Genomic DNA, 53,917 nt, shown 5'->3' on the forward strand with positions numbered 1-53,917 from the left:
GCAGTTGAGGCAGTTGAGGCAGTTGAGGCAGTTGAGGCAGTTGAGGCAGTTGAGGCAGTTGAGGCAGTTGAGGCAGTTGAGGCAGTATCAGAATGGATTAAAAGAAAAGCCGGGACAAGCCCGGCTTTTTCTTTATCACTCAGCAGCTGCTTCAGCAGCGGCCGGGCGGTCTACCAGCTCAATATAAGCCATAGGGGCGTTGTCGCCAGCACGGAAACCGCATTTCAGAATGCGAGTATAACCGCCGGCGCGCTCCAGGTAGCGCGGGCCCAGTTCATTGAACAGCTTAGCCACGATCGCGTTGTCGCGAGTGCGGGCAAATGCCAGACGACGATTAGCAACGCTATCAGTCTTGGCAAGGGTGATCAGCGGTTCAACTACACGACGCAGCTCTTTTGCCTTAGGCAGAGTCGTCTTGATGATCTCATGACGAACCAGGGAGCTGGCCATGTTGCGGAACATAGCCTGACGATGGCTGCTGTTCCGGTTCAGTTGACGACCACTCAAACGATGGCGCATGACCTTATCCTTCTAACTAAATCTGTGAAACCCGTAATCTGGATTACTCGTCAGCGATGCTGGCGGGCGGCCAGTTCTCAAGGCGCATGCCAAGAGACAGACCACGGGAGGCCAACACGTCCTTGATCTCAGTCAGGGACTTCTTACCGAGGTTAGGAGTCTTAAGCAACTCAACTTCGGTACGCTGTACCAGATCACCAATATAGTGGATAGCTTCTGCCTTCAGACAGTTCGCAGAACGAACTGTCAGCTCCAAATCATCGACAGGACGCAGCAGAATCGGATCAAACTCGGGTTTCTCTTCTTTCTTCTCGGGCACGCTGACATCGCGCAGATCCACGAAGGCTTCCAGTTGCTCAGCCAGAATAGTGGCAGAACGACGGATAGCTTCCTCAGGATCCAGGGTACCATTGGTCTCCATGTCGATGACCAGCTTGTCCAAGTCGGTACGCTGTTCCACACGTGCTGCCTCAACATTGTAGGCAATACGAACGATGGGGCTGAACGCGGAGTCCAGCAGCAGGCGACCGATAGGACGCTCTTCGTCATCGTTGTGAACACGAGCAGAAGCAGGCACATAACCACGACCGCGCTGAACTTTCAAGCGCATGCTGATTTCAGCATTGGCACCAGTCAGGTGGCAGATTACGTGCTCCGGGTTTACGATCTCGACTTCATCACCGTGAGTGATATCACCTGCGGTAACGGGGCCTGTTCCAGACTTGGTCAGGGACAGAGTTACCTCGTCCTTGCCTTCCAGCTTCACAGCGATACCTTTCAGGTTGAGCAGGATTTCAAGAATGTCTTCCTGTACACCTTCTTTGCTGCTGTACTCATGCAGTACCCCGTCAATTTCGACTTCAGTAACTGCACAACCGGGCATAGAAGACAGCAAAATACGACGCAGGGCGTTGCCCAGCGTGTGACCAAAGCCACGCTCGAGTGGCTCAAGAGTCACTTTCGCATGAGTCGGGCTAACTTGCTCGATGTCAACTAGCCGCGGTTTAAGAAAATCTGTTACAGAACCCAGCATTGTGTCCTCTCTTTAGAAGCTAGCTTTACTTGGAGTAAAGCTCGACGATCAGCTGTTCGTTAATGTCGGCAGACAGGTCGGAACGCTCTGGCAGGCGCTTGAAGGCACCTTCCATTTTAGCGGCATCAACCTCTACCCAAGTCGGCTTCTCGCGCTGACCAGCAACCTCAAGGGCAGCTTTGATACGCGCTTGCTTCTTAGCCTTCTCACGAACGCAGATCACGTCCTCAGGGGAAACCTGGAAAGAAGGAATGTTCACAACGCGGCCGTTTACCATGATGGCCTTGTGGCTCACCAGCTGACGAGATTCAGCGCGGGTAGCACCGAAGCCCATGCGGTATACGACGTTGTCCAGACGACCTTCCAGCAGCTGCAACAGGTTTTCACCGGTGTTACCCTTTTGACGGGCAGCGTCGCGGTAGTAGTTGCGGAACTGTTTTTCCAATACGCCGTAGATACGACGAACTTTTTGTTTCTCGCGCAGTTGCACACCGTAATCGGACAGACGGGGCTTGCGAGCGCCGTGCTGACCAGGAGCGGTGTCAATCTTGCACTTAGAATCAATCGCACGAACACCAGACTTCAGGAAGAGGTCTGTGCCCTCACGACGGCTAAGCTTAAGCTTAGGACCGATATATCTTGCCATCTTCTTTCTCCAACAATCCTAGACCAAGTAGCTACAGCGTTACACGCGGCGCTTCTTGGGAGGACGACAACCGTTGTGCGGGATCGGAGTCACATCAGTAATGTTAGTGATGCGGAAACCAGCCGCGTTCAGGGCGCGGATGGAAGACTCACGACCGGGACCCGGACCTTTGACCATGACTTCCAGGTTCTTGACGCCATATTCTTTGGCCATCTCACCAGCGCGCTCGGCAGCTACCTGAGCAGCGAACGGGGTGGACTTACGAGAACCACGGAAACCGGAACCACCAGAAGTAGCCCAAGACAGAGCATTGCCCTGACGGTCAGTAATGGTCACGATTGTGTTGTTGAAAGATGCATGAACGTGCGCAATACCGTCGCTCACTTGCTTTTTAACGCGCTTGCGAGCACGAGTCGGAGTTTTAGCCATTTTCTACCTTCCCGTTACTTCTTGATAGCCTTGCGCGGACCCTTACGGGTACGAGCGTTGGTCTTGGTACGTTGACCACGAACAGGCAGGCTACGACGGTGACGCAAACCACGGTAGCAACCCAGATCCATCAATCGCTTGATGTTCATGGAAATCTGACGACGCAGGTCACCTTCAACGGTGAATTTACCTACTTGTTCACGCAGACTCTCGATCTGAGCTTCGTCCAGGTCTTTAATTTTCACATTCTCAGCGATACCGGCTGCGGCACAAATGGCCTTGGAGCGGGTACGACCGACGCCATAAATCGCAGTCAAAGCAATGACTGCATGCTTATGGTCAGGAATGTTAATGCCAGCGATACGGGCCACTATTCACTCCTACATATAGTAGATTACGACCACCACAAAGCCCGTGAGCGGATACGTGGCGGTCAACCAATACACAACAAAAGTTGGCTGGCTATATTAGCCAGCACAACTATTTGTTGCAAGTACTAACCGTAAAAAATTAGCCTTGGCGCTGTTTATGCTTTGGCTCGCTGCAAATCACACGCACCACACCGTGACGCTTGATGATTTTGCAGTTACGGCAGATTGCCTTAACGGAAGCACGAACTTTCATTGCTTAACTCCGTAACTACGCCGACCTTTAGCGGCCGTAGCCCTTCAGGTTGGCCTTCCTCAGGACGTCACCATATTGATGAGACATCATATGGGTTTGTACCTGAGCCATGAAGTCCATGATAACCACCACAATAATCAGCAGCGAAGTGCCACCGAAGTAGAACTGTACGTTCCAGGCAGTCATCAGGAACTGGGGTACCAGACAGATAAAGGTTATATAGAGCGCACCTGCCAATGTCAGGCGAGTCATAACCTTATCGATATAACGTGCTGTCTGCTCGCCCGGGCGGATCCCCGGGATAAAGGCTCCACTCTTCTTCAGGTTATCTGCTGTCTCGCGGGGGTTGAACACCAGCGCGGTATAGAAGAAACAGAAAAAGATAATGGCTGCTGCATACAGCATCTCGTAAAGCGGCTGACCCGGCTGCAGGACCATAGAGACCTGTTGCAGGATATCAGCGACTTTACCCTCACCCTGACCAAACCAGGAGGTAATGGTACCCGGGAAGAGGATGATACTGGATGCGAAAATCGCAGGAATCACACCAGCCATATTCACTTTCAACGGCAGGTGCGTGCTTTGCGCGGCAAATACCTGGCGGCCTTGTTGACGCTTGGCATAGTTAACGACGATACGACGCTGACCACGCTCCACGAACACCACAAAGTAAGTCACTGCGAAAACAATCAAGCCCAGCAACAACAACAGCAGGATGTGCAATTCCCCTTGACGTGCCTGTTCGGCCGTAGCGCCAATGGCATGCGGCAGACCAGCAACGATACCTGTGAAAATAATCAACGAGATACCATTACCAATCCCACGCTCGGTAATCTGCTCACCCAACCACATCAAGAACATGGTACCGGTGACCAGACTCACAACCGCTGTGAAATAGAAGCCCAAACCCGGATGAGTCACGAGTCCTTGCATCATATTCGGCAGACCGGTTGCAATACCAATGGCCTGGAAAGTTCCCAAAACCAGCGTGCCCCAACGGGTATATTGGCTAATCTTGCGACGGCCGGATTCACCCTCTTTCTTGAGTTCAGCAAGAGCAGGATGAACCACTGTCAGCAGCTGGATAATGATCGACGCCGAAATGTACGGCATGATCCCCAACGCAAGAATAGAAGCACGCGATAGTGCACCACCACTGAACATGTTGAACATCTCAATGATGGTGCCCTTCTGTTGCTGGAACAACTCGGCCAGTACGGCGGCGTCAATACCAGGAATCGGCACATAAGAGCCTGCACGGAAAACGATAATCGCCCCGAGAACGAAGAGCAGACGGCTCTTCAGTTCACTCAGACCACCCTGTGCTTTAACATCCAATCCTGGTTTCTTAGCCATTGTACTGATTATTCCTCGATTTTACCGCCAGCGGCCTCGATGGCTGCACGTGCACCTTTGGTGACGGACAGACCACGAACGGTCACAGCACGGTCAATGTTGCCAGACAGAACAACTTTAGCGAACACGATGTTCTTGGTCAGAACGCCGGCTTGCTTCAGAGTGCTCACGTCGACTACATCACCTTCTACCAGGGCGATTTCGTTCAGGCGCACTTCGGCAGATACCAAAGATTTGCGAGAGAAGAAACCGAACTTCGGCAGACGGATTTTCAAAGGCATCTGGCCGCCTTCGAAACCGTTGCGGACTTTACCGCCACCGGAACGAGAGGTTTGACCTTTAACACCACGACCACCGGTCTTGCCCAGACCAGAACCGATACCACGGCCCGGACGGTGCTTAACGCGCTTGGAACCAGCGGCCGGAGACAGAGTATTCAGACGCATGCTTAGCCCTCCACCTTAACCATGTAATAAACCTGGTTGATCATACCGCGTACGCAAGGAGTATCTTCCAGCTCAACGGTGTGACCAATGCGACGCAGACCCAGACCACGCAGAGTCGCCTTGTGCTTTGGCAGACGGCCGATAGAGCTGCGAGTTTGAGTTACTTTTACAGTGTTAGCCATGTCGCATTACCCCAGAATTTCTTCAACGCGCAGACCACGCTTGGCAGCGATCTGTTCCGGTGACTGACCGTGAACCAGAGCGTCTACAGTTGCGCGAACAACGTTGATTGGGTTGGTGGAACCGTAGGTCTTAGCCAGCACGTTGTGGATACCAGCAACTTCCAGAACGGCACGCATGGCGCCGCCTGCGATGATACCAGTACCTTGAGAGGCCGGCTTCATGAACACGGTGGAACCGGAGTGAACACCTTTCACCGGGTGGTGCAGGGTGCCGTTGTTCAGTTCAACCTTGTTCAGGTTACGCTTGGCCTGTTCCATTGCTTTTTGAATAGCAGCCGGAACTTCACGGGCTTTACCGTAACCGTAACCTACACGGCCGTTACCATCACCCACCACGGTCAACGCGGTGAAGGACATGATACGACCACCTTTAACAGTTTTCGAAACACGGTTTACTGCAATGAGCTTTTCTTGCAGTTCGCCGGCTTGAGATTCGACTTTAGCCATCTTCGACTCCTAGCTTAGAACTGAAGACCAGCGTCACGTGCGGCAGCTGCCAGGGCAGCGATGCGACCGTGATACTTGAAACCGGAACGATCGAAAGATACGTTCTGAACGCCTTTGGCAATAGCACGCTCAGCGATAGCTTTACCTACAGCGGTAGCAGCATCTGCGTTACCGGTGTATTTCAGAGCTTCACTGATGGCTTTCTCTACTGTGGAAGCAGAGGCCAGAACTTCGGAACCGTTGGCTGCAATAACCTGCGCATAGATATGACGCGGGGTACGGTGAACAACCAGACGGGTAGCTCCCAGTTCCTGCATCTTTTTCCGAGCACGAGTAGCACGACGGAGACGAGCTGCTTTCTTGTCCATAGTGTTACCTTACTTCTTCTTAGCTTCTTTAGTACGCACTTGCTCGTTGGCATAGCGTACACCCTTGCCCTTGTAGGGCTCCGGAGCGCGGTAAGCACGGATATCGGCGGCGACTTGGCCAACCAGCTGCTTGTCGACGCCACGCAGAACGATTTCTGTAGCAGTCGGGCACTCAGCGGTCACACCAGCCGGCAGCGCATGTTCTACCGGGTGAGAGAAGCCCAGAGCCAGCGCAACAGCATTGCCCTTGATGGAGGCTTTATAACCTACACCAACCAGCTGCAGCTTGCGCTCGAAGCCTTGGGTAACACCGATTACCATGTTGTTGACCAATGCACGGGCAGTACCGGCCTGAGCGTCAGCACCAGCGATGCTGCTGCGCGGGGCGAACTTCAGTACATTGTCTTCTTTGGTCACTTCTACACCGGCGTGAATAGAGCGAACCAGAGAACCTTTACCACCTTTGATGGTCAGTTCCTGGCCGTTCAGAGTCACCTCTACGCCAGCAGGAATAGTGACGGGTGCCTTAGCAACACGAGACATTTCCTACCTCCTATTAAGCGACGTAGCAGATGATCTCACCGCCCATGCTTGCTTTGCGAGCAGCACGGTCAGTCATCACACCTTTAGACGTGGACACGATAGCAACACCGAGACCGCCCATAACTTTCGGCAGATCAGTAGTGCGCTTGTAAATACGCAGGCCTGGACGGCTTACGCGTTGGATCAGTTCTACAACTGGCTTGCCCTGGAAATATTTCAGTTCAATTTCCAGTTCCGGCTTCACGTCACCAGCTACGGAGTAGCCAGCGATGTAACCTTCTTCTTTCAGCACTTTGGCGATAGCCACTTTCAGCTTGGAAGAAGGCATGGAAACCGCAACTTTGCTCGCCGCCTGACCGTTACGGATGCGGGTCAGCATATCCGCGATCGGATCTTGCATGCTCATAAGTCTAACTCCCGAGATTCGTTACCAAGAAGCCTTCTTCAGGCCCGGAATTTCGCCCTTCATGGCATGCTCACGCACCTTGATGCGAGACAGGCCAAACTTGCGCAGGAAACCGTGCGGACGACCAGTAATATTGCAACGGTTACGCTGGCGGGACGGACTGGAATCACGGGGCAGCTGTTGCAGTTGCAGTACAGCATCCCAACGCGCTTCTTCAGAAGCGTTCATGTCAACGATGATAGCTTTCAGCTCGGCACGCTTGGTCGCGTACTTGGCTACCAGCTTGGCACGCTTTGCTTCGCGCGCTTTCATGGATGTTTTAGCCATAACCCTAACCTTACTTGCGGAATGGGAAGTTAAAGGCAGCCAGCAGAGCACGGCCTTCTTCATCGGTATTCGCGGAAGTGGTGATGGTGATATCCAGACCACGGACGCGATCGACTTTGTCATAGTCGATTTCCGGGAAGATGATCTGCTCACGCACGCCCATGGAGTAGTTACCACGACCGTCGAACGCTTTAGCGTTCAGGCCACGGAAGTCACGGATACGCGGTACGGAGATGCAGATCAGCCGTTCCAGGAACTCCCACATACGCTCGCCACGCAGGGTTACTTTACAACCTATCGGGTAGCCTTCACGAATCTTGAAGCCCGCAACAGATTTGCGAGCTTTGGTGATCAGCGGCTTCTGACCGGAAATGGCAGCCATATCGGCAGCAGCATTTTCCAGCAATTTCTTGTCAGAGATCGCTTCACCAACACCCATGTTCAGGGTGATTTTCTCGATCCGAGGGACTTGCATGATAGTCTTGTAACCGAACTGCTTGGACAGTTCATTTACTACATCGGATTTGTAGTAATCATGCAGTTTCGCCATCGTTAAACTCCAATTACTTCACAAGTTCGCCGGTGGATTTGAAGAAACGGACTTTTTTGCCGTCTTCAATCCGGAAACCAACGCGGTCAGCTTTGCCAGTGGCAGAGTTGAACAGCGCTACGTTTGATACATCGATGGGGGCTTCTTTGGTGACGATACCGCCAGCCTGACCCAGTGCGGGTACCGGCTTCTGGTGTTTCTTCACCTGGTTGATGCCTTCCACGATTACCTTACCTTTTGCAATCAGGACTTGAGTGACTTTGCCACGCTTGCCCTTGTCTTTGCCGGTAAGAACAATCACTTCGTCTTCGCGACGGATTTTAGCTGCCATCGTTCGACTCCTTACAGTACTTCGGGTGCCAGGGACACAATCTTCATGAACTTCTCATTACGCAGTTCACGGGTCACCGGGCCAAAAATACGAGTACCGATTGGCTGTTGGTTGTTGTTAAGCAACACAGCCGCATTGTTGTCGAAACGGATGACAGAGCCGTCCGGACGACGAACGCCTTTACGGGTGCGTACGACCACCGCGTTATACACATCACCTTTCTTCACTTTACCGCGAGGAATGGCTTCCTTGATGGAAACCTTGATGATGTCGCCGATGCCGGCGTAACGGCGGTGCGAGCCACCCAGAACCTTAATACACATTACACTGCGAGCGCCGGAGTTGTCGGCAACACCCAGCATACTTTGCATCTGGATCATCTTAGTGCTCCGCTTTGTTTACTTCTTATCCCTAATGGGATCTGGCTGCCTTCAAAAGGCGCGAAACTATAACACAGGATTTTCAGAAAAGGTAGCCTAAAAAACAAACGGCCCCTGAAAGGGGCCGCTTGGACTACAAAGTACCGATTAGGCCTTTTCTACAACGGCAACCAGGGTCCAGGACTTGGTCTTGGACAGCGGGCGGCATTCGCGGATTTCCACGAGGTCGCCAGCTTTGCACTCGTTGTTTTCGTCATGTACGTGCAGCTTGGTAGTGCGCTTGATGATCTTACCGTAGATCGGGTGCTTTACCTTGCGCTCGATAGCAACAGTGATGGACTTGTCCATCTTGTCGCTGATTACACGACCTTGCAGAGTACGGATCTTGTCAGTCATTACGCACCTGCCTTCTCAGTCAGTACAGTCTTGATACGTGCGACGTCACGACGCACTTGTTTCAGAGTGTGAGTCTGAGCCAGCTGGCCGGTGGACGCTTGCATGCGCATGTTGAATTGCTCACGCAGCAGGCCCAGCAGCTCCTGGTTCAGTTCTTCGACGCTCTTTTGACGCAGATCTTGGGCTTTCATCACATCACCGTCTTAATTACGAAAGTGGTCTGAACAGACAGCTTAGCTGCGGCCAGGGCAAACGCTTCACGCGCCAGAGCCTCAGGTACACCGTCCATCTCGTACAGAACCTTGCCAGGCTGGATCGGGCAAACCCAGTATTCCACGTTACCCTTACCTTTACCCATACGAACTTCAAGGGGCTTTTCGGTGATGGGCTTGTCCGGGAACACACGGATCCAGATCTTACCTTGACGCTTAACGTGACGGGTCATGGCACGACGGGCTGCTTCGATTTGACGAGCAGTCAGTTGACCACGGGATGTCGCCTTCAGGCCAAAGGTACCGAAGGATACTTCGTTACCAGAGGTGGCCAGACCGCGGTTACGACCCTTGTGGGTCTTGCGGAATTTAGTACGCTTAGGTTGCAACATTTACCGAATCTCCTTACTTAGCAGCGCGGCGCTTGTTGTCACGCTTGGGCTTTGCAGGAGCTTGCTCTTGAGCAGCGGCAGCGTTAACAGCAGCCAGACCGCCCAGAACTTCGCCCTTGAAGATCCAAACTTTAACGCCGATCACACCGTAAGTGGTGTGGGCTTCAGAAGTTGCGTAGTCGATGTCGGCACGCAGGGTGTGCAACGGCACACGACCTTCACGGTACCATTCGGTACGCGCGATTTCAGCGCCGCCCAGACGACCGGAAACTTCCACTTTGATGCCCTTGGCACCCAGGCGCATTGCGTTCTGTACGGCGCGCTTCATAGCACGACGGAACATTACACGACGCTCCAGCTGGGAAGTGATGCTGTCGGCAACGAGTTTGCCATCCAGCTCCGGCTTGCGGACTTCGGAAATGTTGATCTGAGCAGGCACGCCAGCAATAGTGGCTACAGCTTTGCGCAGCTTCTCAACGTCTTCGCCTTTCTTACCGATGACAACACCCGGACGAGCGGTGTGAATGGTCACACGGATGCTCTTGGCCGGACGCTCAATGGTGATCTTGGACAAGGACGCGTTTTTCAGTTCCTTGGTCAGGAACTGGCGTACTTGAAAATCGCTGTACAGGTTGTCAGCGAAGTCTTTGGTGTTCGCGAACCAGGTAGAATTCCAAGGCTTGGTAATACCCAGGCGAATGCCATTAGGATGTACTTTCTGACCCATTGCTTATCTCCCAGCCTTAGCGTCGGATACCACTACAGTGATGTGAGCGGTACGCTTGAGGATACGATCCGCACGACCTTTGGCACGCGGACGGATGCGCTTCATGGAGGGACCTTCGTCGACCATGATAGTAGCAACACGCAGCGCGTCGATATCGGCGCCTTCGTTGTGCTCAGCGTTTGCAATGGCAGATTCCAGCACTTTCTTAACCAGCACTGCAGCCTTTTTCGGGCTGAAGGTCAGGATATTCAGAGCCTTGTCTACGGACAGACCACGTACTTGATCGGCTACCAGACGAGCTTTCTGGGCAGAAGTACGGGCATAACGGTGTTTAGCGATAGCTTCCATCATTTATCCCTTAGCGCTTCTTAGCCTTCTTATCAGCAGCATGGCCGCGATAAGTACGAGTCGGTGCGAATTCACCCAGTTTGTGACCGATCATTTCTTCGGTAACGAAAACCGGAACGTGCTGACGACCATTATGGACAGCGATGGTCAAACCGATCATGTTCGGGATGATCATTGAACGACGGGACCAGGTTTTAACCGGCTTTTTATCCCCGCTTTCCACCGCTTTCTCTACCTTCTTCAGCAAGTGCAGGTCAATAAATGGACCCTTCTTGAGAGAACGTGGCATGGTGATTCCTCTATGTTAACAATTACTTGTTACGACGACGTACGATGTACTTGTCGGTACGCTTGTTCTTACGGGTCTTGAAGCCTTTAGCCTTCTGGCCCCATGGGGACACAGGCTGCATGCCCTTGTTACGACCCTCACCACCACCGTGCGGGTGGTCAACAGGGTTCATCGCCATACCGCGAACGGTCGGACGAATACCACGCCAGCGGTTTGCACCGGCTTTACCCAGTTGACGCAACATGTGCTCGGAGTTACCGACTTCACCGATGGTAGCGCGGCACTCGGCCAGAACTTTACGTACTTCGCCGGAACGCAGACGCAGAGTTACATAGTTACCTTCACGAGCCAGGATCTGGATGAAAGTACCAGCGGAACGAGCCAGCTGGGCACCTTTACCAGGCTTCATCTCTACAGCGTGAACGGTAGAACCAACCGGGATGTTGCGCATCGGCAGGGCGTTACCTACCTTGATGGCTGCATCAGCACCAGAAGCGATCGCGTCACCAGCTTTCAGGCCTTTCGGAGCCAGGATGTAACGACGCTCACCGTCTGCATACAACACCAGAGCGATGTTAGCGGTACGGTTCGGATCGTATTCCAGGCGCTCTACTTTAGCCGGGATACCGTCTTTGTCGCGCTTGAAGTCGACGATACGGTAGTGCTGCTTGTGACCACCACCGATATGACGGGTAGTGATACGGCCGTTGTTGTTACGACCACCGGACTTGCTTTTGCTGTCCAGCAGAGCGGCGAAGGGCTTGCCCTTGTACAGCTCTTGATTGACGATCTTGACGACGTGGCGGCGGCCCGGAGAAGTAGGCTTGCACTTAACGATTGCCATTTTTGAGAACTCCTCTTACTCGGCTGCGCCCATGAAGTCGATGTCCTGACCAGCTTTCAGGGTCACATAAGCCTTTTTCCAATCGGAACGACGGCCTACGCGTGCACCTGCGCGCTTGGTCTTACCCTTCATGTTCAGGGTACGGACGGTCTCAACTTCGACCTCGAACAGTTTCGCAACTGCAGCTTTGACTTCCGCCTTGGTAGCATCAACAGCAACTTTGAACACGATAGTGTTCTGCTTTTCTGCAACCATGGTGCTCTTTTCAGAGATGTGCGGAGCCTTCAGAACTTTCAGCAGACGCTCTTCACGGATCATGCCAGCATCTCCTCGATTTGCTTAACTGCGTCAGCAGTCATCAGAACCTTGTCGAAAGCGATCAGGCTGACCGGGTCGATACCGGCAACGTCACGCACGTCAACTTTGTACAGGTTGCGAGCAGCCAGGAACAGGTTCTCATCGACTTCAGCAGTCACGATCAGAACGTCAGTCAGTTCCATTTCTTTCAGCTTGGCGATCAGTTCTTTGGTCTTCGGAGCTTCGATGCCGAACTTCTCAACAACGATCAGGCGCTCTTGACGTACCAGCTCGGACAGAATGCTACGGATAGCGCCGCGGTACATCTTCTTGTTTACTTTCTGGCTGTGATCTTGCGGCTTAGCAGCAAAAGTCACACCACCGGAACGCCAGATGGGCGAACGGATGGAGCCAGCACGGGCACGACCAGTACCCTTCTGACGCCACGGCTTTTTGCCGCCACCAGACACTTCAGAGCGAGTCAGCTGCGCACGAGTACCCTGACGGGCACCAGCGGCATATGCAACGACGACCTGGTGAACCAGAGCTTCGTTGAATTCGCGCCCGAAGGTAGTCTCGGAAACTTCAAGAGCGCTCTTGGCGTCTTTCATTACCAATTCCATTACTATCTCCTCAGACGTTACGCTTTGACGGCAGGTTTGACGATCACGTTGCCGTTGGTTGCACCCGGTACTGCACCTTTGATGAGCAGCAGGTTGCGTTCAGCGTCAACACGAACCAGTTCCAGGTTCTGAGTCGTTACACGCTCAGCACCCATGTGACCAGCCATCTTTTTGCCCTTGAATACACGACCCGGAGTCTGGTTCTGACCGATAGAACCCGGAACGCGGTGAGACAAGGAGTTACCGTGGGTCATATCCTGGGTGCGGAAGTTGTGGCGCTTAACAGTACCAGCAAAGCCCTTACCTTTGGATGTGCCGGTAACGTCTACCAGCTTAACGTCAGCGAGAAGATCTACTTTCAGCTCGCTACCAACAGTGAAAGTTTCACCGTTGTTCAGGCGGAATTCCCACAGACCGCGACCGGCTTCTACACCAGCTTTGGCGAAGTGGCCAGCTTCCGGCTTGGTCACACGGCTGGCTTTTTTGGCGCCAGTGGTAACCTGAATAGCGTTGTAGCCGTCGGTTTCTACAGATTTGACCTGAGTTACACGGTTAGCTTCAACTTCGATAACAGTCACCGGGATAGAAACGCCATCTTCAGTGAAGATGCGAGTCATACCCACTTTGCGACCTACAAGACCGATTGTCATTGTTATCAACCTCTTTCCGTAATTAACCCAGGCTGATCTGGACGTCTACACCAGCTGCCAGATCCAGACGCATCAGGGCGTCTACGGTCTTGTCAGTCGGCTCAACGATGTCTACCAGACGCTTGTGAGTGCGGATCTCGTACTGATCACGCGCATCTTTGTTGACGTGCGGGGAGATCAGGACGGTGAAGCGCTCTTTGCGAGTCGGCAGCGGAATAGGACCGCGAACCTGCGCGCCAGTGCGCTTAGCAGTTTCAACGATTTCCGCAGTGGATTGATCAATCAGGCGATGATCAAAAGCCTTCAGGCGGATACGGATTCTTTGGTTCTGCATTGACAGAGCTCCAATAGATAAAAGAACATAAATCAACACCGCCCGACCGAGATTTCTCCCGCCAGAGGTGTGATTTTTCACGTTTCCCCCCATATCGGGAGGACTGTATGGCTGGCTCCTGTAAACAGGAAACTCAGCAACAGACATATCGTCTGGCTTACCTCATGGGTAAGCGGAGGGGATTATACGGATTTTTCAAATTTGCGCAAGGGAAAGCGAACAGATTATGCGCAGTTTTATGTAACAGATGGATCTCGCCTGCGGCAACGCACTCTGCTACCAACACCCAGGTAACGACAATGTTACAAGCAGACTGGTAGACTGTGCGCTTGCCTCCGTCAGTGGAACGACATCCCATGCTCAAAGATCAAAAGAAAGCCTATCAGTATGGCCTTTGCGCCGTTGCCCTCTGGTCGACGGTCGCCACAGCCTTCAAGATCTCCCTCGCCTATTTCGAACCCGTGCAACTGTTGCTTGTGGCCGCCTTCACCTCAACTCTCACGCTGACAGCCGTCGTCGCCAAACAGGGCAAACTGCCGCTGCTGGGGAGCTACATCAAGGCCCGCCCTTTCTACTACTTGACTCTGGGTGTGCTGAACCCCTTTCTCTATTACTTGTTGCTGTTCAAGGCGTATGACCTGCTGCCTGCCCAGCAGGCACAGACCCTCAACTACACTTGGGCTATCACTCTCAGTCTGCTTGCCGTCCCCTTTCTCGGCCAGAAGCTGCGTCGGCGCGATGGCGTCGCCATCGTGTTGGGATATTTTGGCGCACTGGTGATCGCTACCAGAGGGGATGTATTCGGCCTGCAGTTCGACAACCCCCTCGGCGTGACGCTGGCACTGGTCTCGACCCTCATCTGGGCCAGCTACTGGATCCTCAACACCCGCAATCAGGGGGATCCCATCGTCAGCCTGTTGCTCGGCTTTATGATCAGCCTGCCCTTTATCGTCGTTGCGACCTGGTTGCTCTCCGATTTTGCCATGACCGCCTGGCAGGGATGGGCTGGTGCCATCTATGTGGGACTGTTCGAAATGGGCTTCGGTTTCGTGCTCTGGCTGATGGCGCTGCGCCATGCCACCAACACGGCCCCCATCAGCAACCTCATCTTTATCTCGCCGTTTGCCTCACTGGTGCTGCTCAACCTGTTGATCGGCGAAACCATCCATCCGGCCACCCCCATCGGGTTGGCGCTCATCGTTGCCGCCCTGCTGATCCAGCAGCTCAAGTACGGTAAACGCTATCGTGCATCAGTCGAAACCAAGAGCTGACCATGCAGAAGGGCGTATCCACGGATACGCCCTTCTCTCAATCCATCCACTCCTGTGGCTGATGTTTCGGCAGCCGTATCTCGACCAGCAGGCCGCCGAGATCCGAGCTTCCCAGCCGGATAGTGCCGTGGTGCTGGGCGACTATCTTGGCCACGATGGCCAACCCCAAGCCACTGCCGCCAACAGTTCGCGCCACATTCCCCTGAGTAAACGGCTTGAGCACCCGGGAGTAGTCCTGCTCCGGAATACCGGGGCCATCATCGGATAGGCGCAGGCGCACCCAGTGCCCGTCGTCCTTCAACTCGGCATACAAGCGGCTCGCCCCATAACGCTGCGAGTTGCTTGATAGGTTGTTCAACACCCGCCGGATACTAACCGGATTGCAGGCCACCCGCACTGCCTCTTGTGGCAGCGCCAGATCGACGTCCAGCCCCTGCTCCGAATAGATCAACAGGGTATCGTGCACCAGCTGGGTCAGATCGACAGGTACCGGAGCCTGCCCCTCATCCGGGCGGATGTAATCGATGAACTGATCGATGATGGCATTGGACTCATCAATATCTGAGTTGATGCTCTCCTTGAGATATTCGTCACCGGAGGACATCATCTCGGTAGCCAGCCGGATACGGGTCAGCGGGGTTCGCAGGTCATGGGAAACCCCCGCCATCATCAGGTTACGCTCTTCGATCAGGCTCTTGATGGAGTGGGACATATGGTTGAAGGTGCGGGTCAGACGGCGTACCTCCCGTGACCCCAGCTCCCCCAGCGCCTCGGGGAAATGTCCTCTGGCCACGGCAACCGCGCCAGCCTCGAGATCCTCGAGCGGACGAACCAACTGGCGTGCAAAGCGCCAGGCAGCAAACAGGGTGATCACCAGCAGCACGCTCAGATAGATGATGAGGGGTTCGATATCGTCATCTTCAATCTCGGTCAGCGGGATCCGCACCCAGATTTTGCTGGCCTGTGGCGGCTGGATCCAGATGATGTAGTGATCCTGGATCTCGACCCGCACCTTGGCCGGGCCACCCAGTTCGCGGCTTATGTTCTCCTCCAGATAGGGGTACGGCTTGGCATCGTTGAAGCCATGCTGCACCGCCTCGCTCTGGGTATAGATGTCGGTACCGGTCGTCACATAGACCAGCGCCTCGGCATCTTCACTCAACGCCAGCTGCTCGGTATTGACCGGAAAGATCAGCTTGACCTGATTGGCCAGCAGGTGACTGATCTGTTTGACGGTGGGTGCCAGCAGATAGTTGTAGAAGGTGACATAGGAGACCGCTTGATAGACCACCAGAACGGCGGCCAGGAACCAGAGCATGCGCGAGAACATGCTGCCGACCTTTTTCATGCACCGTCACCATCTGGTACAAACACATACCCCAGACCCCAGACGGTCTGTAGATAGCGGGGCTGGGCCGGGTCCTGCTCCAGCAGGCGGCGCAGGCGAGAGACCTGTACGTCGATACTGCGCTCGGTGGCGGTATATTCGCGGCCACGTGCCAGATTCATCAACTTGTCGCGGGAAAGCGGCTCGCGCGGATGGCTGACCAGTACCTTGAGCACCGCAAATTCACCGCTGGTGAGCGCCATCGGCTCGCCATCCCGGCTAAGCTCACGGGTAGCCAGATTGAGTTGGAAGGCTCCGAAGTTGACCACCTTCTCTGCAGCAGAGGGAGCCCCTGGCAACTCGACAGTATGGCGGCGCAGCACAGCTCGGATCCGCGCCAGCAGTTCACGGGGATTAAATGGCTTGGGCAGATAGTCATCGGCACCCATTTCGAGTCCGACGATGCGATCCACTTCATCCCCCTTGGCGGTGAGCATCAGCACCGGGATCTGGTTGCCCGCTTCCCGCAGACGACGGCAGATGGAGAGCCCATCCTCCCCCGGCAACATCAGATCGAGCACCATCAGGCTGAAGTTTTCACGAGTCAGCAGGCGATCGGCCTGTTCGCCATTAGCCACGCCGCGCACCACGAATCCCTGCTCGGTGAGATAGCGTTCCAACAGGGAACGTAATTTCAGGTCATCGTCCACGACCAGGACCTTGTATTGCTGCTGACTCATTGCTTTGCCTCTTCATTCTTTCGCTGCCCACCATACTAGGGGGGGATATCGCGGGAGAAAAGCATAAATATGTTACCGGTTATTACCCATGATCAGAGCGTGACGGCCGTCAAGCCCTCCTCCAGACCAGTACCGCTGAATGGCTCCCGCCAAGCTGGCGCAATTTCTCTCGACAGAAGGAGGACAAAAGCTAATATTCCCGAGCAGTTAGCGATGATTACCCCTCTTTGACCAGGTCCGCATCACCATGAAGACAAAGCTGATCACCCGCGAAGGCTACAACAAGCTGAAAGAAGAGCTCGATTTCCTCTGGCGTCAGGAGCGCCCCGAGGTCACCAGAAAGGTGGCATGGGCCGCCAGCCTGGGGGATCGCAGCGAAAATGCCGACTACCAGTACAACAAGAAGCGACTGCGGGAGATCGATCGGCGGGTGCGTTACCTGCGCAAATGTCTCGAAGAGCTGGGGATCGTCGACTATGCCCCCGCGCAGGAGGGCAAAGTCTTCTTCGGTGCCTGGGTCGAGGTGGAAAACGAAGAGGGCGAGACCAAGCGCTTTCGCATCGTCGGCTATGACGAGATCTTCGAGCGCAAGGATTACATCTCCATCGACTCCCCCATGGCCCGCGCCCTGCTCAAGAAAGAGGTCGGTGATGAAGCCATCGTCCGTACGCCAGTTGGTGACGTCTGCTGGTATATCAACGAGATCAGCTACCCCAAATAGCCGGACTACTGGTGAGCTGCTTGCCACAGGCACATCCTGAGTCACAGGTGCAATGGCAAGATATGCGCTCTCCCCTGCGACTTATCAGTCTGACGGGTGCAGACCCCGGCGCAGGGTGGCATCCCGCAACACGACCCCATATAGTGCTCACACTTGGCGCCTGATGGCGCGGACTCGACCACAGAGGCCCTCAACAACATCATGATGCAAACCATAGAGAGACAGATTGCCGGTGAGCTCAATGCTCGCCCGGAGCAGGTGCAGGCCGCAGTGCGCCTGCTGGATGAAGGCTCGACCGTGCCCTTTATCGCCCGTTACCGTAAAGAGGTGACCGGCGGTCTGGACGATAGCCAGTTGCGCACCCTAGAGAGCCGCCTCGGCTATCTGCGTGAACTGGAAGATCGCCGTCAGGTGATCATTCGCTCCATCGAAGAGCAGGGCAAGCTGACCCCCGAGCTGATGCGCGAATTGAATGGTGCCGACAGCAAGACCCGGCTGGAAGATCTCTACCTCCCCTACAAGCCCAAACGCCGCACCAAGGGGCAGATGGCGATCGAAGCCGGGTTGGAGCCGCTGGCCAACCTGCTGCTCAGCGACCCGATGCAGGATCCCGAGCAAGCTGCAGCCACCTTCCTCAATCCCGAACAGGGCATTGCCGACAGCAAGGCTGCCCTCGACGGCGCCCGCTATATTCTGATGGAGCGCTTCGCCGAGCAGGCCGACCTGCTGGAGAAGCTGCGCGACTACCTGTGGCAAAATGCCACCCTGCGCGCCCGCGTGGTGGCAGGCAAGGAGCAGGAAGGGGCCAAGTTCAAGGACTATTTCGAACACGACGAACCCCTGCACAAGGCCCCCTCCCACCGGGTGCTGGCCATGCTGCGCGGCCGCAATGAGGGGATCCTCAATCTGGCGCTGGTCACCGGTGACGACGAGAGTGCCAGCCCCTGCGAAGGGATCATTGCCCACCACCTCAAGCTCAATCTGCAGAACCGCCCGGCCGACAAATGGCTGCAGGGGGTAGTGAGCTGGACCTGGAAGATCAAGTTGTCGCTTCAAATGGAGACCGAGCTGATCGGTCGCATCCGCGAGTCGGCAGAGGAGGAGGCGATCAAGGTGTTCGCCATGAACCTCAAGGATCTGCTGATGGCGGCCCCAGCGGGCATGCGCTGCACCATGGGGCTGGATCCGGGCATCCGCACCGGGGTCAAGGTTGCCGTGGTGGATGCCACCGGCAAACTGGTCGATCACGCCACCATCTATCCGTTCGAACCAAAACGCCAGATTGATCAGAGCCTCAAGACCCTGAGCGAGCTGTGCCAGAAACACAAGGTCGAGCTCATCAGCATCGGCAACGGTACCGCTTCGCGGGAGACCGACCGGCTGGTCAGCGACCTGTTCGAGCGCTACCCCGCCGCCAAGGCGCAGAAGATAGTGGTGAGCGAAGCGGGGGCCTCTGTCTACTCCGCCTCCGAGCTTGCCTCTCAGGAGTTCCCGGATCTCGACGTCTCGATCCGTGGCGCCGTCTCCATCGCCCGCCGCCTGCAAGACCCGCTGGCCGAGCTGGTCAAGATCGATCCCAAGAGTATCGGGGTGGGCCAGTATCAGCACGACGTCGGCCAGAGCCAGCTGGCCCGCCGGCTGGATGCCGTGGTCGAGGATTGCGTGAACGCGGTCGGTGTGGATGTGAATACCGCCTCGGTCGCCCTGCTCAACCGGGTTTCCGGCCTCTCCCAGACGCTGGCCCAGAACATCGTCGCCTACCGGGATGAGCACGGCGCATTCAAGAGCCGTCAGCAATTGCTGAAAGTGAGCCGACTCGGCCCAAAAGCCTTCGAACAGTGCGCCGGCTTCCTGCGCATTCGCGGCGGCAGCAATCCCCTCGACAGCTCGGCTGTACACCCCGAGTCCTATCCGGTCGTGGAGCGGATCCTCGCCAAGCTGGAGCAGACCGTGGAGAGCCTGCTCGGCAACAGCAGCCTGCTGCGCAGCCTGAAACCGGCCGATTACACCGATGAGCAATTCGGCGTGCCCACCATCACCGACATCATCGGCGAGCTGGACAAGCCGGGCCGCGACCCGCGCCCCGAGTTCAAAACAGCGACCTTCAAGGAAGGGGTGGAGCAGATCAGCGACCTGGTGCCCGAGATGGTGCTGGAAGGGGTGGTCACCAACGTCACCAACTTCGGCGCCTTCGTCGATATCGGTGTTCATCAGGACGGGCTGGTGCACATCTCCTCCCTGACCGACCGTTTCGTCAAGGATCCCCGTGAGGTGGTCAAGGCCGGCGACATTGTGCGGGTCAAGGTGCTGGAGGTGGACGCCCCGCGCAAGCGGATCAGCCTGACCATGCGCCTCGACGAAAAGGCAGGGCAGCCCGCCCGCAAGCCGGCTGAAGCGCGCAACAGCTGTGCTGGCAACACCAAACCAAGAAATGAGCCGCGCCAAAGCCCCCCTATGGGTGGTGCCATGGGCAACGCCTTCGCGGCAGCGCTCTCCAAAGCGAAAAAGTAGCGAAACCTTCCAGAAGTCCTCTGAATGCAAAAAGCCCCACAAGGGGCTTTTTTACACGCGAAGCTCAGGATTACTGCGCCAGGGCAGCAAGAATGCTCTCGGGCTCTCCATGCTGGGCCAGCACCTCCCGCAGTCGGTTGAATGCCTTGCAGGCCTCTTGCGGATACTTGCCGTAAGAGACGACGCCGGTGTGGCTCCAGCCAGCCGCCAGCATCACTTTCTTCTTGAAATGGGTTCCTTCAGTTCCCCCTCCTCCGAGCTGCATCAGAAACTGCTCCATCTGCAGGTGGGGGGGCGGTACACGGGAGAAGGTGGTGAAATCTTCCGCTTTGACTTCATCGAAATGCATGACAGCTCCTGTGAAATTGGAATGGGCCTGATCTTCAGGTTAGTTGCAAAACAGGCAAAGCAGCTGAAAGTTTGGCGAGGGTGATTCAGATATGCAGACTGAGGGACTGGGTAGAGGCTGGGCTGACAGCCTGTTGATAGTGGCTCGCGATGACGCTGTTGCGCTTGTCCATATAGGCACTCAGCACACCGCCCGATTTCGCGCTCTGCTCGGCCATCAGCTCTTTGCGCGCCTTGGCTTCACTCGCGGCGGCGCTGCGTGCAACGGCCAAATCCTGCGCGGAAGGCTCGGCAGGCGCCAGCGCTGCAGAGCGGATCTGCTGCATCTTGGAGATGGTAGCCGCAGGGTCACCGGGTACGACACTGGTATCGATCTGGACTTCGCCACCCGTAGCATAACGCTTGCCATCCGGCCCTTGCGTAAACTGATAGGTGGGCGAGCTGGCGTACTCTCCACCCGCAGACTGGTGAGCCTGCTCGTGAGTACGCACCTCCTTGTCACGCTCGACAAGATCCTGAACCTGCTGCTCTTGCCGCTGTTGCTGCTCCTGCTGTTTGGGATCTTGCTGCTTGCGCTGCCCATCCTCACCGGTGGCCTCAACAAAGCGATTGTCTGGCAGTGTCGTCGGCGCTAATTGTCCGGTTTCACGGCTGTTCTGGGAGGTCTGATTGCTGGAGGCCTGAGCGGCTTTGGATTTCTCTTTCTGGGAGCCGACTTCGGATTCGGCAACGGAGGCTTGGCCCGCTCGGGCCTGCGGGATCAGTTCTGCCCGGCGATTATCCGTCCTCGCTGCTTCCACCTGGGGTTGCAGCTGTGTCGGGATAAGGGGAGGCAGACTGACATTGATGTTCATCTCACACCCGGATGTCGATCAGGGTTCCCATCATATCGCTGGCAGTCTGCACTACCTTGGCGGAAGCGCCAGCCTGCTGCTCGGCCACCTTGAGATTGACAAGCTCATCGGTCACTTGCACCTGATCCCCGCTGGGGGTGTTGAGGCGGGCGATCTGATTGGATGCCTTGTCGGCAATCTGCTCGGCTCGCTGAAATCCCTGTACCCCGCTGTTGAAAGCAGAATCAATACGCATGGTGTTACTCCTCTGGTCACAGCTTAATTATCCGCCAGACCAGAGGATTAATGAAGCTTTCCGGCTATTTTTTAGCCAACAAAATCTCGAACGATTTCAATGAATTCGTCAGGGTGGGAGATAAAAGGTGCGTGTGAGGCCTTATTGAGGGTCACGCTGCGGCTGGCATGGTAGAGACCATCCAGCAGGGGAATGGCCGCCTTGGGCACCAATGAATCCAGTCGGCCATAGATCCGCAACCAGGGCAGATCCAGCTCCCGCAGCGGTTCGCGCAGGTCAATGTCTGCCAACAGCGTCAGCCCGGCCTCGAGTGCGGCAAACTGGGGCGCCGGGCGCTCGGCCAGCCAGTGACGCAACTGGCGGATATCGTCCCGAGCATGTTCACTGCCCATGGCCTGGATCGCCAGAAAGCGCTCTATGGTCTGGCGAAAATCCCCTGCCAGCATCTGGTTGAAACCGGTCAGTACCTTGGGGGCGATCCCCGGCCACTCATCGCGGGCCATAAAACAGGGAGAGCTGGCCACGGTGATCAGGGAGTGCAACCGATCGGGATGCGTCAGCGCCAACTGGCTTGCCACCAGACCGCCGAGCGACCAGCCAAGCAGATGACACTTCTGCGGCAAGATGGCGGCCACCTGCTCGGCAAGCCAGGGCAGGCTGTAATCCACCTCGTCTGCCAGCAGGCTGTTGCCAAAACCGGGCAAATCTACCAGATGAACCCGATAGTGGGGCGCCAACTGTTGGGCAATGCCATGCCAGACCGCACCGTTCATCCCCCAACCGTGCAACAGCACCAGATCGGGCCCCTGGCCAAACTGCTCTACCGATATGCTCATCTAGACTCAAGATCCCTGTTCATGCTCTTGGGGTCAGCATGTTAAAGCGACTGCTCGCTAAAGCAAGCCCGCTGCTCGGCAGCCACGGTGACTGGCAAGGGAGTTGCCTGCTCTGCCATCAGCCTTGCGACAACGAGCCCCTGCTCTGCAGCTGGTGTCGGCAAGCGCTGCACCAGCCACAGCCGAGATGCCGCCTCTGCGCCGCACCGCTGGCTGACTATATAGAAGAGAGCATACCGGTCTGCGGCCGCTGCCAGCGCAGACCTCCCCCCTGGGAGCGGTTGCAGGTGATCGGCGACTACCAGGCACCCTACCCCATGCTGATCCCCCGGCTCAAATATTCCGGCCAGATCCTGCTGGCGCCGCTACTGGCACGCCTCTTGGCCGATCATCTGGATGGCAGCAATCCGCCAGAAGCGATCATTCCGGTTCCCCTTCACTGGTGGCGGCAGTGGCGGCGCGGGTTCAATCAGGCGGAGGAGATCGCGCAAGCCCTTGGCGAGTTCACCGGCATTCCCTGCGACAACACCCTGTTGCAGCGCATCAAGGCAACACCGCAGCAAACAACCCTGAGCGCCGGGCAGCGGCGGCGCAATCTGCGCGGGGCATTCCGGATCCGTTCCCACCAATACCGTCATGTCGCCCTGCTCGATGACGTCGTGACCACAGGCGCCACCGCTGGGCAGCTAAGCCGTTTGCTCCATGAGAGCGGCATCACAAAGGTGGAAGTGTGGGCAATCTGTCGTACCCTGCGGCACAGCAAGTAGCCATCGGCATGCTACCCAAGCATTAATAACCGCGTTATCATGAATACCCTAGTCGTACACTCAGGTTTATGAGGATAGTGATGATCAGCATTTCCGACGCCGCCCAGGCCCATTTCCGTAAACTGCTGGAAAAACAGCCTGATGGCACCAATATCCGGGTGTTTGTGGTCAATCCGGGAACCCAGAATGCCGAGTGTGGCGTATCGTATTGCCCGCCCGATGCCGTGGACCCGGAAGATCAACACCTGCCCTTCAGCGGCTTCGACTGCATGGTCGATCCCCTGAGCGCCCCCTTCCTGGTGGATGCCACCATCGACTTCGTCACCGATCAGATGGGCTCCCAGCTCACCCTGAAAGCACCGAACGCCAAGATGCGTAAAGTGGCCGACGACGCGCCGCTAATCGAGCGCATCGAGTACGTGTTGATGTCCGAAGTGAACCCCATGCTGGCCGGTCACGGTGGCAAGGTCACCCTGGTCGAGCTGACTGAAGATAAACTGGCCATCCTGCAGTTTGGCGGTGGTTGCAACGGTTGCTCCATGGTCGATTACACCCTGAAAGAGGGGATCGAGAAGCAGCTGCTGGAGAAGTTCCCGGGTGAGCTCAACGGTGTGAAAGACGCCACCGAGCACCAGCGCGGCGACCACTCTTACTACTGATTTGCAGCCCTTGCAGCAAAGAAAAGGCCCCGCCAGATGGCGGGGCCTTTTGCATGGGCAATCGGCAGATTACTCGTCCTTCTTGTCTCGCGACAGCAGGGCGATGGCCGCCTCTTTCGGGTTCTTACCCTCGTAGAGCACCTTGAAGATCTGCTCGCAGATGGGCATCTCGACGCCGCAGCGGGCCGCCAGCAGATGCACCTCTTTGGTGTTGCGATACCCCTCCACCACCTGACCGATCTCGGTCATGGCGGTGTTCACATCCTTGCCAGCCCCGAGGGCCAGCCCGAAGCGACGGTTGCGCGACTGGTTGTCGGTACAGGTGAGCACCAGATCCCCGAGCCCCGCCATCCCCATAAAGGTTTTGGCATCGGCACCCAGCGCCGCACCCAGACGCTGCATCTCCACCAGACCCCGGGTGATGAGCGCGGTTCTGGCATTGGCGCCAAACCCGAGCCCGTCGGAGAGGCCGGCACCGATGGCGATGACGTTCTTCACCGCCCCACCCAGCTGCAGACCGACGAAATCCGGATTGGTATAGACCCGGAACGAGCGGCCACAGTGCAGCAGGTGGGAGAGATCGTCGGCGAACTCGTCGTGAGTCGAAGCGACCGAGATGGCGGTCGGCAGACCGGCAGCCAGCTCCTTGGCGAAGGTGGGGCCGGAGATCACCGCCAGCGGTATCTCGTCACCCAGCACTTCACGGGCCACGTCCTGCAGCAGACGGCCACTGTCCGGCTCCAGACCCTTGGTGGCCCAGGCGATACGGGTATCGGGGCGCAGGAAGGGTTTGATCCGGGTCAGCACATCGCCAAAGACATGGCTCGGCACGACCAGCAGCAGCACGGGGGCAGCTTGTACCGCACGTTGCAGATCCGCAGTCAGCTGCAGATCGGCGGGAAAAGGGACATCAGGCAAAAATTCCTTGTTGCAGCGGTCTTGTTCCAGCTCGGCGACATGAGCGGGGTCGTGACCCCACAGTAGGGTCGGATGACCATTGCGCGCCAGAGAAATGGCAAGGGCGGAGCCATAAGACCCCGCCCCCAAGACCGAGATAGCGATCTGGTCAGCCATTATCAGGCTTCCGCAGTCGCCTGCTGGGCCTGTGCTTGCGCCATGTGCTGGGCAAACAGGGCATCGAAGTTGACCGGTGCCAGGTTCAGCTGCGGGAAGGAGCCCTTGCTCACCATGTTGGCCACGGCTTCGCGGGCATACGGGAACAGGATGTTCGGGCAGAAGGCAGCCAGGCAGTGAGCCAGTTGCGGCTCCGGCAGGTTGCCGATGGTGAAGATACCGGCTTGCTGTACTTCGCAAAGGAAGGCGGTTTCGGTTTCCAGTTTGCAAGTCACGGTCAGGGTCAGGACAACCTCGTAGACGTTCTCAGCCAGGATGTTGGTCTTGGTATCCATATCCAGCTTGACGTCCGGCTGCCACTCTTTCTGGAAGATGTGCGGGGTGTTCGGCGCTTCGAAAGAGACATCCTTGGTGTAAACACGCTGGATGTGGAATTCCGGTTGTACTTCCTGGTTGTTGATCTCGTCAGCCATTTCGTTTGATTCCTTGTTATATGGATAAGTGGGCTCAGGCCCTGCTTAAATCAGCGTTTCTTGGTTACCGGCAGATTTTCTGCACGCCATTGGGCCATGCCACCGCCGAGCACATAAACCTGCTTGAAGCCAGCTTTGCTCAGCTGACGGCCCGCGCCGCCCGCAGTCATTCCCGACTCGCACACCACTATGATGGGGGCATCTTTATGCTTTTCAACCGGGCCCAGATTATTGCTCTGGATCTGGGTCAGCGGCAGGTGCTGGGCACCGGCCAGATGGCCCTTGGCGTACTCTTCCTGACTGCGAATATCCACCACGGTAGCATTCTCGCGGTTGATCAGCAGGGTCGCGGTGTGATTGTTGACGGTTTTTACCGGGGACAAACGGGCACGCACAGTGGTGTAAACCAGAGTGCCAGCCAGACCCAACCAGGCTGCGGTCAGCAGCGGGTTACGGGCCGCAAAATCCAAATACTCTTGCATCTTCTACTATCCAGGGACCAAGACAAGGGCCCGAGTATACATGGGGGTATTGATAAGATCAGCCATCTTGGCGGCAAAGCGCGAGCAGGCTCCCATCATCATTGGGCAGCGAGCATGGCAGGAAGGGCGTGGCTTGCGGGGCCGCGGGAGCGCCCCTTGGCTATCAGGTGACTATTTCGGCAGATGTAGTAATATTACGCTAGTTTCATTTCCCGCATTTTTTCCAATCCGAGAGGACATAGTCTTATGTCAACAGCTAAGAAACCTTTGGTTCTGGTCATCATGGACGGTTGGGGCTACAGCACCAAGCAAGAGCACAACGCCGTCGCTGCCGCCAAGACTCCCAACCTCGATCGTCTGGCCCGTGACTACACCAGCACCCTGATCTCCGGCTCCGGTCTGGATGTCGGTCTACCGGATGGCCAGATGGGCAACTCTGAGGTAGGCCACGTCAACATCGGTGCCGGTCGCATCGTCTATCAGGAGCTGACCCGCATCTCCAAAGACATCCAGGACGGTGAATTCTTCCAGAACGTCGAGCTGGCCAAGGCTGTTGACGCTGCCGTGACTAACGACAAAGCCGTTCACATCATGGGCCTGATGTCCCCGGGTGGCGTACACAGCCACGAAGAGCACATCATGGGCATGATCGAAATGGCGGCCAAGCGTGGCGCCGAGAAGATCTACCTGCACGCCTTCCTGGATGGCCGTGACGTTCCGCCGCGCTCCGCCCAGTCCTCCATCGAGCTGTTCGATGCCCTCTTCGCCAAGCTGGGCAAGGGTCGTTTCGCCTCCATGATCGGTCGTTACTTCGCCATGGACCGTGACAACCGCTGGGATCGCGTGCAGCAAGCCTATGACCTGATGACCCAGGGCAAGGGCGAGTTCACCGCCGAGAGCGCCACCGAAGCGCTGGCTGCCGCCTATGCCCGCGACGAGAACGACGAGTTCGTCAAAGCCACCCGCATCGGTGAAGCTGCACCGATGGAAGATGGTGATGCGCTGATTTTCATGAACTTCCGTGCCGACCGCGCCCGTGAAATCACCCGCGCCTTCGTTGACACCGACTTCACCGGCTTCGCTCGTGCAGTCGAGCCTAAGCTGAACTTCGTGATGCTGACCGAATACGCGGCCGACATCAAAACTGCCTGTGCCTACCCGCCGACCGCTCTGGTCAACACCTTGGGTGAGTGGCTGGCCAAGCAGGGCAAGACCCAGCTGCGCATCTCCGAAACCGAGAAGTATGCTCACGTCACCTTCTTCTTCAACGGTGGCGAGGAGTCCTGCTTCACCGGCGAAGATCGCGAGATCGTGGCCAGCCCGAAAGTGGCGACCTATGACCTGCAGCCTGAGATGAGCTCCGAAGAGCTGACCGACAAGCTGGTTGCGGCCATCAAGAGCGGCAAGTACGACGTCATCATCTGTAACTACCCGAATGGCGACATGGTTGGTCACACCGGTGTATTCGATGCTGCAGTCAAAGCGTGTGAAGCCGTTGACCACTGCATCGGTCGCGTCACCGACGCCTTGGCCGAAGTGGGTGGCGAGTGCCTGATCACTGCCGACCACGGCAACGCCGAGAAGATGCTGGACGAAGAGACTGGTCAGGCCCACACAGCCCACACCAATCTGCCGGTTCCGCTCATCTATTTCGGTCGCAAAGCCGAGGTGGTTGAAGGTGGCAAACTGTCCGATCTGGCCCCCACCATGCTGACCCTGATGGGTCTGCCGGTGCCGCCGGAAATGACTGGCAAGCCCCTGATGATTCTGAAATAATCCTTCCCCATGCGGGGATGCGAAGTTATTTCACAGAAAACCAGTCGCGTCGGCCTGTTGGCCGGCGCGCTGTTTTTTTGCCTGTCATTTGGCGCCAGCAAACCGGCTTTGGCCGCCAATCAGCAGCTGGGGACCATGCAGTCCCAGATCAAAGAGCAACAGAAGACCATCAAGCTCAGCAAGCAGGAGCTTGCCAAGCTCAATACCCAGCTCAAGGCTGACGAGCAGGCCATCTCGGCCGCCGCCGCCAAACTCAACCAGACCAGGCAGCAGTTGAAGCAGAACCAGCAGAAGCTGGCGACCCTGCAAAAGGACAAGCTGGCGCTGGAAGTTCAAGCCAAACATCAGAAGCAGTTGCTGGCCAAGCAGGCGGAAAGCGCCTTTCAGGCGGGCAACCACGACTACCTCAAACTGCTGCTCAATCAGCAGGATCCGGCCAAGCTGAGCCGCTCACTCGACTACTACGACTACCTCAACAAGGCCCGCATCGAGGCCATCGACGCCCTGCGAGCCACCCGTGACAAGCTGGCGAAAAACCAGCAGGCCACCAAAGAGACCGAAAGCAAGCTGCAAGCCCTGCTTGCCGAACAGCAGGAGCATCACCAGGCTCTGCTGGCCAGCCAGCAGAGCCGGGCCAAGGTGCGCAACCAGTTGCAGCAGTCGGTACAGGATGACGAGCAGAAGCTCTCCAAGCTGGTCAAGGCGGAGAAGGCGCTGAAAGCGCGGCTGGAGGAGCTGCGCCGCCAGCGGGAAGAGCAGGAACGGCGCGAACGGGCCGAACGGGAGCGGCTGGCCAAGCTGAAAGCGGAACAGGAGCGTCAGCGCAAGCTGGCCGAGCAGCGCCGCGCCGAGCAACAACGACTTGCCGCCCAGCAGAACAAAACCGTCAAACCGGCAGAACCGGTCGAAGAGATGTCCAGTACCAAACCGGAGCGAGGCTCTGGGATTGGGACCGCAGGTTACTACAGCGGGCTCAAGACCAATGGCAGCCTGCGCTGGCCGGTACAGGGGCCGATCCTCATCTCCTACGGTTCACCGCGCACCGCCCAGCTCAAGTGGAAAGGCACCCTGATCGGCGCCAGCGAAGGAACCCAGGTCAAGGCGGTCGCACCGGGACAAGTGGTTTACGCCGACTGGCTCGATGGCTTCGGTATGCTGCTGGTAATCGATCACGGCAAGGGCTATATGAGCCTCTACGGTCACAATCAGTCGCTGCTGCGTCAGGTGGGCCAGAATGTGGAACAGGGTGAACCTGTGGCACTGGTCGGTGACAGCGGCGGTCAGGACAGACCGGGCCTCTACTTCGAAATTCGCTATCAGGGCGAGGCGATCAACCCGACCAAATGGCTGGCCAAGGGTTGAGTTAACCCGGCCGACAAGCCATCACACGCTCACTAGCAAAAGTCTGCATCACGCAGGCTTTTGTCGTTTCAGGAGCGCCCCCCACTGTCGGCCCCATTTGATGAAAAATTACCTAATTTTTCGCTCGGCTCAGGGGAAGACAACCAGACCGATCTGCTCCAGCAAGGTCTGCTGCTGATCCTCGTTGATCTGCACCCCTTGCAGATCGACCCGCCGCAGATCCAGCCCCGGCAGATCGCACTGGCGCAGATCGCAGCCCTGCAGCTTGAAACTGGTCCAGTCAATCTGGCCAAACTCAGAGCCGCTAAGATCGGAACCCGCCAGCGAGGCACCAAACAGGTTGGCCCCCTGCCAACGGTTGCCGGTCAGCTCGCACTTCTCCAGCAGGCAACCCTCGAAGCTGGCGTAGCTGAAGTTGTTGCCGGTCAGATGGGCCTCGCAGAAGTAGCTTTTCGCGGTGATCTGGTTGGCGAAGCTGGCATGGCTGAAGTTGATACCGACCGCCTGACAGTCGCGCATCTCCAACCCCAGACACTGGCTGCGGCTGCAATCGGCCATGGTGAGATCGCAGCGCAGGAAGCTGGCCTCGCGCAGATCGCAACCCTGCAACAGGCAGCCCCGTTCACTCTCCCGATCGTAGAAGCTGCAGTCGATGAAGCGGCTATCGCTCAAATCCAGCCAGGAGAAGTTGCAGCCGATAAAGCGGCACTCCGAGAACTGCTCCCCCTCCACATCCTGTTGCTCGAACCGGACATCCACGAACTGCTTGCCTCTGATCATCGGAAAACTCCTGCAAAAACGGCTTCATATGCTGACTTTATCCGCCAAAAACGGTAATGTTACATGTAACATCCACGCTGGACACCCCTATGAGCCCCACCCGCAAGCGCCGCCCCACCCTGCAAGATATCGCCGACCAGACCGGCGTGACCAAGATGACTGTCAGCCGCTATCTGCGCGACCCGCAGACCGTAGCGGAGGGGACCCGCGAGCGGATCGCAGCTGTAGTGGAAGAGCTGGGTTATATCCCCAACCGGGCGCCGGATATTCTCTCCAACGCGACCAGCAAGGCGATCGGCATCCTGATCCCCTCCCTCTCCAACCAGGTCTTCTCGGCGGTGATCCATGGCATCGAGTCGGTGACCCGACCGGCCGGTTACCAGACCCTGCTGGCCCACTACGGCTACAGTCCGGAGCGGGAGGAGGAGCAAGTCGCGTCCCTGCTCTCCTATCACGTGGATGGGCTGATCCTCTCCGACAGCCAGCACACCGAACGCACCCGCAAGATGATCGCCACCGCCGGCATTCCGGTGGTGGAGACCATGGACCTGCCGCAAACCCCCATCGACATGGTGGTCGGCATGGATCATAGAGCCGCAGCCCGGGCCATGGTAACAGAGATGCTGCGCCGGGGCCGACGCAAGGTGGTCTATCTGGGGGCGCGGCTCGACGTGCGCACCCAGCTGCGGATGGAGGGTTACTATCAGGCGATGACCGACTTCGGCCTCACCGGCCAGCATCTGCTGACCGAACAATCCTCCAGCTTCACTCTGGGGGGCGAGCTGCTGGATCAGGCGCTGGTACGCTATCCCGACCTCGACGGCCTGTTCTGCACCAACGATGACCTGGCGGTGGGCGCCCTGCTGCAGTGTCAAGCCAAGTGGATCCCGGTGCCCCAGCAGATCGCCATCGCCGGTTGCAACGCCCTCGACATCGGCCACGCCATGACCCCCAAACTGGCCAGTATCGCCACCCCGCGGGAAGCGATCGGTCGGGAGGCGGCCACCATGCTGCTGGCGCGTCTCAACGGCCAATCCCAACCCGATACCCGCAAAGATATCGGCTTCTCCCTCTATGTCGGGGAGAGTCTGGGGTAATCCCTTCCCTCACCCACTTAAGTCACGCTGATAGCAAACAGGCCACCCGAGGGTGGCCTGTTTGGTTTTCTGCACAACTGAGGCTTAGCGTTTTACCAACTCAACCGCTTCGCGGGAGAGGCGGGTCACCTCTTCCCAGTTGCCGCTCTTGACCGCATCGGCCGGCAACATCCAGGAGCCGCCGACGGTGGCCACGCACTTGAGTGCCAGATAGTCGGCCACGTTTTTCGGGCCGATGCCGCCGGTCGGGCAGAACTTCACCTGGGGCAGCGGCGCGGCAATGGCGGAGAGCGCCTTGGTGCCGCCGTTCGCTTCGGCCGGGAAGAACTTCAGGTGGTCATAGCCCGCTTCCAGCGCCTGCATCACTTCAGACGGAGTCGCCACGCCCGGGATCAGCGGTGCAGTGCTCTTGGCCGCGTGGGCCAGCAGGGCCGGGGTCATCCCCGGGGAGATGACGAAGCGGGCACCGGCGGCGACGGCGGCATCAAACTGCTCGCAGTTGAGCACGGTACCGGCACCGACCATGGCATCCGGCATCGCCTTGGCGATGAGGGCGATGGCATCGAGCGCCACCGGGGTGCGCAGGGTAATTTCGAAGACGGAGATGCCGCCGTCCAGCAGCGCCTTGGCCATCGGCAAGGCCTGATCCAGCTCGTTGATCACCATCACGGGTACCAGCGGGGAGGCGGCAAACACCTCGGCCGGGGTCACTTTCCAGTTCTGCATAGCTCTTCCTTAGTCAAAGATGGTAGCGCCACACTCGGCGCTCGATACCGCGCGACGCATCACGCTGAACAGTTCACGGCCCCACCCCTCTTGTTCCAGAGTGAGGTCAATCTCGGCCTGGGTACGGCCACTCAAATCGGTCAGGCAATCGAGGCTGCCGTTTACCGCGTCAACCCGCAGCAGGTCGCCGTCAGCAAGCAGGCCGATGGCCCCGCCGTGCAGCGCTTCCGGGGTGACGTGGATGGCGGCCGGGATCTTGCCGGAGGCACCGGAGAGGCGGCCATCGGTGACCAGCGCCACCTTGTAACCCGCCTTCTGCAGGTTGCCGAGCACCGGCATCAGCTTGTGCAGCTCCGGCATGCCGTTGGCGGCCGGGCCATTGTGGCGCACCACGATCACGGCGTCCTGATTGAGATCGCCCGCCTTGTAGGCCGCTTCCACCGCATGCTGGGAGGAGAAGACCCGCGCCGGCGCTTCAATCACCCGATACTCGGGAGCCACAGCTGAGACCTTGACCACGGCACGACCCAGATTGCCCGCCAGCAGCTTGGTGCCGCCAGTGGCCTGGAACACGCTGCCGGAAGGTGAAAGCACGCTCGCATCGCCGCTCTCGCCCACCGGCTGCCATACCAGCTGGCCATCGACCAGTGCCGGGCGGCTGAGGTAATCCTGCATCTCGCCAAAGACCGGAGTGGCGTCCATGTGGATCAGCCCCTCTTGCGCCAGACGGCGCATCAGGCCGGGCACGCCGCCTGCCTGTTCGAAGGCGTTGACGTCGGCCGGGCCGTTCGGGTACATGCGAACCAGCAGCGGCACCACGTCGGAGAGATCGCTGATGTCATCCCAGGTCAGTACCAGACCGGCCGCGCGGGCCAGCGCCACCATGTGGATGCTGTGGTTGGTGCTGCCGCCAGAGGCGAGCAGGGCCACCAGACCGTTGACCAGCGAGCGCTCATCCAGCACCTCGCTCAGCGGGCGATAGGCCGGGGAACCCGGGATCATGGCGCTGATGCGGCGGGCCGCTTCAGCGGTCAGGGCGCGGCGCAGCTCGCTATGCGGGTGCACAAAGGCGGAGCCCGGCAGCATCAGGCCCATGGCCTCGAACACCAGCTGGTTGGTGTTGGCGGTGCCGTAGAAGGTGCAGGTGCCTGCCGCGTGGTAGGCGCCGCACTCCATCTCCAGCAGAGCATCGCGACCCACTTCACCGGCGGCGTACTTCTGACGCACCTTCACCTTCTCGTCGTTGCTGATGCCGCTCGCCATCGGGCCAGCAGGAACAAATGCAGTCGGCAGGTGGGCGTGGGAGAGGGCCCCCATGATCTGGCCCGGAGCGATCTTGTCGCAGATGCCGAGCAGCAGGGTGGCGTCGAAGGTGTTGTGAGAGAGCGACAGCGCGGTCGCCTGGGCGATCAGGTCGCGGGAGAAGAGGGACATGTCCATCCCCGGCTGCCCCTGGGTCACGCCATCGCACATGGCGGGCACGCCGCCGGCGACCTGAGCACTGTGGCCCAGTTCGGCCAGCGTGCCCTTGATGATATCCGGATAGCCCTGATAGGGCTGATGGGCACTCAGCATGTCGTTGTAGGCGGTGACGATACCGACGTTGGCACGGGTCATGTCGAGGATGCGACCCTTCTCGTCACTGCTGCAGGCGGCCACGGCGTGGGCCAGGTTGCCGCAGGCCAGTGCGGCGCGGGTCTTGCCTTGCTCGGCCTGACGCTGGATGCGGGCCATAAAGGCCTGACGGCGGGCGGCACTGCGCTCGCGGATGCGGGCAGTGACGTCGGAAATTACCTTATGAATCATTGGGCTTGCTCCAATGCTGTGACGGCGCGGTCAACCACCTGTTCGAAGGTGCCGTCTATATCAATGTGGAATACACCGGCTTCGCCATCCGGGCGCTCCAGGGTATCGAACTGACTTTGTACCATGCTTTCACGCATGAAGTGGCCCTTGCGGGCACGCATCCGCTCGAGGATCAGCGGCTGGCTGCCATCTAGGAAGATGAAGCTGACCGACTCGTTGCCTTCACGGATCTGGTCGCGGTACTTCTTTTTGAGGGCGGAACAGACAATGATGCCGGTCTCGTTCTTCTGCTCGAGACTGTAGGCGGCGTCGCGGATCCGCTCCAGCCAGGGGGCACGATCCTCATCGTTGAGGGGGTTGCCGCCAGCCATCTTCTGGATGTTGGCCTTGGGGTGCAGGTCATCACCATCTATGAACTTGGCGCCCAGCGCTTCGGCCACTTTCAGACCCACGCTGGATTTGCCGCTACCACACACACCCATCACGATAATGCACTTACCCGCCATAATTTGACCTCTGTCCCACTTTTCAAAAAACCAGCTGTTGATGGGTTCTAATCTAACACGTTACCGGTAACATGTTACCGGTAACGATTGAAAATGTGAAGTCTGCCACAGACTGAGCAAACCCATAGTCACCTGGGCATATGATGTTGAGCCCTTGCCATAAATCTAAATAAATCATAAAGATATGGTTTGCCGACGGATCGGCAAGGTGTCACGACTGAACTTGGAAAAAGGAACGCATAACAATGTCTGACCTCTCCCTGATCATGACAGCCGCCGGCTCGATTGTGCTGCTGCTCTTCCTGGTGATGAAGGCCCGGCTCCACGCCGTGGTAGCCCTGATCCTGGTCTCCATGGTGGCGGGTCTCGCCGCTGGCATGAACCCGGCCGACATCGCCAACACCATCCAGAAAGGGATGGGTGGCACCCTCGGTTTCGTCGCGGTAGTGGTGGCGCTGGGCGCCATGTTCGGCAAGGTGATGGAAGTGACCGGTGCCCTCGACCGGGTGGCTCACACCCTGCTCGGCAAGTTCGGCGTCAAGCGCGCCAACTGGGCCATGGCCCTGACCGGCTTTGTCTGCGCCCTGCCGCTCTTCTTTGACGTGGCCGTGGTGCTGCTGATCGGCGTCGCCTTCGCCATCGTCCGTCGTGGCGGTGGCAGCGTGGTTAAGATTGGTATCGCCCTGCTGGCCGGTATCGCGACTTGCCAGGCCTTCCTTATTCCGGCGCCGGGCCCGATCCTGGTGGCATCCCAGCTGGGTGCCGACTTCGGCTACATGATCCTGTTCGGCCTGATCGCCGCCGTACCGGCGCTGATCCTGGCTGGCCCGCTGTTCGGTGACTTCATCAGCAAGATCGTCGATGTACCGCTGCCTGCCGATGCCCAGAACAGCGTCCACGATGACAGCAAATCCCTGCCCTCCTTCGGGCTGGCCATGGGCCTCATCGGTCTGCCGCTGCTGCTGATCGGCCTCAAGACCATCGTCGGTCGTTTCGTCGAGGCGGGCTCCACCCTGCACAACTGGCTGGAGTTCATCGGTCACCCCTTCACCGCCATCATGGTCGCCTGTCTGGCCGCCTTCTATCTGCTGGGTATTCGCCGCGGCATGTCCCGTGACGAGGTGATGAGCGTCTGCAACAGCGCCATCCAGCCGGCAGGCGTCATCATTCTGGTGACCGGTGCCGGTGGCGTGTTCAAGCAGGTGCTGGTTGATTCCGGCGTGGGTGCCGCCCTTGGCAACATGCTGGCCGACTCCGGTCTGCCCATCGTCGCGCTGGCCTTCATTCTGGCCGCTGCGGTACGGGTGATTCAGGGCTCTGCCACCGTCGCCATGCTGACCGCCTGCGGTCTGGTGCTGCCGATGCTGGAGCCGCTCGGCCTGAACGGTGCCCAGCTGGCGGCCGTCACCATCGCCATCGGCGGCGGTGCCATCGTGCTCTCCCACGTCAACGACTCCGGTTTCTGGCTGGCCAACCGCTACCTCGGCCTGACCGAGAAGCAGACCCTGCAGACTTGGACCGTGATGGAAACCATCATCGGCACCACTGGCGGCGTGATGGCGATGATCATCTACAGCTTCCTCTGACAAGGGCGAAATGCTGACAAAAAGGCCTCACTCGTGAGGCCTTTTTCATCTTTCTGATGATTCTTTCTTTGGCTGAGAGGGCGAGATTGCTAGAATCGCCTATTCATCGCTCCGAGTGGAACGCTTAACCCCGTGATTTCAGGTTTATCTATGCATTCATCGGCCCATTATCGACAACTGCTGGCGCGCCTGCCCCAGATCGCCGTCGCAGCGGATCAGTTTGAAGTGCTCTACAGCGCCCAGGATTTCAAACGCCGCATTCTTGCGCTTATCGCCAGTGCCACCCGGCGCATCTATCTGGTCGCGCTCTATCTGCAGGATGACGAAGCAGGCCGGGAGATCCTCTCCGCCCTCTACGCCGCCAAGCAGCGCAATCCGGCCCTCGACATCAAGCTGTTCGTCGACTTCCACCGTGCCCAGCGCGGCCTGATCGGCAAAGGCAAGCAGGGCGGCAACCACCTGATGTATCAGGCCATGGCTGCCGAACACGAGCACCAGATCGAAATCTACGGCGTGCCGGTCAAAGGGCGCGAGCTGCTCGGCGTGCTCCACCTCAAGGGCTTCATCTTTGATGATGTGGTGCTCTACTCCGGTGCCAGCCTCAACGACATCTACCTGCACCAGCAGGATCGCTACCGCTTCGATCGCTATCACCAGATCACCAGCCCGGAGCTGGCCCGCAGCATGGTCAACTACGTGGATGATCTGTTCGTGAAGAGCGACGCGGTGCAGCGACTGGATCACAGCGACATCCCCAGCGCCAAACAGCTGAAAGGGCCGATCCGCCGCTTCAAGCAGAACCTGCGCCAGAGCCAGTACCGTTTCAGCACCATGCCGGTCAACACCCAGGAGGTGGCCGTCACCCCCATGGTGGGTCTGGGTAAGCGCAACAATCAGCTCAACTTGATGATCCGCAATCTGGTGCGCGCCACCGAGCGGGAGATCTTCATCTGCACCCCTTACTTCAACCCGCCCAAGGAGTTGAGCAAGGATATCGAGGATCTGCTGCAGCGCGGTTGCAAAGTGACCATCGTAGTGGGCGACAAGACCGCCAACGACTTCTTCATTCCGCCGGAAGAGAAGTTCTCCACCATCGGTGGCCTGCCCTATCTCTACGAAACCAACCTGCGCAAGTTTGCCGAGCGCAACCAGCGCCACATCGACGACGGTCGCCTCAACCTGATGCTCTGGTGTTGCGAGCGCAACTCCTACCATCTCAAGGGGATCTTCGTGGATGACGAGTGGGCCCTGCTCACCGGCAACAACCTCAACCCCCGCGCCTGGGCGCTGGATCTGGAGAATGGCCTGCTGGTGCACGATCGTCGCCACCTGCTGCGTCCCCAGTTCAACGCGGAGCGGGAGAACATCCTGACCAACACCAAGCGGATCAGCCACTTCGATCAGGTGGAGCAGATTCAGGACTACCCGGAACAGGTGCGCAAGCTGCTGGGACGGATCCACCGGGTCAAGGCCCACCTGCTGCTCAAACGCATCATCTGACCTTGGGCGCCATACGCCCGCACCTTGCCTGTTGGCAGCCGCACAAAGGCCTCCCGTTTTCGGCAGGCCTTTGTTATATCCGCCGTTTCCCCCGCCTTGACGGCCCAGCCAGCAGCAACTCGGCTTGCATCGGCCCCACAACAACCCCTATCATCTGGACATATTTACAGTGTTTTCGGGCATCTAATTGATGAAATTGGATAAAATTCCTCTCGATAGCCTCAAGGGTGTCGGCAGCAAGATGCTGGAGAAGCTCGAGCGGCTGGGGCTGGCCACGGTACAGGACCTGCTGTTCCACCTCCCCCTGCGCTACGAGGACCGCACCCAGGTGTGGCCCATCGGCGATCTGCCGCCCGGCCTTCACGGCGCAGTCGAGGGCGAAATCCAGGACACTCAGCTGGTGATGGGGCGCCGCCGCATGATGGTCTGTCGCATCAGCGATGGTACCGGCACCCTCACCCTGCGCTTCTTCAACTTCACCGCCGCCCAGAAAAACAGTCTGGCGACGGGCCGTCTGATCCGCTGCTTTGGCGAGGTGCGCCCCGGCAAATACGGGCTGGAGATGGCCCACCCCGAGTACAAGCTGCTCGGTGAGGAGCAAGCTGGTCAGACCGAAGAGGCGCTCACCCCCGTCTACCCGACTACCGAAGGGCTGCGCCAGCTCACCCTGCGCAATCTCACCGATCAGGCGCTGGCCCAGCTCGACCTCTACGGCGTGGAGGAGCTGCTGCCCGCCGGACTCTATCCCCATCAGATTGAACTGGCCGCCGCCCTGAAGCTGCTGCATCGCCCGCCTCCCTCGGTGGCGCTGCCGCTGCTGGAAAGCGGCCAACATCCGGCCCAGCAGCGACTGGTACTGGAGGAGCTGCTGGCGCACAACCTCTCGGTACTCAAGGTGCGTGCTCAGGCACAAACCCAGCTGGCTCGCGCTCTCAAACCGGCGCCCGAGCTGGTTGAACAACTGCTCGGCGCTCTGCCGTTCAAACCCACCGGCGCCCAGAGCAGGGTAGTAGCGGAGATAAGCAAGGATCTGCAACAGAGCCACCCCATGATGCGGCTGGTGCAGGGGGATGTGGGCTCCGGCAAGACCCTGGTCGCGGCGCTGGCTGCCCTGCAGGCTATCGGCAACGGCTGTCAGGTGGGCTTGATGGCGCCGACCGAGCTGCTGGCCGAACAACACACCATCAACTTCGCCAAGTGGCTGGAGCCGCTCGGCATCGGAGTCGGCTGGCTGGCGGGCAAACAGAAAGGCAAGACGCGGGAAGAGTCGCTGGCCGCCATCGCCGATGGTAGCGTCAAAATGGTGGTGGGCACCCACGCCATCTTTCAGGAGCAGGTGGTGTTCCAGCGTCTGGCGCTGGTCATCATCGATGAACAGCACAGATTCGGGGTGCATCAGCGCCTCGCCCTGCGCGAGAAAGGGGAGCGGGAAGGGGTGCATCCCCATCAGCTCATCATGACCGCTACCCCGATCCCCCGCACCCTGGCGATGACCGCCTATGCCGACCTCGACACCTCGGTCATCGACGAGCTGCCGCCGGGCCGAACCCCCATCACCACGGTCGCGCTGCCCAACAGCCGTCGCGGCGATGTGATCGAGCGGGTCAAGCTCGCCTGCACCGAGGGCAAGCAGGCTTACTGGGTCTGCACCCTGATCGAGGAGTCGGAGGTGCTGGAGTGTCAGGCCGCCGAGGATACCGCCGCCGAGCTGCAGAACCTGTTGCCCGGTCTGCATATCGGGCTGGTGCACGGCCGGATGCGGCCGGTGGAGAAACAGCGGGTGATGGAGGAGTTCAAGGCAGGCATACTGCAACTGCTGGTCGCCACCACCGTCATCGAGGTGGGGGTGGATGTGCCCAACGCCAGCCTGATGATCATCGAGAACCCGGAACGGCTCGGGCTGGCGCAGCTGCACCAGCTGCGCGGCCGGGTTGGCCGGGGGGCGGTGGCCTCTCACTGCGTGCTGCTCTATCATGCCCCCTTGTCCAAGACGGCCCAGAGCCGGCTCGGGGTGCTGCGGGAGACCAACGACGGCTTCCTCATCGCCCAGCGCGATCTGGAACTGCGCGGCCCGGGGGAACTGCTCGGCACCCGCCAGACAGGTCTGGCCGATCTCAAGATCGCTGATCTGGTGCGGGATCAGCCGCTTATTCCGCAGGTGCAAAAAATGGCGCGCTTCCTCATGGATAGGCACCCAAGCCATGTCGAACCCTTGATACGGCGCTGGCTCGGTCTGCGAGACCACTACTCAAACGCCTGACAACCAATCCCAAAACAGGAGGAAAGCACCCATGAATTCCTGGCTACGCGGCCTGCTCTACACCTTCGCCTTCCTGCTGCTATTTGTCTGGGTTGCCCTCGGCCTGTTCGACGCCGAGCGCGCCAAAGGCCCCATCACCAGCTGGATCAGCCAGCAGACCGGCGTGCCGGTCACCATAGGGCGACTGGTATTCAACCCACTTCACCCCTACACCCTGCTGGCAGAGCAGGTACGCTACGGCGATGCGGTCTCCCTCGACAAGATCTATCTGGAGATCGAGAGCATCGACTGGCTGAGCCGCGACGTGCGCATCGCCCATCTCGATCTCATTCGTCCCGCCATCAAGCTGCCGCTGCCCAACCAGCTGCCAAGCCTGCCGGTGCACTCCCTCACCATCAGTGACAGCACCATAGACCGGCTCAGTCTGGAGAGCCCCGAGCTGACCCTGCGCGGCCTCAATGCCACCCTGAGCGACTGGGAGCTGATCGATCCGAAACGGCAGCCACAGGCCAACCTGAGCCTCAATATCGGCCAGCTGGAGACCCCGCAATTCACCTTCGCCCGCCTCAACCTGCAAGGACGGCTGGAGGGTGAAGTGCTGCGTACCGACAAGCTGGTGACCAACCTGTTCGACGGTCTGCTGGAGACCGGCATGGTGCTGGACTGGCCCGCCCGCACCTTGCAACTGCACGACCTCAAGGCGCGCGGCCTGCGGGTCGAGCTGGGGGACCTGACACAACAAGGCTTCCCGCAGCGCTTCCCGTTGCAAAGCGTGTCGCTGGATCGCGGTCAGTTGGACGACGTCAGCCTCAACGACATCAATCAGGAGCTCTCCTTCAACAACTTCAGCGGCCAGCTCACCGCCTTCAACTGGCAGGCGGGCAACCAGCCCACCGGCTATCTGAGCGGCACCCTGGGGGACATGGGGCGCGGCCTGTTCCAGCTGGAGGAGATCAAGGGCAAGCTCGCCTTCTCGCCCCAGCAGATCGACGGCGAACTGCAGGGCAAGGCCTATGAAGGGGAGTTCAATGTCGAGCTCTCCCTCGATAGCCAGCAGCAGAAGCTGACCCTGAAAGACGTGGCGCTCAGCGGCATGGATATCAGCCTGCCGCAGGGTTGGTGGCAGGATTGGCAGAGCTGGCGCCCGCAGCAGGTGGATATCCGCAAGCTGGCGTTCGACAAGCTCAAGGTGCTCTCCTTCGACGATACCCTGCCCCTGTCGCTGACCGGCTGGCAGCTCTATCTGAGCGATCTCGCCCTGCGCGATAACCAACCCGGCCCGCTGCTCGGCCGCGCCCGTATCGAGAGCAAATGGTTCGAGCTGGTGTGGGATGGCCTCAGCGCCCGTAACGGCGAGCTGGATGGGGAGCTGACCCCCAGCTCCTGGCAACTGGGCAAACTCACCAGCTCGCTGCCGGATGAGGGCACCTTCAGCCTGAGTGGCCAGTGGGGCCGCGAGCCGGGCCAGAGCAGCCGCCTGCAACTGCAGGCGACCAAGCTGGACCTGGTGCAGTGGGGCAAGATATTCCACTCCCCGGTCTCCTTTGCCGGCAAGGCGGACGTGAGCGCCGATCTGCAAGCCGAACATGGCAAAACGGCGGGCGAGTGGCGCCAGAGCCTGCAGGGGAGCTTTGCCCTCGATGCCGACGAGCCGTTCTGGGACAAGGTAAAGATAGATCCGCTGCTGGATGAGTGGTTCAAGGGCGCGACCCCGCCCACCCTGACGCCGGAACAGCTGTGGCAGGCGATGCAGGAGGGTGACACCCCCTTCTACCGCATCAAGCTGCAGGGCAAGATCGACAAGGGGCAACTACAAGTCGAGCAGGCTGGCGCCTCCACCATCACCCATCTGCTGGCGCTGCAAGGGGGGATCGATCTGGTCAACGAGCAGTGGCAGCTGGATCTGGGGATCCTCAACGGCAACCGCTGCGCCGAGCTGCTCGGCCAGTGGCGCGGGCCGTTGACGGAACCCACGCTGGCCTGGAGCTTCCCTCAGAAGCAGGACGCCTGCGGCTGGGAAGTGGGAGTACGCTATCCTCCGCAAGGCAACAGTGCCCCGCTCTGGCGACCGGCTCCCGCGCCGAAAGCCCAAAACCAGGCCCAAGTGCAGACCCAAGCCGGGTAGACAAGCGACAGCCAGCAAGGGTAAAAACAGACAAGGCCTCATGATGAGGCCTTGTTGTTTGATGGGGAAACGACGCGGTTACTGGCCCGGACGGCGGGGCGGCTGCACCACGTAGTGGCCGCAGAACTCAGCCGCCAGCTTGCTGCCGCTGAACAGCTGGATCTTGAGGCTGAAGGTGGCAGGCTCCCCCCGTTTGAGCGGCTGCAGCACGGCGGGCATCCCCTCGCGGGCCACCCGCGCCTCGGGCTCCTCATCGACCGGGCCATGATATTTGATGGAGCTCTCGGCCAGCACCGGCTCGCCCACCAGCCCCTCCTCTTTAAGCTGCAGCCAGATCAGCCCCCAGCCCGCCAGCACGCACTGGCTGTAGACACTGCCGGCAAACATGCTGCCATGCACGTTGAAGTTGGCCGCCAGATTGGCCTTGAGGTGGAAAGTCTGGCCATCGTAGTGGCTGATGTGCATCCCCATCTTCTCGCTGATGGGCACCCCGCGCGACCAGCGGGTGGTGAGATCCTGACACCACTCCGGCCGATACTGGATGGTCTGCAACGGGCTCAGGGATTTGATCATCTGGCGATGGGGAATCCGGCCAAAGGAGACGGGGCCGCCCCCCACTTCGAGAAAGCCGCACTTGCGATAGAACTCCACTGCCTCCTGACGGGCGTTCATCACCAGCCGTTTCACCTTCTCGCTGCGAGCCAGCTCCTCGAGATCCTCCACCATTTTGGCGCCCAGCCCCTGGCCGCGATATTCGGGACGCAGCGCCATAAAGCGGATCTGCGCCTCGTCACCGCCGATAAAGAGGCGGCCCACAGCGATGGGAGTACCATCGGGAGCCAGCATCAGCCGGTGAATGGCGACCGTATCGTATTCGTCCCGCTCGGAACCGACCGGCAGATTGAAGGGTTTACGCAGAAGTTCCCAGCGCAACTGGTAGTAGGCATCCAGCTCGGCGACTGTCTGAGGGGTGACTACCCGGTACATAGTTTCATCCTTGAGTTACACTGGTCGGAAACCATCTTGCCGTGCAAATTCATGGACTTCAATCTGCAAGCGTACCAAGCCGATCACTTGTTGCACCTCAGCGTCAAACCCCAGCGCCGCCTCACGGTACAGGAAAATGACCAGCACCGCTGGCTGGAGATAGATGGCGTGGTGCAATCCGCCATGTCGCTCGCCGACCCCGCGACCCTCTGTCTGCCCCATCAGCGGGTCATCGCCTGCCTGCTACCGGAGCGGGCTGAGCAAATCCTCGAACTGGGGCTGGGTGGCGGCGATCTCACCCGCCATCTGAGTCAGCGCTGGCCCGATGCTCGCCACGAGTGCGTTGACCTCGACGAAGAGGTGCTGACCGTTTATCAGCAGTTTTTCCAGCATCAGGCGCACGATGGGCAAGCCGTTCCGACACTCCATCAGGCCGATGCCCTCGCCTTTCTCGAGCAGAGCGAGCAGCAGTACGACCTCATCCTGCTCGATCTCTTCAGTCAGGATGGCAACCCGCTGCTGCTGTTTCAGGAGCGGCTCTACCGGGCGCTGGCTCCCCGCCTCTGCGGCACCCTGGTGATCAACCTGCTGCCGCGAACAGAACTGGAGCTAACCCACGCCCTGACACTGATAGAACAGTGGATTGGCCCCGCTACCCCCTATCCGGTTGCGGGGCTTATCAACGTGATCGTCCACGTCACACCGCGGGACGAGACATCCTCAGACCTGTAGCCAGAAGGTAACCGGGCCGTCGTTGACCAGCGCCACCTTCATGTCGGCGGCAAAACGCCCGGTTGCGGTCGGGATGCCGCTGGCAGCAGCCTTCGCCACGAAGTAGTCATAGAGGTGTTCGGCCTCGCTCGGGTGGGCACCGCAGGAGAAGCTGGGGCGCATCCCGCTCTTGGTATCGGCCGCCAGGGTAAACTGGGAGACCACCAGCAGGCTGCCGCCGACCTGACCGACATTGAGGTTCATCTTGCCATTCTCGTCACTGAAGACCCGATAGCCGCTCACCTTGTGCAGCAGTTTGTCGGCCTTGGCCTCGTCATCCCCCTGCTCTACTCCGAGCAGTACCAGCAATCCCTGACCGATGGCGCCGGTCACCTCCCCCTCAACAGTCACGCTGGCCTCGCTGACCCGCTGAATCAGTGCAATCACATCCCTCTCCTCTCAAAACAGAACGACCGCCCCGGCTCGATTGCAGGGGCGGTCGTCGATGCTACCAATAAACCGGTGGCCAAGGCGATGGCTTAGCCAAGCTCCTCGCTCGCCGGCTTCTCGTACTCACCGAGGCAGGCTGTGGTCTCCGCACCGAGCAGCACCACCAGCCAACTTAAATAGACCCAGACAAACAGAATCGGGATGGTGGCCAGCGCACCGTAGATGGCCTGATAGGAGGGGAAGTTGGTGATATAGATGGCAAAGCCGCGCTTGGCCAGCTCGAACAGGGTCGCCGCTACCAGCGCACCGATAAAGGCGTGGATCAGCCGCACCTTGCAGTTCGGCACCACGGTATAGACCAGCAGGAAGGTGAGCACCGAGAAGAGGAACGGCAAACCGCGCAACAGCAGATAACCGATGCCGAACAGGCTCTCGGCGCCAAACAGCCGCAGCGAGAAGATATAGGAGGAGATGGCGATACTGGCCCCGATAAGCACAGGCCCCAGGGTCAGGATCATCCAGTACATGGCAAAGGCCTGCGCCAGCGGGCGGCCCTGGGTCGAGCGCCAGATGTAGTTGAGGTTCTTGTCGATGGCGGAGATCAGCATCAACGCCACCACCACCAGCGCCCCAATCCCCACAGCAGTGGTGTTGGTGGCATTGGCGACGAAGCCGTCGATGTACTCCTTGAGCATATCGCCCGCGGTCGGCACGAAGTTGTGGTAGACGAACTGCTCCATCGCCTGCTTGAGGCTCTGGAACACCGGGAAGGCGGACATCATGCCAAAGACCACGGCGATCATCGGCACCAGTGAAAGCAGGGTGACATAGGCCAGATAACCGGCGGTAACCGTCAATCTGTCCTGCTGGAAACGGCCCCAGACAAACTGGGCAAAGTGGCGACCATCATGGCGCAAGAAGGAGAGGGCGTGGGCCAAACGGCCGCTGACAGGCTGCTGCATCTTGATTCTCGTTAGCGTCATAGTGGCAATATTGTGTCAGAGGAGAGCGCTGTTTGACCACCTTTGAACCCGATTTGCCTCCATATGCCCCAACCTGTTACCCGGGTTACGCCTCCGACTGTCGCCAGAAGCAGAGATAAAAACGGCCCCGCTATGGGGCCGTTTGCAACGCTGGATTACAGCATGTAGTCCGCAGGTAGCTCGATGCGGGCGACGCCGGAGGCCACCGCCGCCAGCGCCACGGCGCGGGCTACGCGCGGCAGCAGACGGGCATCCATCGGCTTGGGAATGACGTAATCCTTGCCGAAGGCAAGCTCGCTCACCCCGGCGGCGGTCAGCACCTCGGCTGGCACCAGCTCCTTGGCCAGCGCGCGGATCGCTTCGACCGCAGCAATCTTCATGGCATCGTTGATGCGGCTGGCACGGGCGTCGAGGGCTCCGCGGAAGATGAAGGGGAAGCAGAGCACGTTATTGATCTGGTTCGGGTAGTCGGAGCGGCCGGTACCCATGATGAGGTCGCTGCGTACGGCGTGGGCCAGCGCAGGCTTGATCTCCGGGTCCGGGTTGGAGCAGGCGAAGATCACCGGGTTGGGCGCCATCAGTGCGACCGCTTCGGCGGGCAACACGTCGGGGCCTGAAACACCGACAAACACATCTGCCCCTTCGATAACATCCATCAGGGTGCGCAGCGGGGTCTCGTTGGCGAAGCGCTGCTTGTACTTGTTGAGATCGCTGCGGCCGGTATGGATGACACCCTGACGATCCAGCATGAAGATGTTGTGCGCCCTGGCGCCGCACTTGATCAGCAGGTCCATGCAGGCGGTGGCGGCAGCCCCCGCCCCCATGCAGACGATGCGGCTGTCACTGATCTGCTTGCCCTGCACTTCCAGCGCGTTGAGCAGCCCGGCGGCGGTGACGATGGCGGTACCATGCTGATCATCGTGGAACACCGGAATGTCGCAGCGCGCGATCAGCGCCTCTTCAATCTCGAAACACTCCGGCGCCTTGATATCTTCCAGATTGATGCCACCGAAGGTATCGGCGATAGCCGCCACCGTGTCGATAAACTGCTGGCTGGTCTCGTGCTTCACCTCGATGTCAATGGCGTCGATACCGGCGAAGCGCTTGAACAGCAGGGCCTTGCCCTCCATCACCGGCTTGGAGGCCAGCGGCCCCAGATTACCCAGACCCAGAATGGCGGTGCCGTTGGAGATGACGGCCACCAGATTGCCCTTGCCGGTATAGCGGTAGGCATCGGCCGGGTTGGCGGCGATCTCGCGCACCGGCTCGGCAACCCCCGGGCTGTAGGCCAGCGCCAGATCGCGGGCGGTTTCGGCAGGCTTGGTCAGGGCGATGGCAATTTTGCCCGGTACGGGCAGGGCGTGGTAATCGAGTGCTTCTTGACGCAGATCGGACATGGGGGACCCCGATGTGGTTGGTGCAAATGAGGTGCCGACAGGGGGCACGCAGAAGGGCGGGGATCATAAAAGAAAGCGGTGGGCATGCCCAGCAGATCATGCTGCCATCAGCCAGATCAGACCAGTTATTTCAGCACCTTACCCCACCCGCGCATACCACTTTAGTTATAGATTCTGCCGCATGGGATGAAAATGGAGCAAAAAGGGCGGCAAGTTGGCCTTGCCGCCCTTTCTGTCAGAACTGTAGACCTGACTCAGTTGCCCAGATAGACCGGCAACAGATTTGCCATCGACAGGAAGTGGAACAGCGCGGTCGCCAATCCGAACAGGATCAGCAGCCAGGCCATCAGCTTGCCGCCGGGGGTGACGAAATGGGGAGTCACTTCGCCCCGCTCGGCCCGCGCCCGGGTGCGCAGCACCAGCAGTGCCGGGATGATGCAGGTCCAGATGGTGGCGGCGGCACCGGCATAGCCGATGGCCAGCAGGAAGCCGAACGGGAAGAGCAGGGAGAGCACCAACGGCGGCAGGAAGGTGACCGCCCAGGTCTTGCAGCGACCGGCGCGGCTGTTGTCGAACTTGAACAGATCAGCCAGATAGTCGAACACCCCGAGCCCCACCCCGATAAAGGAGGAGAGAATGGCCGCCATGGAGAAGCCGTTGATGGCGCTGGCCACCTTCTCCGATTCGATCACCCCTGAAAGCGCGGAGAGCAGCACACTCACGTCACCCCCCTTGGCAATCACGGGGGCAAAATCCTGACGGGGCAGGTTGCCGAAAATCCCCAGCAGCCAGAGCACGTAGAGCGCCAGCGCGATCAGGGTTCCCCCCAGAATGGCCCATCTGGCCTGCTGCTCGTTCTGGTAATAGGCACGCAGGGAGGCAACCGAGTGGTGATAGCCGAACGAGGTGAGCGCCACCGGCAGCATCGCCATGGCATAGGGGGCGTAGCGACTCTCGCTGCCCGCCAGGTCGAGCAGGGTCGGCAGCTTGATACTGCCGAGCAGACCGGCCACACCGAGGGCGAAACTGAGGATCATGAAGGCGATCAGAACCACCGAAATACGGTCAACGGCGCGAGTCGAGTGCCACACCACCGCAGAGAAGAGCGCCACGAACAGCACGGATGCAAGCTTGCTGTCGATCCCCAGTATCCCCTGCAGGATGGCACCGGAGGAGGTGATATAGGCGTAGAGCAGAATGCCGCCAACAAAGTAGACCGAGAGGTTGTTGAGGAGATTGAGCTTCTCCCCCAGCAGCTCGCGAGTCACGGTATTGAAGGAGACCCGCATATCGTGGTGCTGGAAGGATTCCAGCAACATCCAGCCGGAGAGGGTCATCATCACCATGGTGACGGTCAGCGCCAGCACCGACCAGAGGGTCCAGGCCCCCGCCCCCGAACTCGGCAGACCGAGCATGCCGGCTCCCACGCAGACGCTGGCAATGATGCAGGCGCCCCCCAAAATTGACGGTTTTTTCTTCATAATCCCTTCTTTTTCTGACTGATTATCTATCCGCGGTAAACAAGACCGCGGCATGATGCCAGCCTTTGCCATGAGACGCCTACCACTATCTGCCATAACCTGGCATGGCGGCCGCATAAAAAATGCCCCGAATGGGGCACTCTATCAGCGGGGATAGTGTGAAGAGGGGTTAATCCATCACCGGGATACCTGCCCTGGCTTCGGCCTGACGGGCGATGGCCTCTGTCATCCCCTGAAAAATGAAGAGGTGGAACGGCAGCATGGCGAGCCAGTAAGCCAGCCCCCAGGCGCCCTGCGGGTGCCAGTGAGCGGTGACCCGGATGCGGGTCAACCCGGACTCCTCCGGCAGGATGTTGAACTCCAGCCGCCCGACGCCCGGGGCCTTCATGTTGAACAAGAGATCGAGCCTGCGCCCCTCATCCACCCCGAGGATCTGCCAAGAGTCGAGCATGTCACCCTTCACGAAGCGATCCGGATTGGTGCGACCACGGGTGCGGGCCGGGCCGCCAATCAGGTGATCCATCCATTCGCGCACCACCCACAGCTCGTTCATGTAGAAGTAGCGCTGCTCCCCCCCCAGCTGCTGCAACACCTGCCACACCACCTCGGGGGAGGCGAGGCAGATGGCCTCGCCGCTGGCGGTACGGTCATAGAAACCATATTCGGGATGGCGCCAGCGCAGGCCGAGGGGGGTCTCCTGCCCCTGCTGCTCGGCACCCAGCTTCTGCTCCAGCGCCAGACTCTCCGCCAGCGCCTCGTCGAAGCTGAGCAGGGTCTGCGGCAGCAAGGCGCGCAGCGGGCCGTCATCGGCCGGGATGTCGTGCTTGAGACCGCCCACCAGCGCCTTGGCTACCGGTTGCGGCACCGAGGTAACAAACTGCAGCCACCAGGCGGAGAGGCGCGGGCTCAGAAACGGGATGGGAATGATGGGGCAGCGCTTGCCGATATGGGCGGCGAACTTCTGCAACTGCTGCTGATAGCTGAGCAGCTCGGGGCCGACCGCGTTGAAGATGCGCCCATCCACCTCGTCTGCCTCTACCAGCCCGCCCAGATAGTGCAACAGGTTGGACAGCGCAATCGGCGGCGTGCGCGAGCGCACCCATTTGGGCGTCACCATCATCGGCAGGTTGAACACCAGATCCCGCATCACCTCGAACGCCGCCGAACCGGGCCCGATGATGATGCCGGCGCGCAGCTCCACCGTCGGTACGCCAGATTCGCGAAACAACTCGCCACAGTAGCGGCGGGAGTTGAGATGGCGGCTGTTGCACTGTTCAGGCTGGATTGCCCCGAGATAGATGATACGGCGCACCCCGGCAGCACGGGCGGCGGCAGCAAAATTCTTTACCCCCTGCTGCTCCAGCCGGTGAAAATCGGCCCCCGCCCCCATGGCATGCACCAGATAGAAGACTGTGTCTATGTTCGCCAGCGCAGGCAGCAGTGTGATCGGCTTGAGGCTGTCGGCGAGGCGAAACTCGACCCCCTCAGGCAAGCGGCAGGGACGGCGCGCCCCGGCAATCACCTTGTAGCCTAGGGTTTGCAGGTGGGGCACCAGATAGGAGCCTATATAGCCCGCCGCCCCCATCACCAGACAGTTTCTCATCCTCTCTCCCCTTTCCATTGTCGTCCCGGCCACCGGGCTGGCAACCTGAATGCCCATCATCCAGCCTCACCGTCACTTTGCAACATGGAACTAACAATTCTGCCTGTTAGTCCGATTTAGTGTTAATCCCGGTTTATTTATCGGTCGATAACTGACCAGATGTATAGCGCCGAGGGCGAACGTATGCGCATCGACCACTACGACCTCCAGGGGGAGGTGCAATACCGGCAACAACAGGCCCAGAGCCGCAAGGTGCGCAATCTTGGGCCAGTGCCACCCGTAGTTAATCCACCGGAAGGCAACAATACGGCAGCGGCCGGCGAACGCAGCAGCACCCTGACCCTCGCCAGCGCCCTGACGCTGCAAACCCCGAGGCAATCCGCCGCCAGTCAGCAAGCTTCAACGCCTCCCACACCGCCCGCAGCGGAAGTCGGCAAAGAGCAGGATGGCATTCCCGACGATGGACTGGATAACCGCCAGCGGCTGATCAAGCTGATGATCGAGGCGATGCTGGGCCACGAAATCGAGCTGCCCAAGCCGATCAAACCCTCCGAAGAAGGAGGCGATGGAGTGACCCAAGGAGACGCCGCTGCTCAAGCCGCCGAGCCGGATCAACTGGTGGAGGTGACTGACACCCTGCTGCAACAGGAGCAGCTCAACGTGGTGGCATCGGCCAGCGTAGCGACTCAAGATGGTCAGACTATGCAGCTCGATCTCGGCTTTGTGCTCGACTGGCGTCAACTGGAGGTGAGCCAGCGGCGCACCACCCTCAATGCCCTCAAGGATCCGCTGGTGCTGAGTCTGGATGGCAAGATTGCCGATCTGACCGAGGCACGGGTCACTTTCGATATCGATCAGGATGGCAAGGAGGATAGCCTGCCGGGCTTGAGTGAAGGGAGCGGCTTTGTGGCGCTGGATCGCAATGGCAACGGCACCATAGACGATGGGGGCGAGCTGTTTGGTGCTCGCTCCGGCAATGGCTTCGGCGAGTTGGCCACCCTGGATGAGGATGGCAACGGGGTGCTGGATGAGGGGGATAGCCAGTTTTCAGCCCTGCAGTTCTGGCATCCAGAGCACGTACCTATAGCTCTGGTCGAACTGGGGATCGGCGCCATCCTGCTGCGCCCCCTCGACACCCCCTTCAACCATCTGGGGGAGAGCGGCAGTCAGGGGGTGCTGCGCCAATCCGGCCTCTATCTCACCGAACAGGGTAAAGGAGGCTGGGTGCAGCAGATCGATCTGCGGGTCTGAGCCTTGAAATGAAATCACCCATCGGTCGCTGACGATAACTGCCAGCGACCGGCGCCGGAGCCATCAACTCAGCTCGGTGGGGTCGATATCCAGACTCCAGCGCACCCTTTTGGTCTCAGGCCAGCCTTCCAGCTCCTTCACCGCCCAATCCAGCAGCTGGGCCAGCGGTGCCCGATTAGGCCCCTGCACCAGCAACTGCATGCGAAACTTGCCCGCCTTGCGCTCCATAAAGCCGCTGATGGGCCCCAGCACCTGAACGTGGGGATAGCGGGCGCTGCGCAGGGTATCGGCGAGGCGGGAGAGGAACAGCTGCACCTCGTCACGGCCGTTGGCCTCGGCGCGGAACAGCCCCTGATAGCTGAAGGGCGGCAGCCCCAGCAGGCGGCGCTCTTTCAGCGCCGTGTCGGCGAAGTGGCCATAGCCGTTCTGGGTCAGATCCTGCAGCAGGGCGTGCTCGGGATGGTGGCTCTGCAGCACTACCAACCCGGGTTTGCTGGCGCGACCGGCGCGGCCCGCCACCTGGGTGTAGAGCTGGGCCAGTTTCTCGGCGGCGCGAAAATCGGCGCTGAACAGGGCACCATCCACATCCAGCAGACCCACTAGCGTCACATCCGGGAAGTGGTGGCCCTTGGCCAGCATCTGGGTGCCGATCAGGATCTTGTACTTGCCCGCCTTGATGTCGCCGAGATGGGTCTCCAGCTCCCCCTTGCGACGGGTGTTGTCCCGATCGATGCGCACCACCGGATATTGCGGGAACACTGTGGTAAGCAGCTGTTCCAGCTGCTCGGTGCCCACTCCCGATCCGATCAGTTCGTTGCTGCCACACTCGGGGCAGTGGTGGGGCAAGGGGCGCACGCTGTCACAGTGGTGGCAGTGCAGCCGTCGTCCGGCCTGATGCCAGGTGTACCAGGCGTCGCAGCGCTCGCAGGCGGCGCTCCAGCCGCACTGGTGGCAAATCAGAGCCGGGGCATAGCCACGGCGGTTGAGAAACAGCATCACCTGATTGCCCGCCGCCAGATGCTCTGCCATCAGTTGCTCCAGCTGGGGGGAAAGCCCGGCCTGCAACCGCACGTTTTTGATATCGAGGATCACCTGACGGGCGGTCTGGGCATTGCCGGCGCGGCGAGTCAGGGTGAGGTGGTGATACTTGCCGGTGCGGGCGTTGTGCAATGTCTCCAGCGACGGGGTAGCCGAGCCAAGCAGGATGGGGATACCGGCACGATGAGCCCGCATCACCGCCAGATCTCGCGCGTGGTAGCGAAAACCGTCCTGCTGCTTGAAAGAGCCGTCGTGCTCTTCGTCGATGATGATGATGCCGAGGTTGTGAAACGGGGTGAACACCGCCGAGCGGGTGCCGATCAGGATGGCGGCGCCGCCGTCGCGGCAGGCGAGCCAGGCGTCGAGCCGTTCCCGATCGTTCATGGCGGAGTTCATCGCTACCACCGGCACGTTAAAGCGGCGCCGGAAGCGGTTGATGGTCTGCGGGGTGAGACCGATCTCCGGAACCATCACCAGCGCCTGCTTGCCCGCCTTGAGCAAGGGCTCAAGGATGCTTAAATACACCTCGGTTTTGCCGGAGCCGGTAATGCCATCCAGCAGGAAGGCACCGAACTTGTCGCTCTGGCTGGTAACGGCAGAGACAGCCAGCGCCTGCTCGCCATTGAGGCGCAGCCCCTCCCCCGGTTCAAAACGGGCGGCCCAGTCGCCGTCATGGCTTGGCTCCAGCGAGCGCTTCTCCAGCAGCCCCTTCTTCTCCAGCGCGGTGAGAGCGGAGCTCTGGATCTCCTCCTGCTTGAGGGCAGAGGGGGTCTGCGGCCCTTTGCGCAGCAGGGCGAGCGCTTGCTGCTGCTTGGCCGCCCGCTTGAGCTCGTTAAGGTCGATGGCCATGCCCGCCTCGGTGGTAAACCAGAACTCCAGCTCCCGATAGGCGGCTGGCTCCCCCTTGCGCACCAACACCGGCAGGGCATGGGGCAGCACTTCCCCCAGCGGATGCTGGTAGTAGCTGGCGCTCCAGTTCATCAGCGCCAGAATATCCGGCCCCAGCACCGGAGCCGTGTCCAATACCCGTTTGATGGGCTTGAGCTTGTTGCGGGGCACCTGGCTGTCGGCCGGATGATCCACCACCAGCCCGACCAGGGTCTGGGGACCGAAAGGGATCTCGACCCGGCAACCGGGGGCAGGTAACGGCAGGGGAGAGAGATAGTCGAAGTGACGGCGTAACGGTACCGGGACAGCGACACGAACCAGATCCAGCGTTTGGGAAGAATTCACCAGGGGTTGCCTATTTTTTCTGCGAAGCCACTTGCCTGATCTCAGGCATTTCCTATATTATTCGCAGCCTTTGAAACTGTGTTCAACAATCGTGTGGTGTCCGACAAGAGATCGGATGGCGACACGGCCTATTAATTGAGGTTGTCCATGAAAGCTGGTATCCATCCTGACTACGTAGCCATCACCGCCAAGTGCTCTTGCGGTAACGTCATCAACACTTTCTCTACCATCGGTAAAGATCTGAACCTGGACGTGTGCTCCGAGTGCCACCCGTTCTACACCGGCAAGCAGAAAGAAGTTTCTAGCGGCGGCCGCGTAGACAAGTTCAACAAGCGTTTCGGTGCGATGACCACCAAGAAGTAATTTTACTTCTGAAGAATTCTGAAAAAGGCGCCCATCGGGCGCCTTTTTTACGATCCCTGTTTTTCATCCTTCATGTTCCCGCAGCCAGACGTACTCTCCCCTACTGACCAAACCCCTTGGAACGACGCAAATAGACATACCCCTCACCCGGGCTGCCCCAGCGCGGACTCCCTGCGTTGTCATAGGCGCGATCCAGCAATCTGACGCTATCGGGGCCAATCCAGATATGCTGCACCAGCGTTGTGGCACCGCCAAAATCGGTGGAGCAGTGGCCCACCCGGGTGTGACCGGCATATTCGCCGGAGGGAGTGCGTGTCAGCCAGATCTCACAACCGTGGCGCAAGGAGAGCTGCTGCGGGGTCAGACTGTCGAGCAGGCCGGGATCATGCCAGGCACCGGCAAAATCGGTGGCACGGGGCATGGTCAGTTCGGCCATCAGGATCCGCCCGTCAGGGGCGGGTGAGAAGCGATAGATGCGCTGGCGGAAAGGACGGACGGAGCGCAGACTCAGGTACTGCTCGGCATAGACCCAGCGATAGCCCTGATAGCCGGGCCAGATCTCCATCAGGCGCAGCTCGGCACTGGTAAAGCGGCTGTCGTAACTGGCCTGCTCCCGGCTCGTAAAGGCCCCGTTGAACCAGCTGAGTAGCGGCTCCATACCGGGCTTGAGTGGGGTATCCTGGGGCGCCGCCCCTGCCAACACCAGACAGGAACAGAGCAGCCCGAATACGGCCACCAGCAACTTTACCATCGAATCCTTCCGAATCATCATAGTGGCGGCGATTATATGAGCGAATTTCCCCAATAACAGCCATTACGATCAAATCATTGCCACTCTG

64 protein-coding genes are annotated in these 53,917 nt (G+C 59.3%); 15 read left to right on the forward strand and 49 right to left on the reverse strand.

The features are described from left to right. Positions 1-135 precede the first annotated feature (135 nt). From rplQ to rpsJ, 28 genes are all read right to left on the reverse strand, one after another. Entirely contained in the window at positions 136-519 is a 384-nt protein-coding gene (gene rplQ, locus G5168_RS17135; RefSeq protein WP_005307999.1) for a 50S ribosomal protein L17, read from the reverse strand. Between the two features lie 43 nt (positions 520-562). Continuing rightward, entirely contained in the window at positions 563-1,552 is a 990-nt protein-coding gene (locus tag G5168_RS17140; RefSeq protein WP_005307997.1) for a DNA-directed RNA polymerase subunit alpha, read from the reverse strand. Positions 1,553-1,577: 25 nt separating this feature from the next. Then, the gene (rpsD, locus tag G5168_RS17145) at positions 1,578-2,198 is read right to left on the reverse strand and encodes a 30S ribosomal protein S4 (RefSeq protein WP_005342696.1); all 621 of its coding nucleotides are present in this window, start codon (positions 2,196-2,198) and stop codon (positions 1,578-1,580) included. Positions 2,199-2,237: 39 nt separating this feature from the next. Next, the gene (rpsK, locus tag G5168_RS17150; protein WP_005307993.1) at positions 2,238-2,627 is read right to left on the reverse strand and encodes a 30S ribosomal protein S11; all 390 of its coding nucleotides are present in this window, start codon (positions 2,625-2,627) and stop codon (positions 2,238-2,240) included. Between the two features lie 14 nt (positions 2,628-2,641). Next, the gene (gene rpsM, locus G5168_RS17155; protein WP_005307991.1) at positions 2,642-2,998 is read right to left on the reverse strand and encodes a 30S ribosomal protein S13; all 357 of its coding nucleotides are present in this window, start codon (positions 2,996-2,998) and stop codon (positions 2,642-2,644) included. Positions 2,999-3,137: 139 nt separating this feature from the next. Beyond that, positions 3,138-3,251 carry a 50S ribosomal protein L36 gene (gene rpmJ / locus G5168_RS17160; protein WP_005319705.1) on the reverse strand — a complete coding sequence of 38 codons (114 nt, stop codon included), beginning with the start codon at positions 3,249-3,251 and terminating at the stop codon, positions 3,138-3,140. A 27-nt stretch (positions 3,252-3,278) separates the two neighbouring features. Next, positions 3,279-4,607, reverse strand: coding sequence for a preprotein translocase subunit SecY (gene secY, locus G5168_RS17165; RefSeq protein WP_005307989.1), 1,329 nt, complete (start codon positions 4,605-4,607; stop codon positions 3,279-3,281). 8 nt (positions 4,608-4,615) lie between these two features. Continuing rightward, positions 4,616-5,053 (reverse strand): 50S ribosomal protein L15, encoded by a 438-nt coding sequence (gene rplO / locus G5168_RS17170; protein WP_005342691.1) that lies wholly within the window; start codon positions 5,051-5,053, stop codon positions 4,616-4,618. A 2-nt stretch (positions 5,054-5,055) separates the two neighbouring features. Further along, positions 5,056-5,235, reverse strand: a complete 180-nt coding sequence (gene rpmD, locus G5168_RS17175; protein WP_005307985.1) for a 50S ribosomal protein L30 — start codon at positions 5,233-5,235, stop codon at positions 5,056-5,058. 6 nt (positions 5,236-5,241) lie between these two features. Continuing rightward, positions 5,242-5,742 (reverse strand): 30S ribosomal protein S5, encoded by a 501-nt coding sequence (rpsE, locus tag G5168_RS17180; RefSeq protein WP_005342686.1) that lies wholly within the window; start codon positions 5,740-5,742, stop codon positions 5,242-5,244. 14 nt (positions 5,743-5,756) lie between these two features. Further along, on the reverse strand, positions 5,757-6,110 hold the full coding sequence (gene rplR / locus G5168_RS17185; protein WP_005340606.1) for a 50S ribosomal protein L18: 354 nt from the start codon (positions 6,108-6,110) through the stop codon (positions 5,757-5,759). 9 nt (positions 6,111-6,119) lie between these two features. Then, positions 6,120-6,653 (reverse strand): 50S ribosomal protein L6, encoded by a 534-nt coding sequence (gene rplF / locus G5168_RS17190; protein ID WP_139739779.1) that lies wholly within the window; start codon positions 6,651-6,653, stop codon positions 6,120-6,122. A 13-nt stretch (positions 6,654-6,666) separates the two neighbouring features. Continuing rightward, positions 6,667-7,059: a 30S ribosomal protein S8 gene (gene rpsH / locus G5168_RS17195; protein WP_005307980.1), complete on the reverse strand. Its 393-nt coding sequence runs from the start codon at positions 7,057-7,059 to the stop codon at positions 6,667-6,669. A 21-nt stretch (positions 7,060-7,080) separates the two neighbouring features. Further along, on the reverse strand, positions 7,081-7,386 hold the full coding sequence (rpsN, locus tag G5168_RS17200) for a 30S ribosomal protein S14 (RefSeq protein WP_005340609.1): 306 nt from the start codon (positions 7,384-7,386) through the stop codon (positions 7,081-7,083). Between the two features lie 10 nt (positions 7,387-7,396). Then, positions 7,397-7,936 carry a 50S ribosomal protein L5 gene (rplE, locus tag G5168_RS17205; RefSeq protein ID WP_005331162.1) on the reverse strand — a complete coding sequence of 180 codons (540 nt, stop codon included), beginning with the start codon at positions 7,934-7,936 and terminating at the stop codon, positions 7,397-7,399. Positions 7,937-7,949: 13 nt separating this feature from the next. Beyond that, on the reverse strand, positions 7,950-8,267 hold the full coding sequence (rplX, locus tag G5168_RS17210; protein ID WP_005307977.1) for a 50S ribosomal protein L24: 318 nt from the start codon (positions 8,265-8,267) through the stop codon (positions 7,950-7,952). Between the two features lie 11 nt (positions 8,268-8,278). Then, positions 8,279-8,647: a 50S ribosomal protein L14 gene (gene rplN, locus G5168_RS17215; protein ID WP_005307975.1), complete on the reverse strand. Its 369-nt coding sequence runs from the start codon at positions 8,645-8,647 to the stop codon at positions 8,279-8,281. A 147-nt stretch (positions 8,648-8,794) separates the two neighbouring features. Continuing rightward, a complete protein-coding gene (gene rpsQ, locus G5168_RS17220; protein ID WP_005307966.1) occupies positions 8,795-9,043 on the reverse strand; it encodes a 30S ribosomal protein S17 in 249 nt (82 codons plus the stop codon). After that, positions 9,043-9,234 carry a 50S ribosomal protein L29 gene (rpmC, locus tag G5168_RS17225; protein ID WP_005307965.1) on the reverse strand — a complete coding sequence of 64 codons (192 nt, stop codon included), beginning with the start codon at positions 9,232-9,234 and terminating at the stop codon, positions 9,043-9,045. The genes rpsQ and rpmC overlap by 1 nt, the downstream gene beginning before the upstream one ends. After that, entirely contained in the window at positions 9,234-9,647 is a 414-nt protein-coding gene (gene rplP, locus G5168_RS17230; RefSeq protein ID WP_005340612.1) for a 50S ribosomal protein L16, read from the reverse strand. The genes rpmC and rplP overlap by 1 nt, the downstream gene beginning before the upstream one ends. Positions 9,648-9,660: 13 nt before the next feature. After that, positions 9,661-10,374: a 30S ribosomal protein S3 gene (gene rpsC / locus G5168_RS17235; RefSeq protein ID WP_005307962.1), complete on the reverse strand. Its 714-nt coding sequence runs from the start codon at positions 10,372-10,374 to the stop codon at positions 9,661-9,663. 3 nt (positions 10,375-10,377) lie between these two features. Further along, positions 10,378-10,722: a 50S ribosomal protein L22 gene (rplV, locus tag G5168_RS17240; protein WP_005319741.1), complete on the reverse strand. Its 345-nt coding sequence runs from the start codon at positions 10,720-10,722 to the stop codon at positions 10,378-10,380. Positions 10,723-10,732: 10 nt separating this feature from the next. Further along, entirely contained in the window at positions 10,733-11,011 is a 279-nt protein-coding gene (gene rpsS, locus G5168_RS17245; protein WP_005307960.1) for a 30S ribosomal protein S19, read from the reverse strand. A 22-nt stretch (positions 11,012-11,033) separates the two neighbouring features. Next, complete coding sequence (gene rplB, locus G5168_RS17250; RefSeq protein WP_005340614.1) at positions 11,034-11,855, reverse strand: 50S ribosomal protein L2; 822 nt, start codon at positions 11,853-11,855, stop codon at positions 11,034-11,036. A 15-nt stretch (positions 11,856-11,870) separates the two neighbouring features. Beyond that, entirely contained in the window at positions 11,871-12,173 is a 303-nt protein-coding gene (gene rplW, locus G5168_RS17255; RefSeq protein WP_005307955.1) for a 50S ribosomal protein L23, read from the reverse strand. Next, positions 12,170-12,775, reverse strand: a complete 606-nt coding sequence (rplD, locus tag G5168_RS17260; protein ID WP_005340616.1) for a 50S ribosomal protein L4 — start codon at positions 12,773-12,775, stop codon at positions 12,170-12,172. Before rplD ends, rplW begins: the two co-directional genes overlap by 4 nt. A gap of 17 nt (positions 12,776-12,792) precedes the next feature. After that, entirely contained in the window at positions 12,793-13,425 is a 633-nt protein-coding gene (gene rplC, locus G5168_RS17265) for a 50S ribosomal protein L3 (protein ID WP_005340620.1), read from the reverse strand. Positions 13,426-13,447: 22 nt separating this feature from the next. After that, a complete protein-coding gene (gene rpsJ / locus G5168_RS17270) occupies positions 13,448-13,759 on the reverse strand; it encodes a 30S ribosomal protein S10 (protein ID WP_005307944.1) in 312 nt (103 codons plus the stop codon). 356 nt (positions 13,760-14,115) lie between these two features. On the opposite strand from rpsJ, the gene G5168_RS17275 reads away from it, so the two are divergent. Next, on the forward strand, positions 14,116-15,030 hold the full coding sequence (locus G5168_RS17275) for a DMT family transporter (protein ID WP_227341575.1): 915 nt from the start codon (positions 14,116-14,118) through the stop codon (positions 15,028-15,030). 37 nt (positions 15,031-15,067) lie between these two features. On the opposite strand, the gene envZ is transcribed toward G5168_RS17275, so the two are convergent. Together envZ and ompR are read right to left on the reverse strand one after the other, a co-directional pair. After that, entirely contained in the window at positions 15,068-16,378 is a 1,311-nt protein-coding gene (gene envZ, locus G5168_RS17280; RefSeq protein ID WP_227341576.1) for a two-component system sensor histidine kinase EnvZ, read from the reverse strand. Beyond that, positions 16,375-17,097 carry a two-component system response regulator OmpR gene (gene ompR / locus G5168_RS17285; RefSeq protein WP_005340625.1) on the reverse strand — a complete coding sequence of 241 codons (723 nt, stop codon included), beginning with the start codon at positions 17,095-17,097 and terminating at the stop codon, positions 16,375-16,377. Before ompR ends, envZ begins: the two co-directional genes overlap by 4 nt. A gap of 247 nt (positions 17,098-17,344) precedes the next feature. On the opposite strand from ompR, the gene greB reads away from it, so the two are divergent. After that, positions 17,345-17,818, forward strand: a complete 474-nt coding sequence (greB, locus tag G5168_RS17290; protein WP_005355349.1) for a transcription elongation factor GreB — start codon at positions 17,345-17,347, stop codon at positions 17,816-17,818. Between the two features lie 201 nt (positions 17,819-18,019). Further along, positions 18,020-20,329 (forward strand): Tex family protein, encoded by a 2,310-nt coding sequence (locus G5168_RS17295; protein ID WP_374885142.1) that lies wholly within the window; start codon positions 18,020-18,022, stop codon positions 20,327-20,329. A gap of 70 nt (positions 20,330-20,399) precedes the next feature. Here the strand turns inward: G5168_RS17295 and G5168_RS17300 are convergent, their stop codons facing one another. From G5168_RS17300 to bioH, 4 genes are all read right to left on the reverse strand, one after another. Next, the gene (locus G5168_RS17300) at positions 20,400-20,678 is read right to left on the reverse strand and encodes a hypothetical protein (protein ID WP_042059175.1); all 279 of its coding nucleotides are present in this window, start codon (positions 20,676-20,678) and stop codon (positions 20,400-20,402) included. Between the two features lie 85 nt (positions 20,679-20,763). Further along, the gene (locus tag G5168_RS17305) at positions 20,764-21,531 is read right to left on the reverse strand and encodes a putative metalloprotease CJM1_0395 family protein (protein WP_227341578.1); all 768 of its coding nucleotides are present in this window, start codon (positions 21,529-21,531) and stop codon (positions 20,764-20,766) included. Between the two features lies 1 nt (position 21,532). Then, positions 21,533-21,766: a flagellar basal body rod C-terminal domain-containing protein gene (locus tag G5168_RS17310; RefSeq protein WP_005340632.1), complete on the reverse strand. Its 234-nt coding sequence runs from the start codon at positions 21,764-21,766 to the stop codon at positions 21,533-21,535. Positions 21,767-21,837: 71 nt separating this feature from the next. Then, on the reverse strand, positions 21,838-22,602 hold the full coding sequence (bioH, locus tag G5168_RS17315; protein WP_421252502.1) for a pimeloyl-ACP methyl ester esterase BioH: 765 nt from the start codon (positions 22,600-22,602) through the stop codon (positions 21,838-21,840). 38 nt (positions 22,603-22,640) lie between these two features. Between bioH and G5168_RS17320 the strand changes: the two genes are divergently transcribed. Further along, on the forward strand, positions 22,641-23,369 hold the full coding sequence (locus tag G5168_RS17320) for a ComF family protein (protein ID WP_421252503.1): 729 nt from the start codon (positions 22,641-22,643) through the stop codon (positions 23,367-23,369). An 80-nt stretch (positions 23,370-23,449) separates the two neighbouring features. Then, positions 23,450-24,028 carry a Fe-S biogenesis protein NfuA gene (gene nfuA / locus G5168_RS17325; protein WP_005340636.1) on the forward strand — a complete coding sequence of 193 codons (579 nt, stop codon included), beginning with the start codon at positions 23,450-23,452 and terminating at the stop codon, positions 24,026-24,028. A 69-nt stretch (positions 24,029-24,097) separates the two neighbouring features. On the opposite strand, the gene gpsA is transcribed toward nfuA, so the two are convergent. From gpsA to G5168_RS17340, 3 genes are read right to left on the reverse strand one after another with little or no spacing between them, the layout of a single operon-like run. Continuing rightward, entirely contained in the window at positions 24,098-25,102 is a 1,005-nt protein-coding gene (gene gpsA / locus G5168_RS17330; RefSeq protein WP_421252504.1) for an NAD(P)H-dependent glycerol-3-phosphate dehydrogenase, read from the reverse strand. A 2-nt stretch (positions 25,103-25,104) separates the two neighbouring features. Continuing rightward, positions 25,105-25,575: a protein-export chaperone SecB gene (secB, locus tag G5168_RS17335; protein ID WP_005340639.1), complete on the reverse strand. Its 471-nt coding sequence runs from the start codon at positions 25,573-25,575 to the stop codon at positions 25,105-25,107. A gap of 50 nt (positions 25,576-25,625) precedes the next feature. After that, on the reverse strand, positions 25,626-26,057 hold the full coding sequence (locus G5168_RS17340; RefSeq protein WP_005340640.1) for a rhodanese-like domain-containing protein: 432 nt from the start codon (positions 26,055-26,057) through the stop codon (positions 25,626-25,628). Between the two features lie 246 nt (positions 26,058-26,303). On the opposite strand from G5168_RS17340, the gene gpmM reads away from it, so the two are divergent. Then, positions 26,304-27,833, forward strand: coding sequence for a 2,3-bisphosphoglycerate-independent phosphoglycerate mutase (gene gpmM / locus G5168_RS17345; RefSeq protein WP_421252505.1), 1,530 nt, complete (start codon positions 26,304-26,306; stop codon positions 27,831-27,833). A 9-nt stretch (positions 27,834-27,842) separates the two neighbouring features. Further along, positions 27,843-29,195, forward strand: a complete 1,353-nt coding sequence (envC, locus tag G5168_RS17350; RefSeq protein WP_216952666.1) for a murein hydrolase activator EnvC — start codon at positions 27,843-27,845, stop codon at positions 29,193-29,195. A gap of 129 nt (positions 29,196-29,324) precedes the next feature. Here the strand turns inward: envC and G5168_RS17355 are convergent, their stop codons facing one another. After that, the gene (locus G5168_RS17355) at positions 29,325-29,975 is read right to left on the reverse strand and encodes a Qnr family pentapeptide repeat protein (protein ID WP_005340643.1); all 651 of its coding nucleotides are present in this window, start codon (positions 29,973-29,975) and stop codon (positions 29,325-29,327) included. 89 nt (positions 29,976-30,064) lie between these two features. On the opposite strand from G5168_RS17355, the gene G5168_RS17360 reads away from it, so the two are divergent. Next, positions 30,065-31,072: a substrate-binding domain-containing protein gene (locus tag G5168_RS17360; RefSeq protein ID WP_076493932.1), complete on the forward strand. Its 1,008-nt coding sequence runs from the start codon at positions 30,065-30,067 to the stop codon at positions 31,070-31,072. 84 nt (positions 31,073-31,156) lie between these two features. On the opposite strand, the gene G5168_RS17365 is transcribed toward G5168_RS17360, so the two are convergent. From G5168_RS17365 to G5168_RS17375, 3 genes are read right to left on the reverse strand one after another with little or no spacing between them, the layout of a single operon-like run. Then, the gene (locus tag G5168_RS17365) at positions 31,157-31,798 is read right to left on the reverse strand and encodes a bifunctional 4-hydroxy-2-oxoglutarate aldolase/2-dehydro-3-deoxy-phosphogluconate aldolase (protein ID WP_005342660.1); all 642 of its coding nucleotides are present in this window, start codon (positions 31,796-31,798) and stop codon (positions 31,157-31,159) included. A 9-nt stretch (positions 31,799-31,807) separates the two neighbouring features. Next, positions 31,808-33,604 (reverse strand): phosphogluconate dehydratase, encoded by a 1,797-nt coding sequence (gene edd / locus G5168_RS17370; protein ID WP_421252506.1) that lies wholly within the window; start codon positions 33,602-33,604, stop codon positions 31,808-31,810. Further along, positions 33,601-34,110, reverse strand: a complete 510-nt coding sequence (locus G5168_RS17375) for a gluconokinase (RefSeq protein ID WP_005340649.1) — start codon at positions 34,108-34,110, stop codon at positions 33,601-33,603. The genes edd and G5168_RS17375 overlap by 4 nt, the downstream gene beginning before the upstream one ends. Positions 34,111-34,355: 245 nt before the next feature. On the opposite strand from G5168_RS17375, the gene gntU reads away from it, so the two are divergent. The 4 genes from gntU (at position 34,356) to G5168_RS17395 (ending at position 41,581) form a co-directional block, all read left to right on the forward strand. After that, positions 34,356-35,696, forward strand: coding sequence for a gluconate transporter (gene gntU, locus G5168_RS17380; protein ID WP_005355418.1), 1,341 nt, complete (start codon positions 34,356-34,358; stop codon positions 35,694-35,696). A gap of 150 nt (positions 35,697-35,846) precedes the next feature. After that, positions 35,847-37,196, forward strand: a complete 1,350-nt coding sequence (gene pssA, locus G5168_RS17385; protein ID WP_005342654.1) for a CDP-diacylglycerol--serine O-phosphatidyltransferase — start codon at positions 35,847-35,849, stop codon at positions 37,194-37,196. A gap of 190 nt (positions 37,197-37,386) precedes the next feature. Further along, complete coding sequence (gene recG / locus G5168_RS17390; RefSeq protein ID WP_421252507.1) at positions 37,387-39,456, forward strand: ATP-dependent DNA helicase RecG; 2,070 nt, start codon at positions 37,387-37,389, stop codon at positions 39,454-39,456. Between the two features lie 31 nt (positions 39,457-39,487). After that, entirely contained in the window at positions 39,488-41,581 is a 2,094-nt protein-coding gene (locus G5168_RS17395) for an AsmA-like C-terminal region-containing protein (RefSeq protein ID WP_421172439.1), read from the forward strand. A 78-nt stretch (positions 41,582-41,659) separates the two neighbouring features. Here G5168_RS17395 and G5168_RS17400 read toward each other — a convergent pair whose 3' ends face one another. Beyond that, positions 41,660-42,568, reverse strand: a complete 909-nt coding sequence (locus G5168_RS17400) for a bifunctional GNAT family N-acetyltransferase/hotdog fold thioesterase (RefSeq protein ID WP_139437785.1) — start codon at positions 42,566-42,568, stop codon at positions 41,660-41,662. A gap of 51 nt (positions 42,569-42,619) precedes the next feature. On the opposite strand from G5168_RS17400, the gene G5168_RS17405 reads away from it, so the two are divergent. After that, complete coding sequence (locus G5168_RS17405; RefSeq protein ID WP_162628440.1) at positions 42,620-43,300, forward strand: spermidine synthase; 681 nt, start codon at positions 42,620-42,622, stop codon at positions 43,298-43,300. Here the strand turns inward: G5168_RS17405 and dtd are convergent. The 5 genes from dtd to G5168_RS17430 all read right to left on the reverse strand — a co-directional run bounded on the left by dtd (position 43,289) and on the right by G5168_RS17430 (position 49,193). Further along, the gene (gene dtd, locus G5168_RS17410; RefSeq protein WP_227341589.1) at positions 43,289-43,726 is read right to left on the reverse strand and encodes a D-aminoacyl-tRNA deacylase; all 438 of its coding nucleotides are present in this window, start codon (positions 43,724-43,726) and stop codon (positions 43,289-43,291) included. The genes G5168_RS17405 and dtd overlap by 12 nt on opposite strands. Positions 43,727-43,818: 92 nt before the next feature. Then, positions 43,819-44,691, reverse strand: a complete 873-nt coding sequence (locus G5168_RS17415) for a virulence factor BrkB family protein (protein WP_005340664.1) — start codon at positions 44,689-44,691, stop codon at positions 43,819-43,821. 176 nt (positions 44,692-44,867) lie between these two features. Continuing rightward, positions 44,868-46,109 carry a malic enzyme-like NAD(P)-binding protein gene (locus G5168_RS17420; RefSeq protein WP_421231139.1) on the reverse strand — a complete coding sequence of 414 codons (1,242 nt, stop codon included), beginning with the start codon at positions 46,107-46,109 and terminating at the stop codon, positions 44,868-44,870. Positions 46,110-46,363: 254 nt separating this feature from the next. Continuing rightward, positions 46,364-47,590: an aromatic amino acid transporter gene (locus G5168_RS17425; RefSeq protein ID WP_005355439.1), complete on the reverse strand. Its 1,227-nt coding sequence runs from the start codon at positions 47,588-47,590 to the stop codon at positions 46,364-46,366. A gap of 169 nt (positions 47,591-47,759) precedes the next feature. Further along, on the reverse strand, positions 47,760-49,193 hold the full coding sequence (locus G5168_RS17430; protein ID WP_227341591.1) for a DUF2867 domain-containing protein: 1,434 nt from the start codon (positions 49,191-49,193) through the stop codon (positions 47,760-47,762). 159 nt (positions 49,194-49,352) lie between these two features. Between G5168_RS17430 and G5168_RS17435 the strand changes: the two genes are divergently transcribed. Then, positions 49,353-50,444 (forward strand): hypothetical protein, encoded by a 1,092-nt coding sequence (locus G5168_RS17435; protein ID WP_227341592.1) that lies wholly within the window; start codon positions 49,353-49,355, stop codon positions 50,442-50,444. Positions 50,445-50,507: 63 nt separating this feature from the next. Here G5168_RS17435 and priA read toward each other — a convergent pair whose 3' ends face one another. Then, positions 50,508-52,715, reverse strand: coding sequence for a primosomal protein N' (priA, locus tag G5168_RS17440; RefSeq protein ID WP_421252508.1), 2,208 nt, complete (start codon positions 52,713-52,715; stop codon positions 50,508-50,510). A gap of 147 nt (positions 52,716-52,862) precedes the next feature. On the opposite strand from priA, the gene rpmE reads away from it, so the two are divergent. Further along, positions 52,863-53,078: a 50S ribosomal protein L31 gene (gene rpmE / locus G5168_RS17445; RefSeq protein WP_005340673.1), complete on the forward strand. Its 216-nt coding sequence runs from the start codon at positions 52,863-52,865 to the stop codon at positions 53,076-53,078. A 100-nt stretch (positions 53,079-53,178) separates the two neighbouring features. On the opposite strand, the gene G5168_RS17450 is transcribed toward rpmE, so the two are convergent. Further along, positions 53,179-53,829 (reverse strand): chromophore lyase CpcT/CpeT, encoded by a 651-nt coding sequence (locus G5168_RS17450; protein WP_421252509.1) that lies wholly within the window; start codon positions 53,827-53,829, stop codon positions 53,179-53,181. Positions 53,830-53,917 lie beyond the last annotated feature (88 nt).

Origin of the sequence: Aeromonas sp. 600724 (assembly GCF_049175135.1) — a bacterium.
GTDB lineage: Bacteria > Pseudomonadota > Gammaproteobacteria > Enterobacterales > Aeromonadaceae > Aeromonas > Aeromonas veronii_A.

Excerpts from the sequence above, each read along its gene's own strand:
- rplQ (WP_005307999.1), bottom strand. The coding sequence starts at position 519 with ATGCGCCATCGTTTGAGTGGTCGTCAACTGAACCGGAACAGCAGCCAT.
- G5168_RS17140 (WP_005307997.1), bottom strand. The coding sequence starts at position 1,552 with ATGCTGGGTTCTGTAACAGATTTTCTTAAACCGCGGCTAGTTGACATC.
- rpsD (WP_005342696.1), bottom strand. The coding sequence starts at position 2,198 with ATGGCAAGATATATCGGTCCTAAGCTTAAGCTTAGCCGTCGTGAGGGC.
- rpsK (WP_005307993.1), bottom strand. The coding sequence starts at position 2,627 with ATGGCTAAAACTCCGACTCGTGCTCGCAAGCGCGTTAAAAAGCAAGTG.
- rpmJ (WP_005319705.1), bottom strand. The coding sequence starts at position 3,251 with ATGAAAGTTCGTGCTTCCGTTAAGGCAATCTGCCGTAACTGCAAAATC.
- secY (WP_005307989.1), bottom strand. The coding sequence starts at position 4,607 with ATGGCTAAGAAACCAGGATTGGATGTTAAAGCACAGGGTGGTCTGAGT.
- rplO (WP_005342691.1), bottom strand. The coding sequence starts at position 5,053 with ATGCGTCTGAATACTCTGTCTCCGGCCGCTGGTTCCAAGCGCGTTAAG.
- rpmD (WP_005307985.1), bottom strand. The coding sequence starts at position 5,235 with ATGGCTAACACTGTAAAAGTAACTCAAACTCGCAGCTCTATCGGCCGT.
- rpsE (WP_005342686.1), bottom strand. The coding sequence starts at position 5,742 with ATGGCTAAAGTCGAATCTCAAGCCGGCGAACTGCAAGAAAAGCTCATT.
- rplR (WP_005340606.1), bottom strand. The coding sequence starts at position 6,110 with ATGGACAAGAAAGCAGCTCGTCTCCGTCGTGCTACTCGTGCTCGGAAA.
- rplF (WP_139739779.1), bottom strand. The coding sequence starts at position 6,653 with ATGTCTCGTGTTGCTAAGGCACCCGTCACTATTCCTGCTGGCGTAGAG.
- rpsH (WP_005307980.1), bottom strand. The coding sequence starts at position 7,059 with ATGAGCATGCAAGATCCGATCGCGGATATGCTGACCCGCATCCGTAAC.
- rpsN (WP_005340609.1), bottom strand. The coding sequence starts at position 7,386 with ATGGCTAAAACATCCATGAAAGCGCGCGAAGCAAAGCGTGCCAAGCTG.
- rplE (WP_005331162.1), bottom strand. The coding sequence starts at position 7,936 with ATGGCGAAACTGCATGATTACTACAAATCCGATGTAGTAAATGAACTG.
- rplX (WP_005307977.1), bottom strand. The coding sequence starts at position 8,267 with ATGGCAGCTAAAATCCGTCGCGAAGACGAAGTGATTGTTCTTACCGGC.
- rplN (WP_005307975.1), bottom strand. The coding sequence starts at position 8,647 with ATGATCCAGATGCAAAGTATGCTGGGTGTTGCCGACAACTCCGGCGCT.
- rpsQ (WP_005307966.1), bottom strand. The coding sequence starts at position 9,043 with ATGACTGACAAGATCCGTACTCTGCAAGGTCGTGTAATCAGCGACAAG.
- rpmC (WP_005307965.1), bottom strand. The coding sequence starts at position 9,234 with ATGAAAGCCCAAGATCTGCGTCAAAAGAGCGTCGAAGAACTGAACCAG.
- rplP (WP_005340612.1), bottom strand. The coding sequence starts at position 9,647 with ATGTTGCAACCTAAGCGTACTAAATTCCGCAAGACCCACAAGGGTCGT.
- rpsC (WP_005307962.1), bottom strand. The coding sequence starts at position 10,374 with ATGGGTCAGAAAGTACATCCTAATGGCATTCGCCTGGGTATTACCAAG.
- rplV (WP_005319741.1), bottom strand. The coding sequence starts at position 10,722 with ATGGAAGCTATCGCTAAACACCGTTATGCCCGTACTTCTGCCCAGAAA.
- rpsS (WP_005307960.1), bottom strand. The coding sequence starts at position 11,011 with ATGCCACGTTCTCTCAAGAAGGGTCCATTTATTGACCTGCACTTGCTG.
- rplB (WP_005340614.1), bottom strand. The coding sequence starts at position 11,855 with ATGGCAATCGTTAAGTGCAAGCCTACTTCTCCGGGCCGCCGCCACGTC.
- rplW (WP_005307955.1), bottom strand. The coding sequence starts at position 12,173 with ATGATCCGTGAAGAGCGTCTGCTGAAAGTTCTGAAGGCTCCGCACATC.
- rplD (WP_005340616.1), bottom strand. The coding sequence starts at position 12,775 with ATGGAATTGGTAATGAAAGACGCCAAGAGCGCTCTTGAAGTTTCCGAG.
- rplC (WP_005340620.1), bottom strand. The coding sequence starts at position 13,425 with ATGACAATCGGTCTTGTAGGTCGCAAAGTGGGTATGACTCGCATCTTC.
- rpsJ (WP_005307944.1), bottom strand. The coding sequence starts at position 13,759 with ATGCAGAACCAAAGAATCCGTATCCGCCTGAAGGCTTTTGATCATCGC.
- G5168_RS17275 (WP_227341575.1), top strand. The coding sequence starts at position 14,116 with ATGCTCAAAGATCAAAAGAAAGCCTATCAGTATGGCCTTTGCGCCGTT.
- envZ (WP_227341576.1), bottom strand. The coding sequence starts at position 16,378 with ATGAAAAAGGTCGGCAGCATGTTCTCGCGCATGCTCTGGTTCCTGGCC.
- ompR (WP_005340625.1), bottom strand. The coding sequence starts at position 17,097 with ATGAGTCAGCAGCAATACAAGGTCCTGGTCGTGGACGATGACCTGAAA.
- greB (WP_005355349.1), top strand. The coding sequence starts at position 17,345 with ATGAAGACAAAGCTGATCACCCGCGAAGGCTACAACAAGCTGAAAGAA.
- G5168_RS17295 (WP_374885142.1), top strand. The coding sequence starts at position 18,020 with ATGATGCAAACCATAGAGAGACAGATTGCCGGTGAGCTCAATGCTCGC.
- G5168_RS17300 (WP_042059175.1), bottom strand. The coding sequence starts at position 20,678 with ATGCATTTCGATGAAGTCAAAGCGGAAGATTTCACCACCTTCTCCCGT.
- G5168_RS17305 (WP_227341578.1), bottom strand. The coding sequence starts at position 21,531 with ATGAACATCAATGTCAGTCTGCCTCCCCTTATCCCGACACAGCTGCAA.
- G5168_RS17310 (WP_005340632.1), bottom strand. The coding sequence starts at position 21,766 with ATGCGTATTGATTCTGCTTTCAACAGCGGGGTACAGGGATTTCAGCGA.
- bioH (WP_421252502.1), bottom strand. The coding sequence starts at position 22,602 with ATGAGCATATCGGTAGAGCAGTTTGGCCAGGGGCCCGATCTGGTGCTG.
- G5168_RS17320 (WP_421252503.1), top strand. The coding sequence starts at position 22,641 with ATGTTAAAGCGACTGCTCGCTAAAGCAAGCCCGCTGCTCGGCAGCCAC.
- nfuA (WP_005340636.1), top strand. The coding sequence starts at position 23,450 with ATGATCAGCATTTCCGACGCCGCCCAGGCCCATTTCCGTAAACTGCTG.
- gpsA (WP_421252504.1), bottom strand. The coding sequence starts at position 25,102 with ATGGCTGACCAGATCGCTATCTCGGTCTTGGGGGCGGGGTCTTATGGC.
- secB (WP_005340639.1), bottom strand. The coding sequence starts at position 25,575 with ATGGCTGACGAGATCAACAACCAGGAAGTACAACCGGAATTCCACATC.
- G5168_RS17340 (WP_005340640.1), bottom strand. The coding sequence starts at position 26,057 with ATGCAAGAGTATTTGGATTTTGCGGCCCGTAACCCGCTGCTGACCGCA.
- gpmM (WP_421252505.1), top strand. The coding sequence starts at position 26,304 with ATGTCAACAGCTAAGAAACCTTTGGTTCTGGTCATCATGGACGGTTGG.
- envC (WP_216952666.1), top strand. The coding sequence starts at position 27,843 with ATGCGGGGATGCGAAGTTATTTCACAGAAAACCAGTCGCGTCGGCCTG.
- G5168_RS17355 (WP_005340643.1), bottom strand. The coding sequence starts at position 29,975 with ATGATCAGAGGCAAGCAGTTCGTGGATGTCCGGTTCGAGCAACAGGAT.
- G5168_RS17360 (WP_076493932.1), top strand. The coding sequence starts at position 30,065 with ATGAGCCCCACCCGCAAGCGCCGCCCCACCCTGCAAGATATCGCCGAC.
- G5168_RS17365 (WP_005342660.1), bottom strand. The coding sequence starts at position 31,798 with ATGCAGAACTGGAAAGTGACCCCGGCCGAGGTGTTTGCCGCCTCCCCG.
- edd (WP_421252506.1), bottom strand. The coding sequence starts at position 33,604 with ATGATTCATAAGGTAATTTCCGACGTCACTGCCCGCATCCGCGAGCGC.
- G5168_RS17375 (WP_005340649.1), bottom strand. The coding sequence starts at position 34,110 with ATGGCGGGTAAGTGCATTATCGTGATGGGTGTGTGTGGTAGCGGCAAA.
- gntU (WP_005355418.1), top strand. The coding sequence starts at position 34,356 with ATGTCTGACCTCTCCCTGATCATGACAGCCGCCGGCTCGATTGTGCTG.
- pssA (WP_005342654.1), top strand. The coding sequence starts at position 35,847 with ATGCATTCATCGGCCCATTATCGACAACTGCTGGCGCGCCTGCCCCAG.
- recG (WP_421252507.1), top strand. The coding sequence starts at position 37,387 with ATGAAATTGGATAAAATTCCTCTCGATAGCCTCAAGGGTGTCGGCAGC.
- G5168_RS17395 (WP_421172439.1), top strand. The coding sequence starts at position 39,488 with ATGAATTCCTGGCTACGCGGCCTGCTCTACACCTTCGCCTTCCTGCTG.
- G5168_RS17400 (WP_139437785.1), bottom strand. The coding sequence starts at position 42,568 with ATGTACCGGGTAGTCACCCCTCAGACAGTCGCCGAGCTGGATGCCTAC.
- G5168_RS17405 (WP_162628440.1), top strand. The coding sequence starts at position 42,620 with ATGGACTTCAATCTGCAAGCGTACCAAGCCGATCACTTGTTGCACCTC.
- G5168_RS17415 (WP_005340664.1), bottom strand. The coding sequence starts at position 44,691 with ATGCAGCAGCCTGTCAGCGGCCGTTTGGCCCACGCCCTCTCCTTCTTG.
- G5168_RS17420 (WP_421231139.1), bottom strand. The coding sequence starts at position 46,109 with ATGTCCGATCTGCGTCAAGAAGCACTCGATTACCACGCCCTGCCCGTA.
- G5168_RS17425 (WP_005355439.1), bottom strand. The coding sequence starts at position 47,590 with ATGAAGAAAAAACCGTCAATTTTGGGGGGCGCCTGCATCATTGCCAGC.
- G5168_RS17430 (WP_227341591.1), bottom strand. The coding sequence starts at position 49,193 with ATGAGAAACTGTCTGGTGATGGGGGCGGCGGGCTATATAGGCTCCTAT.
- G5168_RS17435 (WP_227341592.1), top strand. The coding sequence starts at position 49,353 with ATGTATAGCGCCGAGGGCGAACGTATGCGCATCGACCACTACGACCTC.
- rpmE (WP_005340673.1), top strand. The coding sequence starts at position 52,863 with ATGAAAGCTGGTATCCATCCTGACTACGTAGCCATCACCGCCAAGTGC.
- G5168_RS17450 (WP_421252509.1), bottom strand. The coding sequence starts at position 53,829 with ATGGTAAAGTTGCTGGTGGCCGTATTCGGGCTGCTCTGTTCCTGTCTG.